Origin of the sequence: Nocardia camponoti, from assembly GCF_014646135.1 — a bacterium.
In the GTDB taxonomy this organism is placed as follows: Bacteria; Actinomycetota; Actinomycetes; order Mycobacteriales; family Mycobacteriaceae; genus Nocardia; species Nocardia camponoti.
The window spans coordinates 1,687,362-1,743,594 of record NZ_BMMW01000001.1; the positions used below are offsets into that span (position 1 = coordinate 1,687,362).

The 56,233-nt window shown below is 64.8% G+C and carries 56 protein-coding genes, 1 tRNA gene, 1 other RNA gene and 1 pseudogene (1 of these 59 running past the window's edge); 33 read left to right on the forward strand and 26 right to left on the reverse strand.

From position 1 onward, the window contains the following. Window positions 1-56: 56 nt before the first annotated feature. The gene (locus IEX78_RS07790; RefSeq protein WP_229683764.1) at window positions 57-497 is read right to left on the reverse strand and encodes a DUF488 domain-containing protein; all 441 of its coding nucleotides are present in this window, start codon (window positions 495-497) and stop codon (window positions 57-59) included. A gap of 54 nt (window positions 498-551) precedes the next feature. Here IEX78_RS07790 and IEX78_RS07795 point away from each other — a divergent pair, with 54 nt between their 5' ends. After that, entirely contained in the window at window positions 552-974 is a 423-nt protein-coding gene (locus IEX78_RS07795) for a YccF domain-containing protein (RefSeq protein ID WP_188828064.1), read from the forward strand. 49 nt (window positions 975-1,023) lie between these two features. Then, window positions 1,024-1,854 carry an LLM class F420-dependent oxidoreductase gene (locus IEX78_RS07800; protein ID WP_188828065.1) on the forward strand — a complete coding sequence of 277 codons (831 nt, stop codon included), beginning with the start codon at window positions 1,024-1,026 and terminating at the stop codon, window positions 1,852-1,854. 597 nt (window positions 1,855-2,451) lie between these two features. Here the strand turns inward: IEX78_RS07800 and IEX78_RS07805 are convergent. Together IEX78_RS07805 and IEX78_RS07810 are read right to left on the reverse strand one after the other, a co-directional pair. Continuing rightward, window positions 2,452-3,093 (reverse strand): DUF488 domain-containing protein, encoded by a 642-nt coding sequence (locus IEX78_RS07805; RefSeq protein WP_188828066.1) that lies wholly within the window; start codon window positions 3,091-3,093, stop codon window positions 2,452-2,454. Further along, the gene (locus tag IEX78_RS07810; RefSeq protein WP_188828067.1) at window positions 3,090-3,773 is read right to left on the reverse strand and encodes a dual OB domain-containing protein; all 684 of its coding nucleotides are present in this window, start codon (window positions 3,771-3,773) and stop codon (window positions 3,090-3,092) included. Before IEX78_RS07810 ends, IEX78_RS07805 begins: the two co-directional genes overlap by 4 nt. Window positions 3,774-3,899: 126 nt before the next feature. On the opposite strand from IEX78_RS07810, the pseudogene IEX78_RS07815 reads away from it, so the two are divergent. After that, window positions 3,900-4,151: pseudogene (locus IEX78_RS07815) on the forward strand (tyrosine-type recombinase/integrase); the annotation flags it as partial. A 37-nt stretch (window positions 4,152-4,188) separates the two neighbouring features. On the opposite strand, the gene ssrA reads toward IEX78_RS07815, so the two are convergent. Beyond that, window positions 4,189-4,561, reverse strand: a transfer-messenger RNA (tmRNA) gene (gene ssrA / locus IEX78_RS07820). 220 nt (window positions 4,562-4,781) lie between these two features. Between ssrA and IEX78_RS07825 the strand changes: the two genes are divergently transcribed. After that, a complete protein-coding gene (locus tag IEX78_RS07825; RefSeq protein WP_229683765.1) occupies window positions 4,782-6,080 on the forward strand; it encodes an ABC transporter substrate-binding protein in 1,299 nt (432 codons plus the stop codon). Here the strand turns inward: IEX78_RS07825 and IEX78_RS07830 are convergent. The 5 genes from IEX78_RS07830 to hisN all read right to left on the reverse strand — a co-directional run bounded on the left by IEX78_RS07830 (window position 6,077) and on the right by hisN (window position 10,616). After that, window positions 6,077-6,940: a DMT family transporter gene (locus IEX78_RS07830; RefSeq protein WP_188828069.1), complete on the reverse strand. Its 864-nt coding sequence runs from the start codon at window positions 6,938-6,940 to the stop codon at window positions 6,077-6,079. The two genes, IEX78_RS07825 and IEX78_RS07830, sit on opposite strands and share 4 nt — an antisense overlap. Then, the gene (smpB, locus tag IEX78_RS07835; protein WP_188828070.1) at window positions 6,937-7,410 is read right to left on the reverse strand and encodes an SsrA-binding protein SmpB; all 474 of its coding nucleotides are present in this window, start codon (window positions 7,408-7,410) and stop codon (window positions 6,937-6,939) included. The genes IEX78_RS07830 and smpB overlap by 4 nt, the downstream gene beginning before the upstream one ends. Before the next feature lie 48 nt (window positions 7,411-7,458). Then, complete coding sequence (locus IEX78_RS07840; protein WP_188828071.1) at window positions 7,459-7,698, reverse strand: WLR motif membrane protein; 240 nt, start codon at window positions 7,696-7,698, stop codon at window positions 7,459-7,461. Window positions 7,699-7,736: 38 nt separating this feature from the next. Further along, window positions 7,737-9,572: a DNA helicase RecQ gene (gene recQ, locus IEX78_RS07845; RefSeq protein ID WP_188828316.1), complete on the reverse strand. Its 1,836-nt coding sequence runs from the start codon at window positions 9,570-9,572 to the stop codon at window positions 7,737-7,739. Window positions 9,573-9,827: 255 nt separating this feature from the next. After that, window positions 9,828-10,616, reverse strand: a complete 789-nt coding sequence (gene hisN / locus IEX78_RS07850) for a histidinol-phosphatase (protein WP_188828072.1) — start codon at window positions 10,614-10,616, stop codon at window positions 9,828-9,830. A gap of 96 nt (window positions 10,617-10,712) precedes the next feature. Here hisN and prfB point away from each other — a divergent pair, with 96 nt between their 5' ends. The 7 genes from prfB to IEX78_RS07880 all read left to right on the forward strand — a co-directional run bounded on the left by prfB (window position 10,713) and on the right by IEX78_RS07880 (window position 17,321). After that, entirely contained in the window at window positions 10,713-11,831 is a 1,119-nt protein-coding gene (prfB, locus tag IEX78_RS07855) for a peptide chain release factor 2 (protein ID WP_188828073.1), read from the forward strand. Between the two features lie 93 nt (window positions 11,832-11,924). Continuing rightward, window positions 11,925-12,764 carry a mechanosensitive ion channel family protein gene (locus tag IEX78_RS07860; protein ID WP_188828074.1) on the forward strand — a complete coding sequence of 280 codons (840 nt, stop codon included), beginning with the start codon at window positions 11,925-11,927 and terminating at the stop codon, window positions 12,762-12,764. Window positions 12,765-12,780: 16 nt separating this feature from the next. Continuing rightward, complete coding sequence (locus tag IEX78_RS24515) at window positions 12,781-12,906, forward strand: hypothetical protein (RefSeq protein ID WP_268240882.1); 126 nt, start codon at window positions 12,781-12,783, stop codon at window positions 12,904-12,906. A gap of 45 nt (window positions 12,907-12,951) precedes the next feature. Next, window positions 12,952-13,641, forward strand: a complete 690-nt coding sequence (gene ftsE, locus IEX78_RS07865) for a cell division ATP-binding protein FtsE (RefSeq protein WP_188828075.1) — start codon at window positions 12,952-12,954, stop codon at window positions 13,639-13,641. Continuing rightward, complete coding sequence (ftsX, locus tag IEX78_RS07870) at window positions 13,641-14,543, forward strand: permease-like cell division protein FtsX (protein WP_188828076.1); 903 nt, start codon at window positions 13,641-13,643, stop codon at window positions 14,541-14,543. Before ftsE ends, ftsX begins: the two co-directional genes overlap by 1 nt. 138 nt (window positions 14,544-14,681) lie before the next feature. Then, window positions 14,682-16,079, forward strand: coding sequence for an acyl-CoA dehydrogenase family protein (locus IEX78_RS07875; RefSeq protein ID WP_373291526.1), 1,398 nt, complete (start codon window positions 14,682-14,684; stop codon window positions 16,077-16,079). A 30-nt stretch (window positions 16,080-16,109) separates the two neighbouring features. Next, window positions 16,110-17,321 (forward strand): acyl-CoA dehydrogenase family protein, encoded by a 1,212-nt coding sequence (locus IEX78_RS07880; RefSeq protein WP_188828078.1) that lies wholly within the window; start codon window positions 16,110-16,112, stop codon window positions 17,319-17,321. 48 nt (window positions 17,322-17,369) lie between these two features. On the opposite strand, the gene IEX78_RS07885 is transcribed toward IEX78_RS07880, so the two are convergent. Beyond that, window positions 17,370-17,939, reverse strand: a complete 570-nt coding sequence (locus IEX78_RS07885; protein ID WP_188828079.1) for a TetR/AcrR family transcriptional regulator — start codon at window positions 17,937-17,939, stop codon at window positions 17,370-17,372. 99 nt (window positions 17,940-18,038) lie between these two features. Between IEX78_RS07885 and IEX78_RS07890 the strand changes: the two genes are divergently transcribed. Beyond that, window positions 18,039-19,448, forward strand: coding sequence for a DHA2 family efflux MFS transporter permease subunit (locus IEX78_RS07890; protein WP_188828080.1), 1,410 nt, complete (start codon window positions 18,039-18,041; stop codon window positions 19,446-19,448). A gap of 54 nt (window positions 19,449-19,502) precedes the next feature. Here the strand turns inward: IEX78_RS07890 and IEX78_RS07895 are convergent, their stop codons facing one another. Further along, complete coding sequence (locus tag IEX78_RS07895) at window positions 19,503-19,775, reverse strand: hypothetical protein (protein ID WP_188828081.1); 273 nt, start codon at window positions 19,773-19,775, stop codon at window positions 19,503-19,505. A gap of 35 nt (window positions 19,776-19,810) precedes the next feature. Between IEX78_RS07895 and IEX78_RS07900 the strand changes: the two genes are divergently transcribed. Continuing rightward, a complete protein-coding gene (locus tag IEX78_RS07900; RefSeq protein WP_188828082.1) occupies window positions 19,811-20,158 on the forward strand; it encodes a YciI family protein in 348 nt (115 codons plus the stop codon). 515 nt (window positions 20,159-20,673) lie between these two features. Further along, window positions 20,674-20,892 (forward strand): hypothetical protein, encoded by a 219-nt coding sequence (locus tag IEX78_RS07905; RefSeq protein ID WP_188828083.1) that lies wholly within the window; start codon window positions 20,674-20,676, stop codon window positions 20,890-20,892. On the opposite strand, the gene IEX78_RS07910 is transcribed toward IEX78_RS07905, so the two are convergent. From IEX78_RS07910 to IEX78_RS07925, 4 genes are all read right to left on the reverse strand, one after another. Next, window positions 20,869-21,831 (reverse strand): DUF5996 family protein, encoded by a 963-nt coding sequence (locus IEX78_RS07910; RefSeq protein ID WP_188828084.1) that lies wholly within the window; start codon window positions 21,829-21,831, stop codon window positions 20,869-20,871. The two genes, IEX78_RS07905 and IEX78_RS07910, sit on opposite strands and share 24 nt — an antisense overlap. A gap of 7 nt (window positions 21,832-21,838) precedes the next feature. Further along, window positions 21,839-22,462 (reverse strand): CE1759 family FMN reductase, encoded by a 624-nt coding sequence (locus IEX78_RS07915; protein ID WP_188828085.1) that lies wholly within the window; start codon window positions 22,460-22,462, stop codon window positions 21,839-21,841. Further along, on the reverse strand, window positions 22,459-23,586 hold the full coding sequence (locus IEX78_RS07920; RefSeq protein WP_188828317.1) for an LLM class flavin-dependent oxidoreductase: 1,128 nt from the start codon (window positions 23,584-23,586) through the stop codon (window positions 22,459-22,461). Before IEX78_RS07920 ends, IEX78_RS07915 begins: the two co-directional genes overlap by 4 nt. A gap of 129 nt (window positions 23,587-23,715) precedes the next feature. Beyond that, window positions 23,716-23,865 (reverse strand): tyrosine-protein phosphatase, encoded by a 150-nt coding sequence (locus tag IEX78_RS07925; RefSeq protein ID WP_229683766.1) that lies wholly within the window; start codon window positions 23,863-23,865, stop codon window positions 23,716-23,718. 18 nt (window positions 23,866-23,883) lie between these two features. Between IEX78_RS07925 and IEX78_RS07930 the strand changes: the two genes are divergently transcribed. The 8 genes from IEX78_RS07930 (at window position 23,884) to IEX78_RS07965 (ending at window position 31,609) form a co-directional block, all read left to right on the forward strand. Beyond that, entirely contained in the window at window positions 23,884-24,198 is a 315-nt protein-coding gene (locus IEX78_RS07930) for a type II toxin-antitoxin system Phd/YefM family antitoxin (protein WP_229683767.1), read from the forward strand. Then, on the forward strand, window positions 24,195-24,572 hold the full coding sequence (locus tag IEX78_RS07935) for a PIN domain-containing protein (RefSeq protein ID WP_188828087.1): 378 nt from the start codon (window positions 24,195-24,197) through the stop codon (window positions 24,570-24,572). The genes IEX78_RS07930 and IEX78_RS07935 overlap by 4 nt, the downstream gene beginning before the upstream one ends. 118 nt (window positions 24,573-24,690) lie before the next feature. Continuing rightward, window positions 24,691-25,329 (forward strand): hypothetical protein, encoded by a 639-nt coding sequence (locus tag IEX78_RS07940; protein ID WP_188828088.1) that lies wholly within the window; start codon window positions 24,691-24,693, stop codon window positions 25,327-25,329. A 94-nt stretch (window positions 25,330-25,423) separates the two neighbouring features. Then, window positions 25,424-25,915, forward strand: a complete 492-nt coding sequence (locus tag IEX78_RS07945; protein WP_188828089.1) for an ArsR/SmtB family transcription factor — start codon at window positions 25,424-25,426, stop codon at window positions 25,913-25,915. Window positions 25,916-26,075: 160 nt separating this feature from the next. Beyond that, entirely contained in the window at window positions 26,076-27,734 is a 1,659-nt protein-coding gene (locus tag IEX78_RS07950) for an acyl-CoA synthetase (protein ID WP_188828090.1), read from the forward strand. A 54-nt stretch (window positions 27,735-27,788) separates the two neighbouring features. Further along, complete coding sequence (locus IEX78_RS07955) at window positions 27,789-28,346, forward strand: hypothetical protein (RefSeq protein WP_188828091.1); 558 nt, start codon at window positions 27,789-27,791, stop codon at window positions 28,344-28,346. A gap of 110 nt (window positions 28,347-28,456) precedes the next feature. Then, the gene (locus IEX78_RS07960) at window positions 28,457-29,893 is read left to right on the forward strand and encodes a PepSY-associated TM helix domain-containing protein (protein ID WP_229683768.1); all 1,437 of its coding nucleotides are present in this window, start codon (window positions 28,457-28,459) and stop codon (window positions 29,891-29,893) included. 240 nt (window positions 29,894-30,133) lie between these two features. Then, the gene (locus IEX78_RS07965; RefSeq protein WP_188828093.1) at window positions 30,134-31,609 is read left to right on the forward strand and encodes a GGDEF domain-containing protein; all 1,476 of its coding nucleotides are present in this window, start codon (window positions 30,134-30,136) and stop codon (window positions 31,607-31,609) included. A gap of 8 nt (window positions 31,610-31,617) precedes the next feature. Here the strand turns inward: IEX78_RS07965 and IEX78_RS07970 are convergent, their stop codons facing one another. Together IEX78_RS07970 and IEX78_RS07975 are read right to left on the reverse strand one after the other, a co-directional pair. Continuing rightward, a complete protein-coding gene (locus IEX78_RS07970; RefSeq protein ID WP_188828094.1) occupies window positions 31,618-32,349 on the reverse strand; it encodes a DUF6319 family protein in 732 nt (243 codons plus the stop codon). Window positions 32,350-32,479: 130 nt separating this feature from the next. Further along, entirely contained in the window at window positions 32,480-33,652 is a 1,173-nt protein-coding gene (locus IEX78_RS07975; RefSeq protein WP_188828095.1) for an alpha-hydroxy-acid oxidizing protein, read from the reverse strand. A 79-nt stretch (window positions 33,653-33,731) separates the two neighbouring features. Here IEX78_RS07975 and IEX78_RS07980 point away from each other — a divergent pair, with 79 nt between their 5' ends. From IEX78_RS07980 to IEX78_RS07995, 4 genes are all read left to right on the forward strand, one after another. Continuing rightward, the gene (locus tag IEX78_RS07980) at window positions 33,732-33,965 is read left to right on the forward strand and encodes a hypothetical protein (protein WP_188828096.1); all 234 of its coding nucleotides are present in this window, start codon (window positions 33,732-33,734) and stop codon (window positions 33,963-33,965) included. Window positions 33,966-34,049: 84 nt separating this feature from the next. Then, window positions 34,050-35,168, forward strand: coding sequence for a 1-phosphofructokinase family hexose kinase (locus IEX78_RS07985; RefSeq protein ID WP_188828097.1), 1,119 nt, complete (start codon window positions 34,050-34,052; stop codon window positions 35,166-35,168). Window positions 35,169-35,212: 44 nt separating this feature from the next. After that, window positions 35,213-37,468: a PTS fructose transporter subunit IIABC gene (locus IEX78_RS07990; protein WP_188828098.1), complete on the forward strand. Its 2,256-nt coding sequence runs from the start codon at window positions 35,213-35,215 to the stop codon at window positions 37,466-37,468. A gap of 26 nt (window positions 37,469-37,494) precedes the next feature. Then, window positions 37,495-37,752 carry an HPr family phosphocarrier protein gene (locus tag IEX78_RS07995; RefSeq protein ID WP_188828099.1) on the forward strand — a complete coding sequence of 86 codons (258 nt, stop codon included), beginning with the start codon at window positions 37,495-37,497 and terminating at the stop codon, window positions 37,750-37,752. A 4-nt stretch (window positions 37,753-37,756) separates the two neighbouring features. On the opposite strand, the gene IEX78_RS08000 is transcribed toward IEX78_RS07995, so the two are convergent. After that, window positions 37,757-38,179, reverse strand: coding sequence for a DUF4267 domain-containing protein (locus tag IEX78_RS08000; protein WP_188828100.1), 423 nt, complete (start codon window positions 38,177-38,179; stop codon window positions 37,757-37,759). A gap of 23 nt (window positions 38,180-38,202) precedes the next feature. After that, window positions 38,203-38,844 (reverse strand): hemerythrin domain-containing protein, encoded by a 642-nt coding sequence (locus tag IEX78_RS08005; protein ID WP_188828101.1) that lies wholly within the window; start codon window positions 38,842-38,844, stop codon window positions 38,203-38,205. Between the two features lie 101 nt (window positions 38,845-38,945). Here IEX78_RS08005 and IEX78_RS08010 point away from each other — a divergent pair, with 101 nt between their 5' ends. Then, window positions 38,946-42,194, forward strand: a complete 3,249-nt coding sequence (locus IEX78_RS08010; protein ID WP_188828102.1) for an ATP-binding protein — start codon at window positions 38,946-38,948, stop codon at window positions 42,192-42,194. A 48-nt stretch (window positions 42,195-42,242) separates the two neighbouring features. Here IEX78_RS08010 and IEX78_RS08015 read toward each other — a convergent pair. Beyond that, window positions 42,243-42,316 (reverse strand) — tRNA-Met (locus IEX78_RS08015). 357 nt (window positions 42,317-42,673) lie between these two features. Between IEX78_RS08015 and IEX78_RS08020 the strand changes: the two genes are divergently transcribed. Continuing rightward, on the forward strand, window positions 42,674-43,222 hold the full coding sequence (locus tag IEX78_RS08020) for a transglycosylase family protein (protein ID WP_229683769.1): 549 nt from the start codon (window positions 42,674-42,676) through the stop codon (window positions 43,220-43,222). 70 nt (window positions 43,223-43,292) lie between these two features. Here the strand turns inward: IEX78_RS08020 and IEX78_RS08025 are convergent, their stop codons facing one another. After that, entirely contained in the window at window positions 43,293-46,283 is a 2,991-nt protein-coding gene (locus IEX78_RS08025) for a UPF0182 family protein (protein WP_188828103.1), read from the reverse strand. A 115-nt stretch (window positions 46,284-46,398) separates the two neighbouring features. Between IEX78_RS08025 and IEX78_RS08030 the strand changes: the two genes are divergently transcribed. Further along, the gene (locus IEX78_RS08030; RefSeq protein WP_188828104.1) at window positions 46,399-46,977 is read left to right on the forward strand and encodes a PPA1309 family protein; all 579 of its coding nucleotides are present in this window, start codon (window positions 46,399-46,401) and stop codon (window positions 46,975-46,977) included. Between the two features lies 1 nt (window position 46,978). Here the strand turns inward: IEX78_RS08030 and IEX78_RS08035 are convergent, their stop codons facing one another. Further along, window positions 46,979-48,004, reverse strand: coding sequence for a YlbL family protein (locus IEX78_RS08035; protein ID WP_188828105.1), 1,026 nt, complete (start codon window positions 48,002-48,004; stop codon window positions 46,979-46,981). A gap of 118 nt (window positions 48,005-48,122) precedes the next feature. On the opposite strand from IEX78_RS08035, the gene IEX78_RS08040 reads away from it, so the two are divergent. The 3 genes from IEX78_RS08040 (at window position 48,123) to IEX78_RS08050 (ending at window position 51,943) form a co-directional block, all read left to right on the forward strand. Further along, window positions 48,123-49,547 carry a zinc-dependent metalloprotease gene (locus IEX78_RS08040; RefSeq protein ID WP_188828106.1) on the forward strand — a complete coding sequence of 475 codons (1,425 nt, stop codon included), beginning with the start codon at window positions 48,123-48,125 and terminating at the stop codon, window positions 49,545-49,547. Window positions 49,548-49,728: 181 nt separating this feature from the next. After that, a complete protein-coding gene (locus tag IEX78_RS08045; protein WP_188828107.1) occupies window positions 49,729-50,583 on the forward strand; it encodes a TOMM precursor leader peptide-binding protein in 855 nt (284 codons plus the stop codon). 10 nt (window positions 50,584-50,593) lie between these two features. Beyond that, entirely contained in the window at window positions 50,594-51,943 is a 1,350-nt protein-coding gene (locus IEX78_RS08050; RefSeq protein WP_373291544.1) for an ABC1 kinase family protein, read from the forward strand. A gap of 80 nt (window positions 51,944-52,023) precedes the next feature. On the opposite strand, the gene IEX78_RS08055 is transcribed toward IEX78_RS08050, so the two are convergent. Then, on the reverse strand, window positions 52,024-52,329 hold the full coding sequence (locus IEX78_RS08055) for a WhiB family transcriptional regulator (protein ID WP_308426516.1): 306 nt from the start codon (window positions 52,327-52,329) through the stop codon (window positions 52,024-52,026). Between the two features lie 487 nt (window positions 52,330-52,816). Continuing rightward, complete coding sequence (locus IEX78_RS08060; RefSeq protein WP_373291545.1) at window positions 52,817-54,976, reverse strand: ATP-dependent DNA helicase UvrD2; 2,160 nt, start codon at window positions 54,974-54,976, stop codon at window positions 52,817-52,819. Window positions 54,977-55,069: 93 nt separating this feature from the next. On the opposite strand from IEX78_RS08060, the gene IEX78_RS08065 reads away from it, so the two are divergent. Continuing rightward, entirely contained in the window at window positions 55,070-55,300 is a 231-nt protein-coding gene (locus tag IEX78_RS08065; RefSeq protein ID WP_188828320.1) for a mycoredoxin, read from the forward strand. On the opposite strand, the gene nudC is transcribed toward IEX78_RS08065, so the two are convergent. Together nudC and IEX78_RS08075 are read right to left on the reverse strand one after the other, a co-directional pair. Next, window positions 55,293-56,192, reverse strand: coding sequence for an NAD(+) diphosphatase (nudC, locus tag IEX78_RS08070; RefSeq protein WP_188828321.1), 900 nt, complete (start codon window positions 56,190-56,192; stop codon window positions 55,293-55,295). The two genes, IEX78_RS08065 and nudC, sit on opposite strands and share 8 nt — an antisense overlap. 24 nt (window positions 56,193-56,216) lie before the next feature. Then, window positions 56,217-56,233, reverse strand: the 3' end of a protein-coding gene (locus tag IEX78_RS08075; RefSeq protein WP_188828110.1) for a potassium channel family protein. 1,039 nt of this gene lie beyond the right edge of the window; only the last 17 of its 1,056 coding nucleotides appear in the window; its start codon lies beyond the right edge, outside the window; its stop codon occupies window positions 56,217-56,219.

Consider the following 56,233-nt stretch of genomic DNA (forward strand, 5'->3'; position numbering starts at 1 on the left):
CGGGGCGTGCGCTTGCCAGCATAGTCTGACTTGCTGATGGTTCCGATGAATGAGCGTCAACTTAGGTGGTTGATTGTCACGTCATCCCAGTTGTCGGCGAGGTATTCGGCGAGCAATCGACGGTGACAGTGATGCGGTTGGTCTTCGCTGCACAGCAGCACGGCGTTGTCGACCAGTTCCGGCGAGAGCGTGTCGGCGATGTTGCGGTCGTGCAGCAGGTCGAGGTAGCGGTTCTGGTACTCGTCCCAGCCGCAGTTTTCCTTGCGATAAGCGGTGCGTAGCGCCTGGTCAGGTGCCAGATCGGTGCGGTGCAGGTAATCCATCCCGCACAGTTCGCGCGTGAAGAATTCGAGGTCATCGCGTTTGGCGAAGCCTGCGAGCTGAGATTGGTTGTTGAGCCGCACGTCGATGAGCTTGTTCGCGCCCGATTCGCGCAGGAGCTCGAAGAATTTTCGCGCCGGCTTGCGCGTGAAGCCGATGGTGTTGATGTGCACCATGCGGGGACTCCTCACTTCGGCCGACGAAACGGATATTCCTGGCATGATGGAGCGATGAAGATCCTACAGCTGATCTTGAACATCCTGTGGGTCATATTGTGCGGCTTCTGGATGGCCGTTGGCTATGTGATCGCGGGCATCATTTGCTGCCTCCTCATCATCACGATCCCGTTCGGCATCGCATCCTTCCGCATCGCTGGCTACGTGCTGTGGCCGTTCGGGCGCACGGTCATCGACAAGCCAGGCGCGGGTGCTGGCTCGATGATCGGCAACATCATTTGGTTCATTTTCGCAGGTTGGTGGCTTGCGCTTGAACACATCCTCACCAGCATCGCGCTGGCGATCACAATCATCGGGCTGCCGTTCGCGTGGGCGAATCTGAAGCTGGTTCCGCTCGCGTTGTTCCCGCTCGGACACGAGGTCGTGAGCGACGACGAAGCGCGGGCGTTGCGCGGCGGGGTCACGATCCGGGACTGAGTTCGCCGATTGCGGAATAGGTGCCAGGTTTGGCGCGGTTGCCTGACGCATGACCTCAATTAGCGAGCTCGGACGATATGGGGTGTGGCAGCGGTTCGACCAAGCCAGCCCGGCAGCGGCGCTTGAGATCGAGCAAATCGGCTACACCACGTTGTGGATCGGCGCTTCGCCGCCGCCTGACCTGGACATCATCGAGGAGTTGTTGGAGGCGACCTCCACGTTGGTGTTGGCGACGAGCATCGTCAACATTTGGACTTCTCCCGCCGCCGAAGTCGCGGCGTCGTTTCACCGGATCAACGCGCGCTTCCCTGGCCGGTTTCTGCTTGGCGTTGGCGTTGGCCACCCGGAACTCAACTCGCCTTACGGTCGGCCGTACCAGGCGTTGGTCGCCTACCTCGACGAACTCGACGCGGCGGGCGTGACCAAGGACCAGCGCGCGTTGGCCGCGCTGCGTCCCCGCGTGTTGCGGTTGGCGGCCGAACGGTCACTCGGCGCACTCCCCTATTTCGTCCCGACCGACCACACCGAGGCGGCACGCGAGATCATCGGCCCCGACGCACTATTGGCGACCGAACAGATGGTGGTCATCGAGGACGACGTCGAGCGCGCCCGCGAAATCGCCCAACCGTCGGCGAACATGTATTTGGGTTTGACGAATTACGTGGCGAATTTGCGCGAACACGGCTTCACCGAGGCCGACGTGACCCCGCCGGGCAGCGACCGCCTACTGAACGCGATCATCCCGTTCGGCACCCCAAAACAGGTCGCCGAACGCGTGAACGCGCAACTGAAGGCGGGCGCGAACCACGTGGCAGTCCAGGCCCTGAACACCGACTACCTGACCGCTTTGCGCGAATTGGCGGCAGAACTGAACGACTGACGCTTCGTCACCCCTCGACCAGGACGATCACGTTGGTTCGCGGCACCTGGTCGAGGTAGGCGCGGAGATCGGCTGGGCCGAAGGTCGCGATGATGGCCGCGCCGATGTCGACCGCGGTGAGCGCGACCAGGCCGTCCGCAGGGCTTGGGTGCTTCTTCGCGGCGAGGGGTCGCGCGGCCGATCATTTCACCGATCCTTCGCCATGCGTGGTCGGTGTAACAGCACACGATGGCGCAATCATGAAGGGCGCGTGCGAGATTGGTGCGTGCGTGTCCCGCACGCCACGCTTGCGCGACCACGGGCGCGGGGACGACCCGGCATCCAGCGCGGCGGAACTCGTCGTGGCGCACGCGAGTAGCGAGCGTTAGATGTGGAGCAGCTAGCGCGACGAGCATGCCGCGTCGTAGACAACGTCACCGTGCGCCGCGGGAGACGGGCTGCCGCACCCGCTTAGCCTCTGGCGTTGCCAGGTCGTCAGTCGGCCACTCAGCACTATCGGCCCCGGCTTCAGCCGTCGCGATCGCGTGACTTTCCGGTCAAGCACCAAGGGATTGACCACGGCTAGGACGTCAACACCAATCAGTGCTAAAGCTGCGGCTACGAATCACCTCTGAGTTGTCTACGCCATGACTCTTCCGCCCGATCGCCGCGATAGTCTTCATTGACGTATGCGATTCGGCGTTCCTGACGTCTAAGCGCGTCCGCCAGCCGCTCGGACGGCGTGCGGAACAGATCCGGGTCCGCCAGCCCAAATCGGCTCATGAGGCGCTCCATCGCATCGGTATGACTCTCAAGCTGGCCGTCGGCGTGGATGTGGCCAATCGCGGCACCGCGCTCGGTTAGCGCGCGCGCTACCAGCACGGTCCGGTGGCAGTCCAGCGGCTCGGCCTCGGCACATAGTAAAGCGATCCGCTCGGTTCGCGCACCGTTCATTAATCGGCCTATACCACCGCGAAATTCCGGAGTCCGGGCGAGCCGCCGGTACCGCACTTGCCCATCGACATAGCAAGAGGTGTCGTCAGTGCGCGCTCCAAGCTCCTTCCCCAAAAAGACATACCCGATACCGGTGTCTCGCAGACCGCTTCGCACCGAGCCTCGGTTGAACTGCGGCGCGAACCGACTGGCCGGAACCGAGCGGACGTCGGCCAACGCTGTCACGTCGTGTCGACGAAGCAACTCAATCAGGTCGGCAAGGTCGTGTGTGGAGTGACCGATCGTGAGTATCGATCCGGATGTCATAACCTAGTTCCCGTTTCCTGGTGACCGCGTTGCACGATTCCTGCCACCAGCTTGTGGAATTTCTGGTCGACGTGCTGTCCAGCGAGGCTTACCGTCAGCAACGATTCACCGAGTCGGTAATCGCCCGCTCCTCTGATTTTGCACCTTTCCAGGAATTCTGGATCGGTCACTGGCAGGATGTGCCGGATCCCGTTGTACTGAAACTTCGCTCGCGCGCGATGCCGACCCTCATAAGGCGCGCTCACCGTGATGCCAACCTCGCCGAGATGGATGAGCTTCAGCGAGTCGCGCACTTCATTCCTCCGCGCGACCGGCACGCAGTTGTTGACACCGGGTTCCGAATGGCAGCCATTCAGCCAAAGTGTGTCGGGGCGCTCCGCAAGCGAACACGCTTCATCCCATCCTGCCCGCCCCATGTTCACCCAGAGCCGCCCACCCTGAAACAGCCAGTTCTCCTGCTGGAACCCGTACGGGCAAGGCTCGCTCAGCATCACAGACAGGCGATCGAGCAGCCGAGGCTCGCCTTTAGCGGGGCATTGCCGGTCCCGCAGATGCACTGCGCCGCCCTCACGGCTGCTGACAAGACGGAACCATTTGCGCGTCTCGGGATCGATGCCAGCGACACATCGGTCGCCATCTTTGTACGAATTCGCAAGGCACAAAAGCAATTTGGTCACCATGTGCGTCCTCCGCCTGACACAGTACGAGCGTAGCCCGGATGTACGACATGCGAGGTGCCGAGGCGTTACCAGAACGACGAAAGCCCGTTCGGGCACGAGGACGGCGAATTGGGCGCGCCGACATTCCCGCGCGTGACCGCTCACAAGCTGCGCCACACCGCCGCGTCACTGATGATCGCCAGCGGCGCGCATGTGAAGACGATTCAGCGCCAGCTAGGCCACAAGAGCGCAACCATGACTCTCGACAACTACGGCCATCTGTTCGACGACGACCTCGACGGCGTCGCCGAACGGATGAGCGCCGGATACCGCGCGGCTGCCGCGAGGTGTGCCCAAAATGTGCCCACGCGGCCCGATCTGCACATCGTCGGGGCATGAAAAAGGCCCCTCACCTGCGGTAACAGGTGAGGGGCCGGGGTGGAGCTGCCGGGAATCGAACCCGGGTCCTCCGCCGCTTCTCCAGGGCTTCTCCGTGTGCAGTTCGTTGTGTCTCTGCTTGGATCTCCGCGTCTCACGAACTAGCGCGGATGACGATCCCAGTCACTGTTTGATGTTCCGCTCGACCCCGCGACCGGGCCGAACAGTAAGTCTCTCTAGCTGATGCCAGGGTCCGAGTCGAGAGACGAACTCGGTCTGACAGAGACGACCTGGCTACTTAGGCAGCGAGGGCGTACTCGCGCTGATTGGAATCGGCGCTTAATTGGTTGCAATGACGCTTACGGTGGTCTCTTGCCTGCACCGACACGCTTCCCCTGAATCGACGTACGCAGTCGAAACCGTTCAGCCCCGTACGTGCCCGCACCGTGCGGGCTAGTCATAGTAACACCGCGACCACGGCAAAGCATTCCCTATTTTTCCAGACTGGTCGGACGGTTTTCAGCGATCTGCTAGCGATCCCCCGGTCAGCGGCCGGAAAAGCACCTAATGACCGGCAATCGGCAGGTAATGTGCCGCTCGGCCGCGTCTGGGAAAGCACTATTTCCACGCGACGAACCGAGGAGCAACCGCATGGCATTGATGACCCAACGCTGGTTACGTCGAATCGCGGTGGCACCGCTGGCGGCTGGGCTCGTCTTCGCGACCGGATGCGCCACCGGCGAAAGCGGCGCGGCACCCGGTGTCACGACGGCACCCTGTCCCAACTCGCCGCACAAAGACCGCGGCTGCCTCTATCTGGGTGTCCTCTCCGACCTCGCCGACGGACCATTCACCGCGCTCGGCACGTCGATGAACGACGGCCAGACCGCGTTCTGGCACGCCGTCAACGAGGCGGGCGGCATCGGCGGCTACGACGTCGACACCACCACTTACGCCCGCAACACCGCGTACGACCCGCGCAAACACCGCGTCGAATACACCAACATCGAGCCGCATGTGCTTGCGCTCGCGATGAGTTTCGGCACCGCGCAAACCGTCGCCATGCTCGATCAACTCGACAGCGACGACATGGTCGCGACCGCCGCGACGCAGTGGTCGGGCTGGAATTACCGCAGCGCCGACCGCAACCTGGTCCTCAGCGCTGGCTATTCCTACTGCACCGAGGCGATCACTGGCCTCGATTGGTTCGCCGAAGCGCATTACGCGCCACGCAAAATCGCCGTCGTCGGCTATCGCGGCAACTTCGGCGGCGACTACGCGAGCGGCGCGATGAAGTGGGCCGTCGCCAACGACGCGACCATCGCCGCGCGCGTGTGGACCGGACCGAACGGCGAGGTCGGCAACCAGGACGAGCCGGTCGCCGAAGTGCTCGCTTCCGCACCGGATTTGGTGATGCTCGCGACCGGCCCCGCCGAGACCGCCGAGATCGTCGGCAAGCTGGTCAGTGCCGGGTACACGGGCCGTTTCGTCGGCTCACTCGTCACCTGGAATTCCGCGCTGCTGCGCACGCCAGCCGCACCCGCGCTGACCGCGCTCTACAACTACCTGACCCCGGTCGACAGCTGGGACGGCGACAGCCTCGGCCTGCGCAACGCGCGCAAGGCCACCGATCACGAGCCGACTAACTTCGGCTACCTGCTCGGTTGGGCGCTGTCGTACCCGATGCGGTCGGTGCTGCAACGGGCCGCCGCCCACAACGACCTCACCCGCGCTGGCCTGCGCAACGCCATCGCCAAAACGACCGCCGACGGTGAAGGCATGGTCGCGGTACAACAACCGGGTGCCGTCGCACCGGATTTGAGTACGGAATGGGCGTCGGTTTTCGCACCTGACCAGGCCGGACCTGCCGGATCACGAACCGTCCGTGTGGGTTATCAGGGCAAAACAGCGACCAGGCTCAACCTGCACGAGCCGTGCACCCGGCTCTAGGCGACGGAAATCAACGCGACCGCACCGGCCGCCAGCCCAAGGCCCACCTTCTGCGTGGTGCTGACATGCTCGCCGAGCAGCACCATCGCGAGCAGCACGGTCGCGGCCGGATACATCGACCCGATCACACTCACCACCGACAGCATTCCGCCGTGAAACGCGTACAGCAGTGCGGCGTTGGCGATCACGTCGAGCACCGCGACGCCTAGCGCGAGCCGCAGCGGCTCGCCGTGCAGCCCCTGAAAATGCCCGGTGGCCAGCGCGGACGCCCACACCACCGCCGTCGCTGCGACGCGCTGAGCGAGCAGCGGCCACAGTCCCGCATCCGCGCTCGTCTCGTGCAGAAACAGAAACGCGAAGCCGAACGCGACACCCGACCCGACGGTCAACAACGCGACGCGACGCGTGAACCGCAGTTCGCGACCGCCCGTGACCTCCTCGGTCGCCTTATCGGGCGCTTCCCGACTCACCATGAACACCGCGACAAGCGCGAGTGCGATCCCACCAATCGCGAGCAGCCCTGGGCGTTCGCCGATGATGAACCCCGCGACCACCGGCACGCCTGCGACCAAGACCGCCGTCACCGGCGAAACAACCGCCATCGGCCCCTCAGCTAGCGCGGCGTAAAACCACCACACCGCCAACCCGGCCGCAACGCCCGCCGCCGCACCCCACAGCAGCGACGCGACGTCGGGCGAACCGCCAACGAACGGCACGATGAGCGCGACAAGCACCACCGAAAACGGGTACGAAACGACAACAACCCGCAGCGCCGTAACCCGACGGGCCGCGATGCCGCCGAAGAAGTCGCTGACTCCATAGCCCGTCGCCGCGACCAGCGCGAGCAGGATGGGAATCAACGCATGCCTTTGACCCGCCGACCAATCTCACGGGTAACTTCGCGCTCAGCCTGCCGACGCGCCAAGTCCTGGCGTTTGTCGTAATCCTGCTTGCCCTTGGCCAGCGCTAATTCGACCTTGACCTTGCCGTCGTTGAAGTACATCGACAGCGGAACCAGCGTCTGGTTGCCTTCGCGCGACTTGCCGACGAGGTGTTCGATCTCGCGCTTGTGCAGCAGCAGTTTGCGGTTGCGACGCGGCGCGTGGTTGGTCCATGTGCCGTGGCTGAACTCGGGAATGTGGAGGCCGCGCAGCCAAATCTCGCCGTTGTCGACGGTGGCGAAGGCGTCAACGAGCGACGCTTTGCCCTCGCGCAGGCTCTTCACCTCGGTGCCGACCAGCGCGATCCCCGCCTCATAGGTGTCGAGGATCGTGTAGTTGTGCCGCGCGCGGCGGTTGGTCGCGATGACCTTCCTGCCTTTTTCCTTCATAACGATCAACTCTAAGCGACGCCGCCACCGCTTTATTCCGTGGTCGGATCAGCCGCCAGGCCGGAACGCCAGATAACACGTGAGCGCGGCAGCGAAGATCAGCATCAACGCGATCGTCGACACCCGCGGCCTGCCAAGATGCGGAATCGAATGACCGCTGCCGAGCAGTGCGGTGGCGACGGAGGGGTCGGCATGTCGATGCGGCATAGGTGGTGGAGGCGCGTCACCACCCGTGCTGGGGCTCGCCCCGCCGGAACCATCGTCGCTCGGGCTGTCGCCGTTGGCCATGTGGCCGAGGGTATCGCGGGAACGGCCCGTTCGTCGGGCTATCCTTCGCTCAGTGCGGCAAGCACCCCCTCTCCGTACTTCGCGAGCTTGTTCTCGCCGACGCCGCTGACCGTGCCGAGCGTCGACAGATCGGTGGGTTTACGCGCGGCGATTTCGCGCAATGTCGCGTCGTGGAAGACGACGTACGCGGGCACGCCCTGTTCTTTCGCGGTGGCCGCTCGCCAGGCGCGCAAGCGTTCGAACAGGGGTTGGTCGGCGACTGGAAGGGCAACGGCCGCTTTGCTTTTCGACGACCGCGCGGACTGTTGACGCGGCGCGCGTTCGGCTTCGCGCCGCAACGCGACCTTGCGTCCTTCGAAGAGCACCTCGTTGCCCGCGTCGGTGATCGCGAGCACGCCATATTCGCCCTGCACCGCGAGGAACCCGCCAGCGAGCAACTGCCTTACGACACCACGCCATTCGGTGTCGCGCAGATCGGTGCCGATGCCGAACACGCTGAGTTCGTTGTGGCGATGCTGGGTGATTTTGGGGTTGAGTTTGCCGAGCAGGATGTCGACGAGGTGGCCCGCGCCAAACGCTTGTCCGCGTTCACGTTTCAACCGCAACACCGTCGACAACAGCTTTTGCGCGGCGACCGTGCCGTCCCAGGTTTCCGGCGGCGTGAGGCATACGTCGCAGTTGCCGCAGGCAGGTTGGGTTTGCCCGAAGTAGTTGAGCAGCTGACTGCGTCGGCACCCGACGGTTTCGCACAGCGCAAGCATCGCGTCGAGGTGCAGTTGCAGCTGACGGCGATGCGCGGCGTCGCCCTCGCTTGAGTCGATCATCTTGCGCTGCTGCACCACGTCGGCGAGGCCGTAGACCATCCACGCCGTTGACGGTTGCCCGTCGCGACCAGCGCGGCCGGTCTCCTGGTAGTAGCCCTCAACCGATTTCGGCAGGTCAAGGTGGGCGACGAACCGCACGTCGGGCTTGTCGATGCCCATGCCGAACGCGATGGTCGCGACGACGATGAGCCCTTCTTCCCGCAGGAACCGCGACTGGTTTTCCGCGCGCACCCGGTGGTCGAGACCCGCGTGATACGGGACAGCGCGGATGCCGTTTTCGTTGAGCATCGCGGCGGTTTTCTCGACCGAATTGCGCGACAAGCAGTAGACGATGCCCGCGTCGCCCGCGTGTTCGGCGCGAATGAACTCAAGCAGCTGCTGCTCGGGCCGGTTCTTGCCCTCGATGCGGTACTGGATATTCGGCCGGTCGAAGCTAGCAACGAACTGCTTCGCCGACGAAAGGTCAAGGCGCTCAACGATTTCGGTGCGCGTCTTGGCCGTCGCGGTGGCGGTGAGCGCGATGCGCGGCACGTTCGGCCACCGCTCGTGCAGCAGCGAAAGCGCGAGGTAGTCGGGCCGGAAGTCGTGACCCCACTGTGAAACGCAGTGTGCTTCGTCGATGGCGAACAGCGCGATCTCGCCCCGGTCGAGCAGCGTGCGGGTCGACTCAAGCCGTAGGCGTTCCGGCGCCAGATACAGCAGGTCGAGTTCACCGCTGACGAACTGCGCTTCGACCGTGCGCCGCTGGTCAAGCGACTGCGTTGAGTTGAGGAAGCCCGCGCGCACGCCGAGGGCGCTGAGCGCGTCGACCTGGTCTTGCATGAGCGCGATGAGCGGGGAAATGACGACACCAACACCCGACCGAACGAGTGCGGGCACCTGATAACACAGCGACTTGCCGCCGCCGGTTGGCATCAGGACAAGCGCGTCGCCACCGCCGACGACCTGGGCGACAATCTCGGCCTGATCGCCGCGAAAGCTGTCGTAACCGAACACGCGATGCAGCACTTCATCAGCGGTTTCGCCGCGTGCGGGCGCACCGACGCGCACTGCGGCCCGCGAGACCGACGGCAGGTCGTCGAAGTGGAAATCGGCCGACTCATCGTAGGAGCGGGTGTACGCCTCGTCGGGCGGGAAATCGTCGGGCGGATAGTCGTCGTAATCGGGCGGTTCGGGGGCTGTGGCGCCGGAATTGCTCACGACGGTCATCTTAGGAGGCACCGCCGACGCTCCGAGGCGTCAAGCGGGGCGAATCATGCCGCTGACCGAGATTGAGCGTGAAGTTATCCACATGTGGACAACTTCTTACTTTCCAGTCACATAGGGCAGGACCGCATCATGCAGGAGTCCGTTGGTCGCGACCGCGTCGCCCTGATGCGGGCCAGCTTCGCCAGCCAATCCGGTGAAGGTACCGCCCGCTTCGCGCACGAGGATGTCGAGCGCGGCCAAGTCCCACAGCGACACTTCCGGCTCGGCAGCGATATCGACAACACCCTCGGCGACCAGGCAATAGTTGAAGAAATCGCCGTAGCCACGCACGCGCCACACGTCGTCGGTGAGGTCGATGAACCGCTCGCGCATGCCACGGTCGCGCCACCCCGACAGGCTGGAAAACGCCAGGCTTGCCGAACCGAGGTCGCTCACCTTCGACACCTGAATCGGCTTCGGCGCACCCGGATGCACCTGGGCCCACGCGCCCGACCCTGCCGCGGCCCACCAGCGGCGACCGAGCGCGGGCGCGCTGACCACTCCAACGACCGGCACGCCGTCGACAAGCAGCGAAATCAACGTCGCCCAGACCGGAACGCCGCGCACGAAGTTCTTCGTCCCGTCGATCGGATCGATGACCCACTGTCTGCCCGAGAACTCCGCGTCGCCGCCGAATTCCTCGCCGAGCACAGCGTCGCCGGGCCGTTCGTCGGCGAGGACTCGTCGCAATTCGCGTTCGACGGCGAGGTCGGCGTCGGACACGGGCGTGAGGTCGGGCTTGGCTTCCACATGTAGATCGAGAGCACCAAACCGTTCGCGCGAAATCGCGTCGGCCGCGTCCGCCAACCGCAGCGCGAGGTCAAGATCTTCTGAATGTGTAGCCACGGCGGCGAGTCTATTCGGCGGCCCAGTTCCGCCAACCGCGACCGCATGGGCGGACGTGTTTCATCGTGTCGGTGGCGACCGGTAACGTAGGACAACGTGCATCCTGACGTTATTGCCGACCTCGCTGTACTCGACACCACGCTCAAGACGGTCGAGTCGGTGCTCGATGTTGAGGAGCTACGCCGTCGCATCGACGAGCTTGAGCATCAGGCTGCCGATCCTGAGCTATGGAACAACCAGGATCACGCTCAGCAGGTCACCAGCGAGCTTTCGCACGCGCAGAGCGAACTGCGGCGTGTGCAGGATCTGCGTCAGCGGCTCGAAGACCTGCCGGTGCTCTACGAACTCGCCGAGGCCGAAGAAGACGCGGCCGCCGCTGAAGCCACCGCCGACGCCGACGCCGAGCGCGCCGCGTTGCGCGAAGACATCGAGGCGATGGAAGTCCGCACACTGCTTTCCGGCGAGTACGACAAGCGCGACGCGCTGGTCAACATTCGGTCCGGTGCCGGTGGCGTCGACGCCGCCGACTGGGCGATGATGCTGATGCGCATGTATATCCGCTGGGCGGAGCGGCACAAGTACACCGTCGAGGTCTACGACACCTCTTACGCCGAAGAAGCGGGCCTCAAGAGCGCAACCTTCGCGGTGAAGGCGCCCTATGCCTACGGCACGCTCTCGATCGAGATGGGCACGCACCGCCTGGTTCGCATCAGCCCGTTCGACAACCAGGGCCGTCGCCAGACGTCGTTCGCCGAGGTCGAGGTGCTGCCGGTCGTTGAGACCACCGACCACATCGAGATTCCCGAAGGCGAGGTCCGCGTCGACGTGTACCGCTCGTCGGGCCCGGGTGGTCAGTCGGTCAACACCACCGACTCGGCCGTTCGCCTCACCCACATCCCCACCGGCATCGTTGTGACCTGCCAGAACGAGAAGTCGCAGCTGCAAAACAAGATCTCGGCCATGCGCGTTTTGCAGGCCAAGCTGCTTGAGCGCAAGCGTCAGGAAGAGCGCGCCCAGATGGACGCCCTCAAGACCAATGAGGGTGCGTCGTGGGGCAACCAGATGCGCTCGTACGTGCTGCACCCGTACCAGATGGTCAAGGATTTGCGCACCAACCATGAGGTCAACAACCCATCGGCGGTGCTCGACGGCGACATCGACGGCTTCATCGAATCGGGCATCCGCTGGCGCATGCGCGAACAGGCCGAAGCGTAGGTTTTCGCATGGTGCGCCCGACCGTGACCAGCCTGTAACCTTTCTCAGGTGTGTTCGATCGGACCGGAAACTTGCCAGGCCGCGGTGCTCGCGATGAGCACCAGCAGCGACGTCACCAACTGGCTGCGCTCAAGCGGCCTAGAGATCGTCCTGCTCGTGGTCGGCGCGATGCTTTTCGGTCGGTTGGCCGCGTTCGTCCGCGACCGCGTCACGACGAAAATCGACGCCGGATTCCGGTCTAGCGACGCGCTCGTTCGCACCGAAGCGGCTAAGCATCGGCACGCGCTTGCCCAGGTCGTCACGTGGGTGGTCCTGACGATCGTCTACGTGCTCGTCGGCATCGAAGTGCTGCGCAGGCTCGGCTTCGCCGTCACCGGCTTGGTCGCGCCCGCAGCGGTATTGGGTGCGGCGCTCGGTTTTGGCGCGCAACGCATTGTCCAAGACATCCTCGCCGGGTTCTTCCTCATCACCGAACGCCAGTACGGCTTCGGCGACGTGGTCAGCATCAGCGTCACCGGTTCTGCCGAACCGGCACAGGGCACCGTCGAAGACGTCACGTTGCGCATCACGACGCTGCGCAATTCCGATGGCGAAGTGATCATCGTGCCGAATGGGCAAATCGTGAAAGTCACCAATCTGTCGAAGGATTGGGCGCGCGCGGCCATCGACGTGCCCGTTTCCTCGTCGGCCGATATCAACAAGATCAATGAGATTTTGCACGAAGTGTGTACGAAGGCCTATCAAGATCGACGCCTTGAGCCGTTGTTGCTCGACGAACCGTCGGTCATGGGAGTGGAAGATCTCTCACTCGATGAGATGAATATCCGCATGGTCGCGCGCACACTGCCGGGCAAACAATTCGAAGTAAGCAGGGAATTGCGCGTGCGCGTCGCGGCGGCCCTGCGCAGGGAAGGTATCAGTGAGACCCAGTAAATCAACCGCGATTCTGATGGCTACGTGGCTCGCGACATTCGCGCTCTACCTGGTTGTCAAGCCATCCCAACCAACAACGGCAAGCCCGGTTTCGCTGCTCAACGCGGTCCCGACCTGGGTGGACGAGAGCACGTCACGCTGATAAGTGCCGTCGCTCGGGCGGGGGGCATGGCTACACTGGCTCCCCGTGATCACCCTCCGCAACGTGACCAAGTCGTATCCGACATCGAAGCGACCGGCGCTGGACAATGTGACCGTCGACGTGGCCAAGGGCGAATTCGTCTTCATCATCGGTCCGTCGGGTTCGGGAAAGTCCACTTTCCTGCGTCTGCTTATCAAAGAGGACGCGCCAACGACGGGCGAGGTGAATGTTGCCGACTTTCGCGTCGACCGCTTGCCGAGTCGGCGGGTGCCGAAATTGCGCCAGCGTGTCGGCTGCGTTTTCCAGGATTTCCGCCTGTTGCAGCAGAAGACCGTTGAACAGAATGTCGCGTTCGCGCTGGAAGTGATTGGCAAACGTCGCCAGTTCATTGAGCGGACCGTGCCCGAGGTGCTGGAAATGGTTGGCCTTGGCGGCAAGGGCCAGCGACTGCCGTCGGAGCTGTCGGGCGGTGAACAGCAGCGGGTCGCGATCGCGCGCGCGTTCGTCAACCGGCCGCTTGTGCTGCTGGCCGACGAACCGACGGGCAACCTCGACCCCGACACCAGCGCCGACATCATGTACCTGCTTGAGCGCATTAACCGGACGGGAACAACCGTGCTGATGGCCACCCACGACAACCACATTGTCGACGCGATGCGCAGACGCGTAATCGAGCTCGACCAGGGCCGATTGGTCCGCGACGAGGCGACCGGCGTGTACGGGGTGGGTCGATAATGCGACTGAGTTTCCTCTTCAACGAGGTTGCCGATGGTTTGCGCCGCAACCTCACGATGACCATCGCGATGATCCTCACCACGGCTGTTTCGCTGATGATGCTCGGCGGCGGTTTGCTTTCGGTACGGATGGCTGACAAAACCGAGAACTTCTTCATCGGCCGTCTTGAAGTGCGGTTCTACCTGGACGACACGGTTTCCGACAGCGATCCCGACTGCGCGGCTGACCCATGCAAGGCGCTGCTCGCCGACCTGAAAACCACGTCCGGCGTTGAGTCGGTGCAGTTCATTAATCGTGCTGACGCGCTGGAAGAGGCGAAGGAACTGTTCGCCGATCAGCCCGAGATGGTCCAGTACATTTCCGACTCGCCGCTGCCCGCGTCGTTGCGCGTGAAGATGACCAATGCTGATCAGTACCAACACATTTACGACAGTTTCTCGGCGCGTCCAGGCGTGCGAATTGTCGCCAATGACAAGGAATTCGTCGACAGACTCACGAGTCTGTTTGACGGTTTGCGCAATGCCGCGTTCGGTTTGGCGCTCGTGATGGCGCTTGCCGCGATGTTGCTCGTGCTGAATATGGTGCAGATCGCGGCATTCACGCGTCGTACGGAAGTCGGCATCATGCGCCTGGTCGGCGCGACGCGCTGGTACACGCAATTGCCGTTCTTGCTTGAGGCGGTCGCCGCGGCGTTCGTCGGTTCGGTGCTTGCGATTTTGGGCCTCGTGATCGCGCGTCCGTTGGTGATCGACCGCGCGCTTGGCCCACTGTTCGACAGCAACGTGTTCCCGCGCATCACTGGCGACGACATCGCCGTTGTGGCGTTGACGATCGCCCCGATCGGCATCGTCTTCGCGGGCCTGACCGCCTACCTCACGCTGCGCTATTACGTGCGTGAATGATCTTGTTTCCGAGGCAATCCCGTCGCTCCGCGCGGCGGGATTTCTTTTTGGCACGCCCATCTTACTCAGGAGTAAGATAGTCTTACTGAAGAGTCAGATCGACGGGGTCGAAGGGACCCCGCCAGCCGAGGAAATCAGGTGATGATGAGCACTCGAGACAGCGCGACGAAGCGACGTCCGAACGACACGTCCGCAGTCGGCCTCAGCCAGCCCAAACGGGACTGGATGGGTACCGCGATGCGCGCTTTGACGACCCTCACCGGGTCGGAGCTCGCCGAGAAGTACAACCTGCGTAAGCCCATCGAGCGCGTCACCTACGAGGGCACCAAGACCGGGTTCCGCACCCTGGGCGCGGCCACCCGCACCTTCGCCAAGGTCACCGGCGGCGACAAGCCCAAGCGCCTTGTCGACAACGAGGCGAAGACCAAGGACTACTTCGACCTCACGCCCACCGACGAGCAGCAGATGATCGTCGAAACGGTGCGCGACTTCGCCGCGGAAATCCTGCGCCCCGCCGCCTACGATGCCGACAACGCCGCCGCCGCCCCGCGCGACCTGCTCGATCGCGCCGCCGAACTCGGCATCACCCTCATCAACGTGCCCGAGGAACTCGAAGGCGCTGCCGCCGAGCGTGGCGCGGTCACCAATTCGCTTGTCGCCGAAGCCCTTTCCTACGGCGACATGGGTCTCGCGCTGCCGATCCTCGCGCCGAGCGGTGTGGCTGTCGCGCTGTCGCAGTGGGGCACCGACGCCCAGCAGCAGACCTACCTGCCCGCGTTCACCGGGGAGAACGTTCCGCAGGCGAGCGTCGTCATCAACGAGCCGCGCGCGCTTTTCGACCCGTTCGCGCTGCAAACCAAGGCGACCCGTTCGCCGAGCGGTTTCCAGCTCAACGGCGTCAAGAGCCTTGTCCCCGCCGCCGCCGACGCCGAGCTGTTCATCGTCGCCGCCGAGCTTGAGGGCCGTCCCGCTTTCTTCATCGTCGAATCCGACAGCACCGGCCTGAGCGTCGAAGCCGACCCCAGCATGGGTCTGCGCGCCGCTGGCCTTGGCCGCCTGATCCTCGACAACGTCTCAGTCACCGCTGACGCGCTGCTTGGCGACGAAGACGCCGCCACCCGCGCCGCCGAATACGGCGACGCCGTGCAGCTCGCCCGCCTCGGCTGGTCGTCGCTCGCGATCGGCACCGGCCAGGCCGTGCTCGACTACGTGATTCCGTACGTGAACGAGCGCGAAGCGTTCGGCGAGCCGATTTCGCACCGGCAGGCGGTCGCGTTCATGGTCGCCAACATGGGCATCGAACTCGATGGTCTTCGCCTCGTCACGCTGCGTGGCGCTTCGCGCGCTGAGCAGGGCCTTTCCTTCGCCCGCGAAGCGGCGCTCGCCCGCAAGCTCGCCACCGACAAGGGCATGCAGATCGGCCTCGACGGCGTTCAGCTGCTCGGCGGCCACGGCTTCACCAAGGAACACCCGGTCGAGCGCTGGTACCGCGACCTTCGTGCCATCGGTGTTGCCGAAGGCATCGTGCTGGTCTAGTCGGCGCTTACTTCCTAGGAGAAACCTCTCATGATCAATCTTGAACTCCCCAAGAAGCTGAAGGCAAGCGCCAACCAGGCCCACCAGGTGGCCGCGCAGATCTTCCGCCCCATTTCCCGCAAGTACGACCTCGCCGAGCACGAGTACCCGGTTGAGCTCGACACGATGTCGGCCATGATCGAGGGCCTCGCCGACTCGGGCACCCAGCAGATCGGTGGCGCGTCCGGCGGTCGCGGCGACAGCCAGGTCGACCTGATCGCCAACGCCAACGGCGGCAACATGTCGTCGCTGATGAACACGCTCGAAACCGCGTGGGGCGACGTCGGTTTGCTGCTCACCATCCCGTATCAGGGCCTGGGCAACGCCGCGATCGCCGCGGTTGCGACCGACGAGCAGCTCGCGCGCTTCGGCAAGGTGTGGGCGTCAATGGCGATCACCGAGCCGTCGTTCGGTTCCGACTCGGCCGCTGTCACCACCACCGCCGTCCTCGATGGCGACGAGTGGGTGCTCAACGGCGAGAAGATCTTCGTCACTGCGGGCGAGCGTTCGACCCACATCGTGGTGTGGGCGTCGGTCGACAAGACCAAGGGCCGCGCGGCGATCAAGTCGTTCGTCGTGCCGCGTGACGCACCGGGTCTTTCGGTCGCGCGTCTTGAGCACAAGCTTGGCGTCAAGGCGTCCGACACCGCTGTGCTGCTGTTGCAGGACTGCCGCATCCCCGCCGACAACATTCTCGGTTCACCAGAAGTGAACGTGGAGAAGGGTTTTGCGGGGGTCATGCAGACCTTCGACAACACCCGTCCGCTTGTCGCCGCGATGGCCGTTGGTGTCGCACGTGCCGCGCTTGAGGAATTGCGCACCATCCTCACCGAGGCTGGCGTCGAGATTTCCTACGACACGCCCGCGATGAACCAGTCGGCCGCTGCCGCTGAATTCCTGCGGATGGAAGCCGATTACGAAGCGGCGTACCTGCTTTCGCTGCGCGCGGCGTGGATGGCCGACAACCGCAAGCCGAACTCGCTTGAGGCGTCGATGTCGAAGGCAAAGGCTGGGCGCACCGGCACCGACATCACGTTGAAGGCCGTCGAGCTGGCGAGCACCATCGGCTACTCGCAGCGCACGTTGCTGGAGAAGTGGGCGCGCGACAGCAAGATTCTCGACATCTTCGAGGGCACGCAGCAGATTCAGCAGCTGATCGTGGCTCGTCGCCTGCTTGGGAAGTCGAGCGCGGAACTGAAGTAAGTTCGCTTGGTCGTGAAGCCGGTGTGGGTTGTCCCGCACCGGCTTTCGTCATTTTCCGGCAAGGAGTCGGTCGACTAGGCCGTCGAGGTACTCCGGCGTGAGCGGGACGATGCCGAAGAGCACGCGGATGTACATCGGGGCGAGGATGTGGTCGAGCACTTCCAATGCTTCGGGGACCTGCTCGCCACGGGCGGCGGCGCGATCGAGCATCGCCTGCATTTGTCGCGTGCGGTCGTCGCCGAGGGCACCGAAGGGTCCTCGGCCCTCGTCGCTCGACAGCGCAACTGCGAGCCGGACCAACGCCAAGCCGTCCGGACCGGTGATCTCGCGCGCCACGTTCGCGGCGTAAGTGCGCAGGTCACCGTCGATGCTGCCGGTGTCAGGCATGGGTGACTGGGCGTTGAGTCGGGCCAGTGTCACGTCGGCGAGCAGGGCTTCCATGTTGCCCCAGCGCCGGTAGATGCTGCTGTCGGCGACGCCCGCGTGCGTTGCGACGTCGCCAATCGTGAAGTTGCCGTACCCGCGTTCGTTGATCAGCGCAGTGACGGCCTCGTGCACCTGCGCGGCAACCCGCGCGCTGCGTCCGCCGGGTCGCGTTGCTCGCTGCTGCTCCTTCATGTCGTCCACCTTAACGCAGTTACCCCTTGCGTTAAGACGACTGTTGCGCTTACAGTCTCCTAACGCAGTCCCTGACTGCGTTAACGACTGGAGGTGTCCATGCCTGGAACTAAACGAGCCGTACTGCTGACGGCGACTTGCCTCGGCCAATTCATGGTTTTGCTCGACAACACGATCGTCGGGGCCGCGCTCCCCGACATGCAGCAACGGCTGCACACCGACCTCACCGGCCTGCAATGGATCGTCGACGCGTACGTGTTGCTCGTCGCGATGCTGTTGCTTTCCGGCGGGATTTTCGCCGACCGATTCGGGCGCAAGCGGGTGTTTTTGATCGGCGTCGCTGTTTTCACGGCCGCGTCGGTGGTGTGCAGTCTCGCGCCTTCGCTCGGTTGGTTGATCGCGGGTCGCGTGCTGCAAGGAATCGGGGCTGCTGCGTTAAGCCCGGCGTCGCTCGCACTACTGGCCGCCGCGTATCCCGTTCCCGCCGAACGCATTAAGGCGATTGGGCTGTGGGCCGGGCTCAGCGGGATCGGACTCGCCGCAGGCCCGGTGGCGGGCGGCGTGTTGACCGACGCGTTTGGGTGGCCCGCGATCTTCCTCGTGAACCTGCCAATTGGACTCGTGCTCTTGGCAATTGGGTTGCGGGGGCTCGACGAGACGCGCAATCCCCATGCACCCGCCATCGATATTCCGGGCACCGCGCTGTCGATCGTCGGTGTTGGCGCGCTGACGTACGGGCTGATCGAAGGCGGCGCGCGCGGGTGGACGTCGCCGGTGATCCTGAGCAGCTTCACCATTGGTGTCGTGCTGCTTGCCGCGTTCGTCGCGGTTGAGGCGCGGCGCGACGCCCCGATGCTGCCGCTACGACTGTTCCAACAGCGACTGTTCACCGTGTCGAATACGGCGATGATCGTTGTCGGGTTCGCGTTGATGGGGTCGTCGTTCTTCTTCTCGCAGTTCTTCGTTGCCGTGCAAGGCAGTTCGATCATGCGTGCCGGGTTGCAGACGCTGCCGCTTTCGCTAGCGATGGTCGTCGTGAGCCCTTACGCGGGAAAGCTGGCCGCGCGGTACGGCTTTCGCATCGTGGTCACGGTTGGGTTGACGCTCGCCGGACTTGGGTTGCTCGCGCTTGGCATGGTCCACGCCGACACGGGGTACGAAAACGTGTGGTGGCGGCTGGGTTTGGCTGGTGTCGGGTTCGCGTTGACGATGTCGCCGCTCACCGGTGCCGCGATTCAGGGGGTGAGTCCGCAGGAAGGTGGTCTCGCGTCGGGGATCAGCAGCACTACTCGTCAGATCGGCGCGGTGCTTGGCGTCGCCGCGTTGGGGGCGATCGTGCGGGTTCGCGAATCCGACGGTGCCTCGTTTGAAAGCGGACTCAACAGCGCGTTCCTCGTTGCTGGCGTCATCACCTTGATCACCGCCGTGTTCACGGGGCTGTGGTTGTCGAATTCGGCTCCGCGTGCTGTCACCGTGACGAACGCTTCGCTCGCCCCCGCATCGAATTAATCTCTCCCCCAAAGGAATTCACTTTTGTCACCAGATCCAACCACCATTCACCCGCTACCCGCCCATGAGCGCGTCGTGTTTCTGCGGCCGCTTGTCACGTCGCCGAATATCGACGGCGCGAATCATCGCCGCGGGCTCGGTTGTCACCGCCGATGTGCCGCCGTACACGATCGTCGGCGGCAACCCGGCGCGCCCGATCCGCCAGCGATTTTCCGATGCCGAAGTCGAGCTGCTGCTGCGCGCTGCTTGGTGGGATTGGCCCGTTGACCAGGTCACCGAGCACGCCCGCACCATCATGGCTGGCACCCCAGCCGACATCGCCCTCATCGCCGACCAACTATCAGTTTCCGGAAAGGGCCCCAATGAAATTCGCCCTCGTGATCTTCGAAACCCCCGAATCCTGTCGCCAAATCCAGGCCGACCGAGCCGCTTACCGCGCGCAATACGAGTCATGGATCGGCGGCCTAGCCGCAGCGGGAAAGTTGGTTGGCGGCGACGCATTAGAAACCGACCACACGGCTCCGGCAACCGTCCGCACGTACCCCGATGGCTCAACCACCGTGACCGACACCCCGGCCCACCCGTCCGACGAAACATTGGGCGGTTGGTTCATCGTTGATGTGGCCGACCGAGCGGAAGCAATAGCTTTGGCCCAAACCCTCCCTACCCCCGAAACGGTAGAAGTACGCCCGGTACTCGAATCCGCTTGATTCGCAACCAGGTTGGATCGGAATCGGACCCCTAATTCGCCGACTGGCGCCCGGCGCATTCGGGGGCTTCGGGGTTTTGCTCGCAGTAGTGCTGCAGCTGAACCTCGCCCGACGTGGGTCCTTCGCCGCACCGGGTGCCGCAGCGACCGGCACCCGGGACCTGTGAGCCGTCCGGGTACGTGCACTGCGCCGTGCCCGGCACGCATTCGTAAGGACGGCCGTAGGGGTCGGGGTTCTGATTGGTGGGCTCTCCCGGGAATGGGACACCGCACCGAGGATCGTTCGGCACCGTGTGGTCGCCGTAAACGCCCGTCTTCGCATCGCAACGCAAAAATTCCGAGCTCGGCTGCGAGCAATTCGGATCGTTCGGGATCAAAGTCTGATTCGAATACTGCCCCGTGCCGCCCGCACAGGAGAGCAACGTCGGCTGACCGCCAGGTTGACTTGGCGCGACGGTAGTCGGCGGCACGGTCGACGCACCCGCAGGCTCGGACGTCGTCGGTTCGGGCGTCGACGTGACGCTCGACGACGCGATAGCCGACGCCGACGCAGTCGACGATGACGGCGATGGCGGCGGCGTTCGTTCCCCGCTGTCGTTTCCGCATCCTGCCAACAGCAGGATCCCGAAAAACGCGAGCAGAGGGAGCAATCGACCGCGTGCCGCCATCACCATCGCCACCTTCCTGGCGCTAGCTAATTCATTTCGCGTGCTAGATGCGGGTGCGGTCTGCTGAGGTGATCTGTTTCGACAAGCGGCGGGGGTTCAGGTCTAGGAGTTTGGTGTCCCAATCGGCCAGTTTCGCGGCCGAAAGGTACGTCGCCTCCAAGAAGTCCAACACCGTGCGGTCCGGGTCGGGGGACGTGGCTACCTTCTCGTACGGGAGGACGAATTCGCCCAAATCCTTGTCCCAGTGGCCCGCGCCCGCCGCCTGGTCGGAGTAACCCTTGGGTTCCGGGTACGCGTAGGCGTAGAACACGCCCTCGCCGCTGCCGCCCGGCCAAAAGCCGCCGCTCATGCATTCGCGGTCGTATGCCTCGATGTTGACCCAGTCGGGGCAGTGCGGTGCGCCCTTCGGGTGCAGCGGGGCCGGGCGACCCGAGAAGCGGGTTGTCGCCAAATCCAGTCCGCCCCACCACAATTGCGGGTCGCTGCTCTTGCCACCAAAGCCCGCGCGCCAGTACTCAAGCACCCGGTTAGCATTGATGAGCTGCTTCCAGAAGATGTTCACCGCGTCGGCGTCGTATGCCTTATGCGTGGTGTCTTGGGCGAACGGGATCGGGTTCTCGACCTCGTTCGGCGCGGCCTGAATATCGACGTAGACCTCGATCTGACCGAGCGCATCCTGGACCGCACCATAGAAATCAGCGATGGAGCGCGGCTTCAACTCAACCTTCTGCAGCCCGCCATCGGAAGTTCGGAACACCAATTCGCTTGCGATGAAGTCGAATTCCGCGTCGAACGCACGCCCAGCCGAGTGCATGGTGTTGGTGCGTAGCCCGCGCGCGCTCACCTCAAAAGCCACGTTCCACCACTGGTTAACCAACGTGGTGCTGCCCAGTTGAATCTTGCCGACGATCTGGGTCATCATGTGCAGAGTTTCGCGCGTATCGGTCCATGAATCAACGAGCAACGACGGCCAAACCGCGTCGTCAGGAGTTAGGCGATCAGACATGATGGGCTCACTTTCTCGGCTTATCGCGGGCGGGTCCATTCAGCAATCGGGTCATCGCGTCGAGATCGTCGGTGAACGCGTCGCGTTTTCGGCGCTTCCCACAGGAGGTGAGCATCCGGGTGAAATCGGCTGCCGCCTTGTCGATGCGCGCCTTCAATCCCCCGGCCTCGTACGCGCCGAAGTCGTCGGTCGCGGCGTACACCCCGGTGGGCGCGATGATCGCGTGGAGGTAGGAAAACATCGGGCGCAGTGCGTGTTCCAGCACGAGCGAGTGCCGATCGCTGCCGCCAGTAGCCGCGATGAGGACCGGCATATCGGCAAGCGATTCCTCGGGCAGCACGTCGAAGAACATCTTGAAAAGCCCACTGAAGGAAGCGTTGAACGCGGGCGTGACGGCGATCAGCCCATCGGCGTTGGCGACGGTGTCGAACACTTCCTGCAATTCCGTCGACGGAAAGCCGGTCAGCATCGCATCCATAATCGCGCGACCATATTTGCGCAGGTCGACGAATTCGAATTTCACCTCATCGTCGAGATCGGCGTCGACAGCGGCGGCGAGCCGGTCAGCGAGCAGGCGCGTTGACGACGGTTCACGCAACCCGCCGCTGACAACGGCAATCGTCTTGGTCATGCGTCGCCCTCCGCGCCTTCGGCAGCCGCAGCGGCGAACTCCGCGTCGACCATTTCCTTCTTCGCGACAAGCGACTTATGCGTCGGCGCGTCAGGCACGTCGGCGGGACGCCCAATCGCGAATTCCTTGCGCAGCACCGGAACTACCTCGGTGCCAAGCAATTCGATTTGCTCAAGCACGGTTTCCACCGGCAGCCCAGCATGGTCGACGAGGAATAGTTGCCGCTGGTAATTGCCGACGTAGCCGCGGAATCCGAGCGTGCGGTCGATGACTTCCTGCGGCGAACCAACAGTGAGCGGTGTTTGCGCCATGAATTCTTCAAGCGACGGCCCGTGCCCATAGACCGGCGCGTTGTCGAAGTAGGGGCGAAATTCCTTAATCGCGTCTTGGCTATTGGGCCGGATGAAAACCTGGCCGCCGATGCCAACAATGGCCTGTTCGGGCGTGCCATGCCCGTAGTGCGCGAACCGCTTTCGGTAGAGGCCAACCATGCGCTCGGTGTGTTCCGACGGCCAGAAGATGTGGTTGGCGAAAAACCCGTCACCGTAATAGGCGGCCAATTCCGCGATTTCGGGCGTGCGAATCGACGCGTGCCACACATACGGCGGCACCCCGTCCATCGGCGCGGGCGCGAGCGTGAATCCTTGCAGCGGCGTGCGGTATTTGCCCTGCCAGTCGACAACTTCCTCATCCCACAGCGCGCGCAGCAGTTCGTAATTTTCGACCGTGAGCTGCACGGCGGCGCGAATGTCTTTGCCGAACCACGGATAAACCGGACCGGTGTTGCCGCGCCCAAGCATGATGTCGACGCGGCCCTCGCACAAATGTTGCAGGACGCTGAAATCCTCGGCGATTTTCACCGGATCATTGGTCGTGATCAGCGTGGTCGACGTGGAAAGCAACAGATTCTTGGTGCGCGCGGCGATGAAGCCGAGCAGCGTGGTTGGCGACGACGGCACGAACGGCGGATTGTGGTGCTCGCCAGTGGCGAAGACGTCGAGACCAACCTCGTCGCACTTCTCGGCGATGCGGACGGTAGCCGCGATGCGCTCGTGTTCGGTTGGTGTTTTGCCACTAACGGGGTCGGGCGTCAGATCGCCGACGGTGAAAATCCCGAACTGCATTCCGCTCATGCACCGAACTCCGCTCGTCGCCGATCGAATGGGCTGTCGCACGTCACACGAATGCCCATCGTAGTCGGGCGCGACCACCTCGGCTAGGAGCCAAGCCGAACGCGCCCGACTACGCGCGGGTCAGCCGACGAGCTTGGTGCGCAACGCGGTGATCGTCGCATCGGACAGGCCAAGACCAGTGCGCAGGTAGGCGTCGAGCGAGCCGTAATCCTTGGCGAGCTGGGTGATGCCGGCTTCGAGGTACGCGAATCTCAGCGCCGGGATGTACACCCGGGTGTACAGTTGGCTATGGCTGATTATGAATCCGTGCCGCTCACCGAATTGCGGGGCCAGCTCGGTAGTGTTTTTGACAGGGTTTCCGCGAGCGGACGCCCGGTGATCGTCACTCGGGAGGGCAAGGAGTTGGTCGCGGTGGTCCCAGCGGAAGTGTTGCGGCATGGGGCGTTGCCGCCCGCCTATTTCAACGACGACCTGCGCGAGCAGATCCTCGGTCGCCTCGATGCTGGCATCCGCAAGCATTCCGAAGCCGAAGTCGCCGACGCCGAGGCGGCATTGCGCGAGGTCATGGCAGCGATTGATGGTTCCGGCGTGAGCAGCCGGTGAGCGTAGCCGATCACACCGCACTTACCTCGTTGGCGCGATCGCCCCTGTTCGGGCAGGTTTTCATGCGCCAATTCACTCAGCAACGCCGAATTATGGTGGTGCCGACGGTCAGTCTGATGGCCGCGATGCGCGCGGTCGACAATATCGACGAATTAGGTCGCCTTCTTGATAACCGCGTCGCGGTGCGCTGGGCCGAACTCGATGCGGCAACCGCTATTCGCACTGGCACAACGGTTCCCGTCGCTGACGATCACACGGAATGGCCACTTATCGCGCCGGTGATCTTCACCGCCCAAAATCTCGATATGCCGGTGCTCACCGCCGCCCCCGAGTTGTATCGCGGATACAAGGTGCCCATCGCGCATCTGCCGTGAGCCCAACCCAGTGATCTTTCTGACACCCTGGTCGATTACCGTGCGACAAGCGGAACGAATTCCACCGTTGAATTCCACGAAACAGAGTGCTGTACCAGGACCTCAAGGAGAGCTGGTTATGCGTCAACTGAGTTTCCCCCGTCGTCTCACCACCGCGATCGCGGCAACGTCAGCGGCTGTCGCCGTTATTTTCGCTGGCCCGGCGGTCGCCGACCCGACTGAACAGCCCGCGACGGTCGACGTCGCCCAGGCCGTGCAAGGTCTGCGCAGTCCTGCGGCGGGCAATCCAGAAGCCGAAGCCGCGCTCAACCAGATCGCGGCCAATGGCGCCATCCCGGTCGCGCTGCCCGCGCAACCGTTCCAGATCCCGGCCACCTCCGACATCGGCCAAAATGGCCAGGGCCCAGGTGTTTACGGTTCGGGCATCGCGCTCGACATCGACGGGTTCCGTTTCGGCTTCTTCGGCGGCCCCGGCACGATCGCGCCGAACCAGGCTGGCGCGAAGCTTGAGGTGATCTGGCTCAACCTCAACACCGGTCAGAGCGGAACCAATGTCCTCAACGAGCATCTCGACATTCCTGTCGACACCACTATCCGCACCGCCCCGCTCAACACCGGCAACGGCCTGATCGTCGCCGCCGTGTACGGCAGCCTGTGGCACCGTTGGTCGGTCCCGGTGGACGACGCGCACCCGGACGGGTTCGCCTACCAGAAGGGCACCATCCAGCAGCCGTCGTTCGGCGCGGTCTCGCGCTAACCCTTCGTTCGACGACACACCCCGGTGGCCCTCGGTCGCCGGGGTGTGTCGCGTTCACGCCGATCACCATTCGCGCGTGACGTAGGTTGGTTCGGTGGATCTTGAGGCCCGACTCGAAGCTTTGGAGGCGCGGGTCACCGCGCTAGAGGAAACCGATGTAGTCGATCGACGCTGGGCCGCCGAGCGACTGTGGAACGAATTTTCGGCGGAAGGCGTGCGCAATGGTGGCGTGCAACTCGTTGGCGCGTTGAAGTTACCGACGGGCGAACAGTTCGATTGGCAAGCTGAATTCGAACTCGACGCGATCGTTGGCGACGACTGGACCGAATGGACCGAGACCGCCAATTGTCTTGCCGCACTGAGTAATCCGAGCAGACTGCGCTTGTTGCGCGAAATCCTCAATGGCCGTCGCACTGCCGCCGACCTCGCCGCGATCAGCGAACTCGGCACATCGCCGGAGATCTATCAACACCTGCGCGACCTCGCCGCCGTCGGCTGGCTCCACACCGCGGGACTTGGCCGGTTCGAGGTGCCGGAAGGTCGCGTTGTGCCGTTACTTGTGGCTTTGGCGTGCGCCCAACGCTGAGCCCGGTCAGGTCGTGAACGGGCACAGGACGATCCTTGGCATGCGATCGGGGTCACATTCATTCGCGCATGCTTGCTAGAGTTAGCAGTAGCACTGGATCTCGATGAAGCGGTCCGGTTTCGCGGTCGTCGTGGGATCGGTCTGCCCGAAAGGCTCTTCGATGTCACTGTCTCTGCCCGCGCTAACCGGCCCGGCTCAACGCGCGGGAGACTTCGCGCGCGGGGTCAAGGTCATGGTCGACCGCAAGTTGTTCAACCCGTTGCGCCTCGACCACGCCGCACGCTCGTACCTCCATATCGCCAAGTTCGGTCCCTTCGCTGGCGTCGTGATGCACGCGGCGCAAAGTCGACCTGATTCGCCGGCGATTGTTGACGAACGCGGCGAACTCACCTTCCGCGAACTCGACGAACAGTCCAACGCGTTCGCGCGCGGCCTGCGCGCATCGGGGGTCAACGAGGGCGACGTGATCGCGATCCTTGCCCGCGACCATCGCGGCATGGTGTTGAGCATGCTTGCCGCTGGCAAGCTCGGCGTGCGCGCTGTGCTGATGAACACCGGGTTCGCGAAACCGCAATTCGCCGACGTCGCCGCGCGCGAAAAGGTGAAGGTCGTCCTGCACGACAGCGAATTCACCGACCTGATGAGCGCGATTCCGGCGGAGATTCCGCGCGTGCTCACCTGGGTCGACGAAGCCGACAACGTCGACGCGTCGATCCCGACCGTCGAGTCGCTGTCGTCGGGTCGCGGCGTGACCGCGCTGGCCAGCCCCAAGAAGCCGGGCGGGATGATCATCCTGACCAGCGGAACCACCGGCACCCCGAAGGGCGCGCCGCGCGACAAGGTGAGCCCGTTCGTTTCGGCACAATTCGTCGACCGTGTCCCGCTGCCCAACAACGGCACGATGGTTATGGCCGCTCCGATTTTCCACGGCACCGGACTTTCGCAGTTCACGCTTGGCATCGCGCTCGGTAACCGCGTTGTTTTCCAGCAGCGCCGCTTCGACCCGGAGCGCACGCTCGCCAATATTGTTCGCTACCAAGCGGATTCGCTGATCGTTGTGCCGACGATGCTGCAACGCATCCTCGACCTCGACGAAGCGATCCTCGCCAAGTACGACCCGACGACGATCAAGGTTATTTTCGCCGCCGGTTCGGCGATCCCGCCGGACGTGGTCACGCGCGCGCTCGACTACTTCGGCGATTCGCTCTACAACCTGTACGGGTCGACCGAGTGCGCCGTAATGACCGTCGCGACCCCCGCTGACCTGCGCAAAGCACCGACGACAGCGGGCAAGCCACCCATCGGCATCCGGATCGCGCTGCTCGACGCCGACCGCAAACCGGTCACCACACCGCACACCACCGGCACGATCTTCGTCGACAACGGGTTCGCGTTCAGCGGGTACACCGACGGGCGCAATAAAGAAATGGTCGGCAACCTGATGTCGTCAGGCGATGTTGGTCACCTCGATGAAGACGGGCTGCTTTTCGTTGACGGCCGCGACGACGACATGATCGTTTCCGGCGGCGAGAACGTGTTCCCGCTTGAGGTGGAGAACCTGATCGCCGGTCGCGCTGACGTGTTCGAAGCCGCCGTCGTTGGCGTCGACGACCGCGAATACGGCAAGCGCCTGCGCGCGGTGGTCGTTCCTGGCCCGGAGTCGGCTCGCGACGCCCGGGAAATCAAGGAGTTCGTGCGCGAGAACCTTGCCCGGTACAAGGTGCCGCGTGAGGTGATCTTTGTTGATGAACTGCCGCGCAATGCGACCGGCAAGTTGCTGCGTAAGCCGTTGATCGAGATGGACGTGCCGACCGCCTAGACGGCCGCAATGCCCAGCGCGAACGTGTCGTAGGCGCTGGTTAATATCTGCGCTGTGACCATCGAGTTCGGCGCCGCCGCGCACCCGCACGCCCTTGGGGCGCGGGTGCGCGGTGCGTGTGCGGCCTCGATGTCGGGGGCGCTCGCGCTTGGCGCGCACGGGCTGGTCGCCGGTGGGGTGCTGCCGAGCGGGACCACTGTTGTGTTGCTCGCCGCTGTCGCCGCGCTCGTTGGGGCGGTGGTTTCGGGATTCGACCTGCTCAGTGGGCGAACGGGGCTCGCTGCCGTGCTGCTCGGCGGACAGCTGCTTGGGCACACAACAATGAACTGGACTTCGTCGGCACACCATCATGCGAGCGCGTCGCCGGGCTTGGCGATGAGCCTTGCGCACGCGGCGGCCGCGGCTGTCGCTGCCGTATTGATCAGTGGCGTTACCGTCGCTTACCGCGCGGTCGTCACGGCATTGGTTCGCGTTCTGCCTTCCCGCTACCGCCCACCGCGCATCCCCGACCCGCTGCCCCTTCGCCTGACTTACCGCACGCGCGCGATCCTGCGTGTGCTGGTCGCGGCTCCACTCCCGTCGCGCGGCCCACCGGCACTGGTTTCTTACTGATTCCCTCACCTGGGATGCACTGAGGTGCTTCGAGCCGGGTACGCGCCTGCGCGTACGCCGGTCACTCTCGCGCTCCCATGTCTCCTCCACCTTCAGGAATGAAACCTGCCTTGAGCATCATCGACATTGTCGCGCCCGCATCCGGAACTGACGCGACCCCGCCCCGACGCGGCAGCACTCGTCGCCGCAACCTCTACCCACTTGCCCAACGCCTGCATTTCTTCGCAGGCATCTTCGTCGCTCCTTTCCTCCTGATCGCCGCTCTCACCGGCGCGCTGTACGCGATTGCGCCGACCATCGAAAACGTCCTTTCCGCCGACCTCCTTCGTGTCGAAACAACAGGACCAACGCGACCGCTCGCCGAGCAGGTGAGCGCCGCCGTCGCCACCAAACCTGACCTCAACCTGGTCGCCGTCGCGCCAGCGGTCGACAACGAAACCACGCGCGTCCTCTTCGTCGACCCCACGCTCGGCGAATCCGAACGGCTCGCGGTGTTCGTCGACCCGCACACCGCGCTTCCGGTCGGCGAATCCGTCGTCTACGGCAGCAGCGGCGCCCTGCCGATGCGCGCGTGGTTGAGCGAATTGCATCGCAGTCTGCACCTGGGCGAACCCGGTCGCCTTTACAGCGAGGCGGCAGCGTCGTGGTTGTGGGTGATCGTTGGCTTCGGCCTCATCCTGTGGATTTCGCGCGTGCGTAAACGCGCGAAGCGCAACAGCGTCGCCTGGTTGGCCGCGCCCGACCTGAGCAACACCAAGCGACGAAACCTCACCTGGCATGCGGTCATTGGTTTCTGGGTCCTGCCGATCGCGGTTCTGCTTTCGGCAACCGGCATGACCTGGTCGACCTACGCGGGCGAGAACGTCACGAAATTGCGCGAGGAAATGAGCTGGACGACGCCAAGCGTGCCGTCGACGCTGCCCGGAGAAAAGCCAAGTGCCGCGCCCACATCCGACCACCACGCCAGCACCGCCCCAGCAAGCTCCGACGCGGCGGCGCACATCAGCGAACTTGACCGCGTCTACGCGACCGCACGCGCGAACGGCATCGACCGCGCCGCCGAAATCACGATTCCCGCGACCGCGACCAAAGCCTTCGTCGTGAAGGAACAGCGCAGGTCGGGTACGTACGCGATCGACGCTGTCGCCGTTGACGGCACGACCGGCGCGGTTGTCGCCACGCTCCCCTACGCCGAATGGCCGCTCATGGCCAAGCTCACCAACTGGGGCATCGCCTTCCACATGGGCCTGCTCTTCGGGCTGCCGAATCAACTGCTGTTGACGGCCGCGATGCTCGGCCTGCTCGCGGTGCTCGTCCTCGGCTACGTGATGTGGTGGCAACGGCGACCTGAACGCGAATCGGCAACAGCGCGTTTCGGTTCCGCACCTCGACGTGGCGCGCTGCGCAAAACCTCGCTCGTGGTGGTGATCCCGCTGGTCACTGCCACGCTCGTCGTCGGCTGGTTCGCCCCGTTGATCGGAATTCCGCTGGTCGCGTTCCTGCTCATCGACACCGCGATCGGCCTTAGCGCCCGCGCCGTCGACTAGCCGAAACCGACAGATCGACCGAGCAGCTACCAACTGCTCGGTCGGTCCCCGATTTCTTCCGACAGTCACCGCCAAAACGTGTCATCATCGAAGTGGTTGTCAAGTTTTGAGCGTCGGCGCCCGCCGGCCGGGAATTCTGCTCGGACAACGACACTCGGTGCTCCTCGAAGCCGATGCGCGAAGAATTCACGGCCTCACGTTCGATCGACGCTTGTCGCGTGCTGATCGAGGGGGCTGATAATGATGGTCAGAAATCGACCGCGCTGGTTCGCCAGTGCCCTAGGGGTCGTCGCAGCTGGCATCGCGCTCGCACCGCTGTTCCACAGCCGTGCCGTCACCCTCGGATTACTCATCGCGATCGTCGCAATTAGCTTGTCGCTCATCGGGATTGGCCTGCACAGCTATCGGCCAGCACATCGGTTGCCGTGGTATCAACTTGCCGCAGGTTTCGTCGCGTTCGCCATCGGGATGACGGTCAGTAAGCCGCTCGACGCACTCTTCGCCTTAGCCGGTTACGCGCTCATCGGATTAGCCGCGCTCAGCTGGGTGCGGCCGCGTCGCGTTGGTCGCGATCTGCTGCTCGACTCAACGATGATCGGATCGAGCGCGCTGCTTGCGGCATGGATCTTCCTCATCTCGCCCATTTTTCGACACGGGAACGGGCTAGACGCCCTGCTCGCCGCCTGTTTCCCCGTCGTCGACGCGCTGCTGCTCACGCTGCTCGCGCACACGATGGCAACGGCAGCGCGATCCGAGAAGGCGCTGCGCGTTTTGCAGGTGGCCTTGCTTGCCGCACTGATCGGCGGGCTCTTCGAAAGTGGTGCCGCGGCCGGATTTGGCTGGGCCGCAGTCGAAATCGCGCCCATCGCGCGTCAGTTCGCGATTCTGCTCGCGGGCATTGCGGCGCTGCACCCGACGATGGTCGACCTTGGCAACTCCGCCGACGTGCAACCGCATCGCGCGCGCAGGAGGGCCGGGGCCATCGCGGTGGCGCTGGTCGCCGCCTCGCTGGTGAGCGTGGTTGGCACCAACCCTGGCCCTGCCGACCGCATCGTCGTGTGCGGTCTGCTGACGCTGCTGCTTGTTGGCGTGCTCGTGCGCAGCGAACATGCCATCGCTCGCAGCGCACGCAGTGAACGTCGCGCGCAATATCAAGCCGACCACGACCAACTCACCGGCCTACTCAACCGTGCCGCGCTCCTGCGTGCTCCCCAAGTTCATCGCGGCGAATGGACGGGAAAACCGTTGAGCCTGTTGTTCATTGACCTCGACGACTTCAAACGAGTCAACGACAGTTACGGCCACGCCGTCGGCGACGAACTGATCGCGGCCGTCGCCTGCCGCATCACCGACGCCACCCGCGACAGCGACGTGACCGCGCGCTACGGCGGCGACGAGTTTGTTGTGCTCTGCGCGCGTGGTCGCGCCGACGCGCACGCCCTCGCCCAACAGCTCCTCGGCGCGTTCATCCGCCCCTTCGACCTGAGTTGCGGCGAACTGCCCATCACCGCGAGCATCGGCATCGCGACAACCGGGGCCCGGCTGGCTTCCGCGCACACCGGCGAAGCAACCGTGTACGCGCTGCTACGCGACGCGGACGCGGCGATGTATCACGCGAAGGAGTTCGGGCTTGGGCTTGCGGTGCACGACGAGCACCACCGACCACGCCGCCGACGCGTGATTGCCGCCGTCGACCCGAGCAGCACCGCCGTGTAGCTCGGCGATTACCCCAGCTCGGCCAGCAGCTGGCGCGCTGCCTCTAACTCCGCTTGCAGCGCTTCGACTTTCGCCTGTTGGGCGACGCGCACCGCTTCGAGCACGCCGTCGACCACCTCGGCGACCTCGGGGTGCAGCAGTTGCGCCGCTTGCGCGACCGCGCCACTGCTCACCGCGACACCACGCACGCTGCGCTTCTTGCCGTTCACGACATCGACGGTCCATTCACCTTCGGCAGTACCCGACAGCGTGACGGTGACCTCGGGCGTCTTGGTCTTACGCGCGGCGGGAGCCTTGACCGGACGCGGCGCGGCTGGCTTGGCCGCCTCGGGCGCGGGCTGCGGGGTTCCATTGGACACGGGCTTGGCCACAGGCTCGGTCACCGGCGGTTCCTTTCGAATGACGGACTCGGGAAGCGGTTCGCCCGCAACGGTTTTCACAGCGGGCTTTGGTGCGGGCGCGGGGACCGGTTTGGCTGGCTTGATGAGGGTGATCTCGCTCGGGCCCAACCACAGCTCATCCTTCGACCCGGTTGGCCGCACCTGCAAAAAATCGCCATCGGCCGGATCCCCAAGCGCGAGCAGCTTGCCCGACTTGCCCTCGGCAACCCCCACCGCGGCGGCGGTGAACCACACCATCGGCGACCTACCCTCGGCTAATTCGCGCGCGAGATGGGCGAGGTCGTCGTCGGAAAGGACGGGCTTGGCTGATCGGCGGGGCTTAGTGCTCGGCGAGGACATCGTGGACTCCGGGGTTCGTGCGTTGCGTGGCGTGCGGTAGTGGCAACGATGATGCACTACCCCACCGACAAGTTCGGCCCGAGCCGAATGCCTCGGGCCGAATCTAGTTACCGCGCAGACTAGTTCACGCTCAGCGCGACGCGTTTCCAAAGGTGGACGGCACCGTGTTCGCGCGCACGGCGTCGGCGTTCGGGTAGCCGTTCACCGCGAGCAGCAGGTCGGCTTCGGCGAGGTAACCGCGCAGCAGGTGCACGAGGCCGCGAACGCCGCCGAGGGCGAGCGCGTACACGTACGGTCGGCCAAGGCCAACCATCGTCGCGCCGAGCCCAATCGCCTTGACCACGTCGGCACCCGAGCGCACGCCCGAGTCGAAAAGGACAGGCACCGCGTCGTTGACGGCTTCGACCACCTTGGGCAGCGTCTCCAGCGCGCTCAAGCCGCCGTTGGCCTGGCGTCCGCCGTGGTTCGACACGTAAATCCCGTTTGCGCCGAAGTCGATCGCCTTGCGCGCGTCGTCGGGGTGGGAGATGCCCTTGAGGATGATCGGCAGGTCGGTCAGCGAGCGCAGCCAGGTGAGGTCGTCCCAGGTCAGCGAGTGGCCGAACGTCGCGATCCAGTGCAGGACAATCAGTTTCGGGTCATCGGAACCGACCATCGCCTTGAACACCGGGTCGCTGGTGTAGTTGCGCAACACGTGCCCGCGCAACTGCGGGAAGTTGCCGCTCGCCAGGTCGCGCGGCCGCCACCCCGGCACCCACGTATCGAGGGTCACCGTGATGCCCGCGTACCCGGCGGCCTCGGCGCGCCGCACGAGGCTTTCGGCAAGTTCGCGATTCTTCGGCGTGTAGAGCTGGAAGAACGACGGGGTGTCGCCCGCGTGCGGACGCACGTCTTCGAGCGGGTCTTCCATCAGTGTCGAATACATCGCGGGCACGCCGGTTTGCGCGGACGCTTTCGCGACGGCGATGTCGCCGTGGCCATTTTCGCCGACGAGCCCGATCACACCGACCGGTGCCATGAACAGCGGGCTCGCGAAGGTTTTGCCGAACGCTTCGACGGTGAGGTCGCGTTCAGTCGCGCCGACGAACATGCGGGGAACGAGACCCCAGTCCGCGAACGCTTCGGCATTGCGACGTTGCGTGAGCTCGTCGCCAGCACCGCCCGCGATGTAGTCGAGCAGGGTTTCAGGCAGCGAAGCGGTGGCTTTGCGCTCCAACGTCGCGTAATCCATGGGGAATTCGGGCAGATTTCCACCGAGCGCGGCTAGGTAGATCTCGTTCTGATAGTCGGCGAACTGACTCATTGCTGCACTTTCCCACGGCAGGTGCCGGTCACGGGGCCGAGGGTAGATGTAAGGTGCGTCATACTCGAAAGTAGGAAGATTGAGAGCGCCTGTCGTGACCGTCGTCGAACAATTCGAACACTCGGCCGCACCCGCCGATCCAGATGCCTCGCTAGCCGAGCGGATTAGCTGCGCCAAAATCCGGTATCTCACCCAGCTCGCCTTAGGTCTGTCGGAGGAATCGATGGACTTGCTCACCTCGGTCACCGACCGACTACGTGCTGCTGAAGGTGCGCTCGGCGACCCGCTCACGGCGGATTTGGGTTTCGACTGACGACTTCCCGCTGAAATGTGACGCCACTCACTACACTTTGGAAGTAATCCTTAGCGGGGTGTCGGCTCAAGAGGTGGTGCTCGCATGATCGTCACGTTCACCGCGAACCCCAGCGTCGACCGCACGGTCACGCTCGATGAGCCACTTGAGCGCGGCGCGGTAATGCGCGCTACCAGCGTTGTTTCCTACCCCGGCGGCAAGGGCGTCAACGTCGCGCGGGTGATCGCCGCCGCGGGCCAAGCTGTTGTCGCGGTCCTGCCTGGTGGGGTCGACGATCCCGTTGTTAGCGCGTTGCGCGTGGGCGAATTGCCGCTGCGAACCGTTCCGGTACCGGGCGAGCCGCGCGTGAACCTCACGATCGCCGAGGCCGACGGCACGACGACCAAGATCAACGAACCGGGGCGCCCGCTGCATGGACGCGAACGCGCGGAACTCACGGCGGTGCTTGTCGAGTTGGCACCGGACGCGAGTTGGGTTGTGCTGTCGGGCTCGCTGCCGCCTGGTGCGCCACCGGATTGGTATGCGGAACTGGTTGCGACGTTGTCGGCGTTGAGGGGCGGGGTCGCGGCGGCAAGCGGTTTCGGTGCAACCGATGAAGGCGCGGTGGCGGGCGGGTTCGGTGCGGCCGACGGGGACCCGGCCGGAGGTTTGAGGTTGGGCGATGAGTTAGGGCTGTCTGCGGCAGCCCCGGCCGCGAGCGGGCAGACGATGCGAGGCGCGGGCGTGCGAATTGCCGTTGACACCTCTGACGTACCCCTCCTTGCGATGGCCGCAGGGCCGGTGTTGCCTGATCTTGTCAAGCCCAATACCGCCGAGCTCGCTCAGCTCAGTGGGCTTGACCTTGCCGACGACTCTGATCCTGCCCTCGTCGCCGCTGCCGCGGCACGGCTCGTCGAGCGCGGGTTTGGCGCGGTGCTCGCCACGCTTGGTGCGGCCGGGGCGGTGCTGGTCAACGCCGAGGGGGCGTGGTTCGCGAGTGCGCCGCGGATTGTCGCGCGCAGCACGGTTGGTGCCGGGGATTCCGCGCTGGCTGGGTATCTGCTCGCCGACGTCGCGGGTGCGAGTCCTGCCGATCGACTCCGCGCTGCCGTCGCGTACGGGAGCGCGGCCACGGCGCTGCCGGGCACCGAGTTGCCCGGGCCCGACCAGGTTCGCCTTGATGATGTGCGCGCTGTTCCGCTTGGAGTATCGCCCGGGACGTAGTCGCTGCTCGCCTGTCGTTGTTCCCACTCGCGAAGGAAGCAATCATGACCGAACCGATCATTACTCCCGCGCTGGTCGCGCTCGATGTCGACTTCGGCGGCGACAAACAGTCGGTCATCACCGCACTCGCCGACCTGCTCGCCGCGAACGGTCGCGCGACCAACGCCGCGACTGTCGCCGAAGCCGCGCTCACCCGCGAAGGACAATCCGCGACGGGCCTGCCCGGCGGCCTCGCGATCCCGCACTGTCGATCGGCAGCGGTAGTGACACCGTCGCTGTGCTTCGCGCGCCTGACTCCCCCGGTCGACTTCGGCGCACCCGACGGCCCCGCCGACTTGGTTTTCCTCATCGCCGCCCCGGAAGGCGCTGGCGCGGAACACATGAAACTCCTGTCCTCACTGGCCCGCGCGTTGGTGCGCCCGGCTTTCGTCGCCGATTTGCGCGCGGCGGGGACGAAGGAGGAAGTCGTCGCACTGGTTGATGGGGTGGTCAACCCGCCTAGCGCGGGCGCGGCGGGTACGGGAGCAGCGGGCGCGTCCGGCGCTGCGGCGGGTTCAGCAGGCGCAACTGGTGCAGCGGGTGCAGCCGGTTCAGCGGGCTCGGCAAGCTCGCCAGGCGCGGGCGGTGTCGCGGGCGCGGCCAGTGCTGCGGGCGCGGCCAGCCCGGGCGGCGCAGGTGGCTCAGCCGGCCAGGATGGTCAGGCGGGCGCGGCTGGCTCAGCGGGCACGACCGGTGCTGTCGGCGCGGCCGGTGCGGCCGGTGCGGGCGGCGCCGATTCCCCCAACGACGAATCGGCGAGCGCGGACGCATCCGGCGGCGACAAGGAACCGCTGATTGTCGCGGTTACCGCCTGTCCCACCGGGATTGCGCACACCTACATGGCCGCCGATTCCCTCGTCGCCGCCGGTGAGCGCGACGGGGTGCGGGTTGTTGTCGAGACCCAAGGGTCAAGTGGGGGCACCAAACTCAGTCCCGAAACCATCGCCGCTGCCGAAGCGGTGATCTTCGCGACCGACGTCGGTGTCAAGGACAAGGCGCGATTCGCCGGGAAGCCCGTTGTGGAGTCCGGCGTTAAACGCGCGATTAACGAACCCGGCGTGATGGTCGCGGAAGCTATTGCGGCAGCGCACAATCCGAACGCACCACGAGTGGGCGGTGCGACCCCGACAGCTGCGGACACGTCGACCAAGGGCATCGGCTGGGGCACGCGACTGCGGCAAATCCTGCTTACTGGCGTCAGCTACATGATTCCATTCGTAGCCGCCGGCGGCCTGCTGATCGCGTTGAGCTTCCTGCTCGGCGGCTACGAAATCAGCGAGAACGCGAAAACGATCGTGCTCGACAATTCGATCACCGACCTCCCCGCAGGCGGCCTTGGCACCTACCTCGGCGCGGTCCTCTTCGAAATAGGTTCGCTCGCCTTCAGTTTCCTCGTCCCCGCACTCGCTGGGTATATCGCGTTCGCGATAGCCGACAGGCCCGGTCTCGCACCAGGTTTCACTGCGGGCGCGATCGCGGTCTTCGTCGGCGCTGGCTTCCTCGGCGGCTTGGTCGGTGGCCTTGTCGCCGGTTTCGCGGCGCTCTGGGTTGGTCGCATTCCGGTGCCAACGTGGGCGCGCGGCCTGATGCCAGTGGTGATTATCCCGCTGCTCGCCTCGCTGATCGTCGGCGCGCTGATGTTCATCCTGCTCGGCAAACCGCTCGCCGCCGCCACCTCAGGCCTCACGAACTGGCTCAACAGCCTCACCGGCACCTCAGCGATCGCGCTCGGCGTGATCCTCGGCGTGATGATGTGCTTCGACCTCGGCGGCCCAGTGAACAAGGCGGCGTACGCGTTCGCGGTCGCTGGCCTCAATATCAACGACAACGCCTCGCTGCGGGTGATGGCCGCCGTCATGGCCGCTGGCATGGTGCCGCCACTGGCGATGGCACTGTCAACGACGCTGCGCCCCAAGCTCTACACCCCATCTGAACGCGAAAATGGCGTCGCCGCATGGCTTTTGGGCGCGTCCTTCATTTCCGAAGGCGCGATCCCCTTCGCCGCCGCCGACCCGTTTCGCGTGCTGCCGTCGATGATGGTCGGCGGCGCGGTGACGGGCGGGCTCATCATGGCAACCGACGTCACCCTCAGCGCACCACACGGCGGCATCTTCGTCTTCTTCGCGATCGGCAACCTAATCTGGTTTGTCGTTTCGCTGCTGATTGGCACCGTCATTGCGGCGCTGTGTGTGACAGTGGCGAAGGAAGTGACTCGCAAGCACCCCGACGCACCCGTCATCGCGGGCGCGACAACCGCGTAGTTCCCTGGAAATAAGGAGAGAGATTCATGGCAAGCACCACCGTGACCGTCGGCTCGTCGGTTGGCCTGCACGCGCGCCCCGCTGCGCTGATCGCCGAAGCGGTCGCTGCCGCAGGCGTTCCGGTGACGATCGCGGTGGCCGGCGGCGACCCGGTCGACGCCGCGTCGTCGCTGATGATCATGACCTTGGGCGCTGGCCAGGGCACCGAGGTAGAGATCACGAGCGACGACGAGGCGACGTTGGCCAAGATCGCGGAACTGGTCGCGAGCGACCTCGACGCGTAACCAACTAGTGAGCGGGCGCGAGACTCGGCGTCACCACGACGCTCGTCTCGCGCCGCTCGGTCAGCAAGAGTCCGGCGGTCGCGACGAGAAACGCCAACGCGGTGCCGTGCACGGTCAGCGCGGTAGTGAGGTCACCACCGTGCGTGACAACCGCGAGCCCGTCAAACGCCGGAATGAGGGCGTTGATGAGGATCGCCCACCCGAGCACTCGCCGTTGCCCAAGGCCAAGCAGCAGGAACGTAACGCCCGCAACGGCGATATCGCGGCCCGCCTTCACCATGAAGTAGCCATCGGCGTTGCCCGTCGGCCACGGGGTGATCCCGAATCCATCCGGGGCCGCGGGGTTGAACAGAAAGTTGAGTCCGAAGAACAACGGTGCGAGCCCGCAGCAGACGGCGAGCGCGGTGGTGACGAATTTCCTGGTCATGAGAGTTTCCTTCTAGTGGGTAGTTAAGCGGCGCGAACGCGACGCATGTGGCGGACGTAGCGTGGGCGGCCGACAACACGCCAAACTCCGCGTACGGGGGCGGGCAATACGCTGAGCAGCAGTGCCCGTTCTTGGGGGCTCGCATCTTCGAGCACCATCCCGAACAGGGTGAGCAGCGTGAGCTTGGGCGTATTCGCGACAAGGTGCTCGCCGAGCGAAGCCCACTCCTGCTCGGTCACGTAGCGGGAGGCAAGGGGCAGGAGCGTTGCTTCCTCGTCGTCGAGATGTTCGATCAGGGCCGCTCGATGGGCGACCAACGCGGCGACGAGCGCGTCGCGCTCGGCGATGCCGGCTGTCGACTCCCACGCGGGGACAGCTTTGTCGAGCGCGGTGAACGTCGCTTCGATCCGCTGGTGTTGCACCTCCATCCGCAGGACAATGTCGGCTTCCATGTCGACGCGGGAAAGCAGTGGGGGCCAAAGCAATTCGTCTTCGCCCTCGTGGTGGTTCTTCAGTCCGAGGCGATAATCGCGGAAGTGAGCGGCCAGCACCCTCGCTCGCGTTGTGTCGCCGGGCGTTACCGCGGCGACCAGGTCGATGAGCAACCGCGACTCGCGTCGAAACGCACGATGGACGATCTCCATATCCTGCGTATTGACCGTCATGTCAGTCCTTTCCGTGTTGGGTCTCACCAGCGTGCGGCTTGGGATTTGGAGCCCACTTGGAGCCGAGTTGGACGTGGGTTCAGGCGTACGATGGCGACGTCATGGTCTTGATCAAGGTTTTGGGGTCGTTCGCGGCGCAGGCCGGGAGCGAAGAAATTCCCCTCGGTGGACCGCGACAGCGCGGCGTGCTCGCGCTACTTGTCGCCGCGCGTGGTCATGTGGTTTCGGTCGACCGACTCATCGACGACCTGTGGCGCGGCGAACCGCCTGCTCGCGCGCTCACGTCGTTGCAGGCGTACGTGTCGAATTTGCGGCGGCTACTCGAACCGGACCGGCTGCCGCGCACGCCAGCGCGCGTGTTGGTCAGCGCCGCACCGGGTTACGCGATTCGACTACCCACTCACGCGGTCGACGCGTGGCACTTCGAACAGCTACTCGACGACGCGCGTGCGACCGATGACCCCGCAGCGGCCTATTCCATGCTCACCGAAGCGCTCACCCTGTGGCGCGGCCCGGCGTTCGCCGAGGTGGCCGACGAGCCGTGGGTGGCAGCCGAGGTCGCGCGCCTCACCGAATTGCAGTGGGTAGCAAGGGAACTGCGCATCGCCACCGGGCTGCGCCTTGGCGACCCAACGACAGTGCTGCCCGAAGCCGACCGCCTCACGCGCGACGCCCCACTGCGCGAAGAGGGGTGGCGACTGTCCGCGCTCGCACGCTGGGCGAGCGGTCGCCAAGGCGACGCACTGGCGGCCCTGCGGCAGGCGCGAACGATGTTGTCCGACGAGCTGGGCTTGGACCCAGGGCCCGACCTGGTCGCGCTCGAAGAGGCGATCCTGAGCCAACGCACCGAGGTCTTGCGCGCGGCTGTCCCCCTCCGCCCGACCGTGTCAACGACAACCGATGGGGCGCACCGAAGTTCGCGAACCGGTCAGCCCGAACCCACGCGAACCGTATTTGTTGGCAGGGATCGCGAACTGGCCGCGTTGATCGCGACCGCGAATGAAACCGAACTAGGCGGCTTGCGCGTCGCGCTCGTGAGTGGCGAAGCGGGACTTGGCAAGTCGACGTTGCTCGACCATCTCGCCGCGCGACTCACCCGCGACGGCTGGCTCGTCGCGACCGGTCGCTGCCCGGATGTCGGTACCGCGCCGTCGGCGTGGGCGTGGGTCGAGACATTGCGTGAGGTCGCCGCGGTCGAGCCCCCGCCCGAAGACCTCGCAGCCACGCTGGCTCCGTTCCTCACCGACTCAAGCGAAGCGGCGACATCGGGCGACACCGAAGCGTCCGTCGGCCGATTCCGACTGCGGCGGGCGGTGTTGGCGTGGTGCGCGGCCGTCGCGGCAACGCGCCCGCTCGCGATCCTGCTCGACGACGTCCACGCCGCCGACGCGGCAACACGGGAACTGCTCGCCGCGTGTGTCGAGCTGCGCGCCCCTGTTTTGCTCGTTGTCGCCTATCGCGGTGACGAGGCTCAACACCTCACCGAAACACTAGGTATCCTGGCGCGCGTCGGGCCCAAACGGATTGAGCTGCAAGGACTTCCCGAAGACGCGGTCGCGGAAGTGGTGCGCGCCGAATGCGCTGCCGACGATTCCACGATCGCCGGAATCGCCCAACGCACCGGTGGCAATCCGTTCTACGTCCGCGAGAGCGCGCGCTTGCTGCACGGTGAAGGCGCGCTGATCGCCCTGTCGGAAGTGCCCGACGGAGTTCGTGACGTGCTGCGACGCCGGTTCGCGCGCCTTCCCGAAGCGGGTGTTTCGGTACTGCGACTCGCCGCCGTCGCTGGTCGGGAAAGCGCGATCGAGACCATCGTGCGCGCGGCAGACACCGACGAAGACGGCGTGCTCAATGCCCTCGACGCTGGCGTGATCGCCGGTCTGCTCGACGAACCCGCGCCCGGGCGAGTGCGGTTCGTCCACGCGCTTGTGCGCGACACCCTAATCACCGACGTCAGCAAACTGCGCGTCACCCGCATGCACGCTCGAATCGGCGCGGCTCTTGAATCGACCGGCGACGTCGCGGCACTGGCCCACCATTACGCCCGCGCTGGCTCACCCAAAGCCGTCGAGTACTGCGTCAAAGCCGCCGAACTGGCCGAAGCCCGGTATGCCCACGATGTCACGGTCACGCTGCTGACCGATGCGGTCGCGATCGCAACCGACCCGGTCGAGCGCGTTGAGGTGTTCGGCAAACTGTTGCGCGCGCAAATCCGCGCTGGTGACTTCGTGGCGGCGCGTCGCACTCGCGCGCGGTCGATCGAGTTCGCTGAATCGCTTGGGCGCGACGACCTGATCATCGCCTCGTTCACGGCGTGGACCGTGCCGACGCCGTGGCAGGCGAGGCCGTACGGGACCGTCGATCAGCCGATCGTCGGCCTACTCACGCGACTGCTCGACCGCACCGACCTCGCACCGCAAGTTCGGTGTCATTTGCTCATCGCCTACGCGCATGAGCTGGTTGGCGAAGCTGACCCGTCGGTCGCGAAGGCCGCCCAGGAGGCGCTTGAGCTGGCACCCAACGCCCATATGCGCGCGGCCGCGCTGCTGATCCTCGCGCGCGACCCCGGCCTCGCGGAGTACTCGCGCGAACTGATCGCGGTAAGCGTTGAACACGACCTGCCCGTCTACCGGGTGACTGGCCTGCTCAGTCATGCCGCGCACGCGGCGAACGACAACGACCCAGTCGCGATGCGCGAGCTGTCGCGGGAGGCACTCGACCTGGCCCGCGGCTACCACATGCCGGAAGCAACGGGTGCTGCCGAAATCGCGCTCGCCACACTGCTCGTTGTTGAGGGGCGATACGCCGACGCGGACCGCGCCTATCGCGATGCGACTGACCGGATGGGTCGAGCGGGTTCCGCCCACGCGGCAGGTTTCTTTCAGCTCGCGGAAGCGGCTATCTGGTTGAACGAGGGCACACTCGGCACCCATCTCGACGAGGTGCGCGCGCTCCACGCCAGTTTCGGGGAAATGGGTGCTGATCTGCTGGTTCTCGCGTTGGTCGCGGCTGGACGGGACGCCGAGGCGCATGAGCTTGGCATCGGCCGGACGCCGATTCGTCCCGATTTCTTCTACAGCTTCTTGATGAGCGTGCGCGCGATGGCCGCGATCGCGGTGTTGGACCACGCCGCCGCGGCCGACATCTATGCGCGACTGCTCCCCTACCGCGATGGTCCGCCCGCGGGCATCGAAAGTCTGTCGTTGGCGGTGCGCCCGGTCTCGCTGACGCTTGGCGAACTCGCGCTAATGCTGGGCCGAACCGACGAGGCTACCGAGCATTTCGCCGTGGCAACGCGGATCGCGAAGGTGTGGAACGCGCCGCAATGGACTGCGGCGCGACCAGCCTAAAAAAGACGTAAGGCCCGGAACCAGGTGGTTCCGGGCCTTACGTCTTTGTAGCGGGGACAGGATTTGAACCTGCGACCTCTGGGTTATGAGCCCAGCGAGCTACCGAGCTGCTCCACCCCGCGTCGGTGTGAACACAACATTACACACACGCCGTGACAGAACCAAATCGCCAGGTCAACCGCAGTTTCCAGCAACGATGGTTCGATCTTGTGGCATCCCAACCAGTACCGCGTCAACCCCCGATTGTGATGACGGTCACCAAAATTGGCCCGAATTGTGCAATTCGAGGAATTCACGTGACCGCTATCACTATCTCCGCGTGATCTCACCCACATCACGACCCAATAACAGACCAATCGTTATTGCGGGAATACCCCCACATACCCAGCATAAACATTGAAAAAGCGAATGTTTCCAACACAGAATGGCCGCGTTATCAAGACGTGATCGTCGTGAATTTGTTGGTTAGCGTCATCGGCATGACTGAAACCCGGAAATTCCGCACCCGTGCCCTCGGCGTCGCTGCCGTCACCGGCGCCCTGGTTGCCGTTCCGTTCAGCCTCGCCACCGGCACCGCGCAGGCTGCGTCGCACAACTGGGACGGCGTTGCCCAGTGTGAGAGCGGCGGCAACTGGGGCATCAACACCGGCAACGGCTACTACGGTGGCCTGCAGTTCTCGCAGAGCACCTGGGCCGCCAACGGTGGGCAGGGTTCGGCGCACAACGCGTCGAAGGAAGAGCAGATCCGCGTCGCGGAAAACGTCCTCAACAGCCAGGGCGTCGGCGCGTGGCCGCACTGCGGTCAGTACCTCCAGGCGGGTACCTCCGAGCCTGAGCCCGCCGTCGAGCAGGCCATCGAGATCCCGGTCGAGAACATCCCGCCGGTTGAGCTGCCCGCGCCCGCGAAGTCGGCATTCGATCAGGCCAAGGAAACTGGTGCCAACCTGGCCAACCAGTACGGCCTCGGCGGTCAGTACCAGGCCGTGATCGACGCGAACGCCCCGCTGCTCAACAGCATCGGCGGCTAAGTTCGCCCTCTGCACGAGATAGGAAAAAGGCCCCGCTCAGCTGAGCGGGGCCTTTCACGCGTGGCACTGACTAGCGGCCGCCAGCGTCCTGGTACGCCTTAACCGCCGCGTCGAGTTCCTCAAGCGCCTTACCGAAATCGGTGAAGTTGCCCGACTTCATCGCCGCACGCGTTGCTTCAATCTTGCGACTGAGTTCAGCGGCAGCCTGCTGTTGCGCGGGCGACGTGCCCGGATTCGGTGTGACCCCGCCCGCAGGCGGTGGCGTTGTGCCCGGTTGCGCACCACCACCAGCGCCAGCACCCGTGTCTGGCGTTGCGCCCGGCTTCGGCTTGGTCGCCGGGTCACCGCCCGACGGTGTCGCGAGCACACCCGTGCCCGGCAACACTTGATTGAGTGCTTCGCCGAGCGTCGCCGCATAACCAATCCGGGCGCTGCCGGTGGCGTCCGGCACGCTGACGAGCACGCGAAGGAGCTGCGGGAACGTCGACGAACCGGTGTTCCGTTCGTTGTAGAACGGCTCGACATAGATGATGCCGCCGTCAGCGACGGGCAGCGTGAGCAAGTTGCCGTAGCGAATCTTGTTCGAGTTCGACAGCAGCGTTTTCTCTTGCGACACCTTGTCGGCGGTCGTCATCGTGTTCTGTGTCTGCTGCGGACCCTGAATCTGCTGGTTCGCTGGCAATTCGAGCACGGTGAACTTGCCGTAATTTTCTGGGTCCGAACGCACCGAGATGTAGGCCGACAGGTACTGCCGGTTGTAACCGACCATCGCCGAGGTCAGGTTGAACACCGGCTTCGCCGTCTTCGGATCGCCAAGCAGCGCGTAGTACGGCGGCTGGTTGAACGTGCCGCCCTCGATCGTCGGGTCCGACGGCACCGACCAGAACGCGTTGTTGGTGAAGAACTCACGCGGGTTATCCACGTGGTACTTCGTCAACATCTCGCGCTGCACCTTGAACAGGTCTTCCGGGTAGCGGAAGTGCGCGCGCAGGTCGGGCGAGATCTCGCTTTCCGGCTTCACCGTACCGGGGAAAACGCCGCGCCACGCCTTGAGGACCGGGTCGGTCGGGTCGGTTTCATACAGCGTGACCGTGCCGTCGTAGGCGTCGACGGTGGCCTTGACCGAGTTGCGGATGTAGCTCACCTCGGTGCGCGGAATCGCGCGGCCGGTCTTCTTGTCGATGCTGTCTTCGACCGCACCGTCGAGCGACGTTGCCTGCGCGTACGGGTACTTATCGAGCGTCGTGTAGGCGTCGACGATCCACTGAATGCGCCCGTCGACGACGGCCGGGTAGGCGTTGCCGTCGGTAGTGAGCCACGGCGCGACCTTCTGCACCCGGTCGCGCGGACCACGGTTGTAGATGATCTTGGAGTCTTCGCTAATCGCCGACGAGAACAAGATGTTGCGCTCGGCGTACTTGGCCGCGAAGGCCATCCGGTTGAACCAGTTGCCGATCGGCACGCCACCGCGACCCTGATAGGTGTACTGAGCGGTGTCGGTGTCGTACTCGCGCGGCGCTTCGCCCGGCGCACTGCCGACGATCGCGTAATCAGGGTCGGACTTGGCGATCAGCTCGCCGTAGTAAATGCGCGGCTGATCAACCTTGATCTGCTCGTCTTCGGGCTTGGTGAACAGGTCGCTCACCATGAAAAGCGGGTAGCCCGAATCGCTGCCACCGTTGCCGCCGGTATCGGATTGCGGCTTGTTGACGCGGTTGGCGGGCGCGGCGACGAAACCGTTGCCGTGCGTGTAAACGGTGTGCTCGTTGACCCAGTCTTTCTGGTTACCCGACAACGCCTGCGGATGCAGTTCGCGCGCGGCGACGATGTAGTCCTGGGTGTCGCCCTTGAGCGTGTAGCGGTCGATGTCGAGCAACTCGGGGAACCCGTAGAAGTTCTTGAGCTGCTTGAGCTGGGTGAACGTGGGCGACAAGATGTTTGGATCGAGCAGACGCGCGTTGCCGATGGTGGCGGCGTCGGCGGGCACCTGCGTTGGACTGATCGGACTTGTGCCCTTATAAGGCTGATAGTCGATCTTGTCGTCGGTTATCCCATATGCCTGGCGCGTCGCGAGAATATTGCGCTCGATGTAGGGACTTTCCTTATCGGCGGCGTTCGGCTTCACCGAGAATTGCTCAACGACCATCGGCCACACCGCGCCAATAAGGATCGACGACAACACAAGCAGCGCCGCGGCCATCGCCGGTACGCGCAGGTCACGCAGCACAATGCCCGCGAAGAACGCGATCGCGCAGATCACCGCGATGGCGAGCAAGATCAACTTCGCTGGCAGCACCGCGTTGATGTCGGTGTAGGACGGCCCGCCGAACGTGGGTTCTTTGCGGGTGCTCGACAGCAGGTCGTAGCGGTCGAACCAATACGCGATGGCCTTGAGCAGCACGAAAATGCCGAGGATCACGGCCAACTGCACGCGAGCGGCACGCGTCAACGCACCGTCGCGTCCGGCAAGTCGCAGCCCACCAAAGACGTACTGCGTGACCAGATTCGCGATGAACGCGATAACGACGGCAACGAAGCACCAGTTCAACACCATTCGGAAGAACGGCAAATCGAACGCGTAGAAACCAACGTCGAGATGGAATTGCGGGTCTTGTTGCCCGAAATCGCCGCCATGCAAAAACAATTGCACAGTGGCCCAATTCGATTGCGCGACAAGACCAGAAAGCACGCCGAACACCACCGGAATGCCAATGCCGAACAGGCGAGGACGCGCCATCACCACCGCGCGATACCGCGCGATGGGGTCATTGGGTCCGCTCACCGGCACAAAAACCGGTCGCGATCGGTAGGCGACCATCAGCGCGCCCCACACGATCAGCCCAACGAATAAGGCGACGACGAGGAACAGCAGTACCCGCGTGCGCAACACGCCCAGATACACGCTGCGATAGCCAACCTCGCCGAACCACAACCAGTTGGTGTAGGCGTCGATAAGTCGAGGTCCCAGCAGCAACAGCGCCGCGAGCACGACGGCCGTCACCAGCAGCACACGGCTGCGTCGGGACAACGAAGGTAAACCGGTGGGGGGCCGCATGCCCACGGTGCCACTCTCCAGGGTCGATGTTGCGGAAGGTCCGATACCGGACCGTTGCGGCCCACTCTACGGAAATCGGACACTGTGCAAGCGCATGGGCACAAAATGATTGGATGAAGCGGTGACCGATGACCAGCATGCCGAAGTCGTCCTCGCCCGCTGTGTCCGCGAGGTCGTTGAGTTCGCCGACGCCGAGGGCTGGGGCAATCCGCCGCAGATGTTCGCCCTCGTGCCGACCACCGACCTAGTCGCGGCCGAGCCTGATCTGCTCGATCAGCTCGACGACGGTGCCGAGCTCACGCCCATCGCCCAGGAAGCGTTCCCCGACGACATCACCGGCGGTTCGATGGCGCTCGACGAGTTCCTCGCGACAACAACGTGGCCACCCGCGGTCGAGGGTTGCGTGCTCGTGCAGGAGATCGTCGTGTTGCCGCCCGACGCCGAAAGCGACCTCGACGAAGCGCTTGTCCCCCTGCTCGCCGACGATGACGCCGCCGACGCGGCCGGGCGTGCCGCCGCGCACGCGCACCCGGGTCGCCGCGACGCGCGACTGATCGCAGGTGTGTTGCGCAGCGGACAGTCGTTGTCGCTGTTGCAGATTCGGCCCGAAGACGACGACGGCTTCGGCGACCTTGACCTGCGCACCTACCCGAATCTCGCACCCGGGCTCATCGAGGCCCTGCACAACACGCTGGAGTAAGTCAGCTGCAACCCACGGCGTCGCGGCCCTGATCGATCATGCTCAGGGCACCGATGGCGGTGTCGAGGGTGTCGACCTTCACGAGTCGCAAGCCTTCGGGCACGCGCTGTCGCGCTTCGGCGCAGTTATCGGCGGGCACAAGGAAGGTTTCGGCGCCCGCTTCGCGCGCGGCCATCATCTTGTACTGGATGCCGCCGATGGGCCCGACCTTGCCGTCGTGGTCGATCGTTCCGGTCCCCGCGACGAAGCGGCCACCGTTGAGTTCGCCGGGCGAAAGCTTGTCGATCAGCGCGAGACTGAACATCAACCCGGCCGACGGGCCGCCGATATCGGCGAGGTGGAACGACACGTTCATCGGTGGCCGCCCGCCTTCGGCAGGCGTCAAACCGAGCATGCCCTTGTTCGGATCCTTGGGCCGCGGGGCGAGGGTGATCGACGCGGAACGTTCGGCGTCACCCCGCCGGTAGGCGACGTTGACGACCGTGCCCGGCGCTTTCGGGCTGACGATGTCGATCACCTGTTCAGGCGAAGTGATCGCGGTGCCGTCAATGCTCACCAACTCGTCGCCGACCTCAAGCACCTGCTTAGCCGGGCCATCGTCGGCGAGGGAGCGCACGAGCACGACGATCGGCATCTTCAAATAGCGCAGCGCGGCGACCTCGGCATTGCTCTCCGAATCCTCAAAGTCTTGTTTGTTCGACTCGTCGACTTCCTCACGCGACACGCCCGGCGGATAAACCTCGGCGCGCGGAACGAGCCCGTGCTCGCCGCTGGCCCAGAACCCGAACGCCTCGAAGATATTGAGTCCGTCGCGCACCGAAACGGTGGTCATGTTGAGGTGCCCGCTCGTGGGATCAACCGGCACGCCGGTGACATCGACCACCTGTTTGCCGTCGACATCGCCCAGCGTATTGACCGTTGGTCCGGGGCCGAGTGCGACGAAAGGGACTTTGATCGCACTGCCTGCCACGCCGAGCGCGAGAACGGGAACCAGGGCAACGACCAGGGTGAGGATCCGACGATTCACTCCGCCCACAGTAATGATCACCGTTGTCCTTCGACGCCGGTGCCACGCTTTTGACCCGCGCGCGGTTTCGCGATGCGCGAACACCGTGACCGTATGGTGCCCGCGTAACGTGAAGGGTATGAGCGATCTCCCCTTCGGCTTCTCGAACCGTGATGACGACGAATCGAGCAAGCGACGTGACGAGTCGAACGGTCCCGGCGGCGCCGATCCGTTCGGTTTCAACGCGGCGGGAATGGGCGGTTTCGATCCGTCACAGCTAGGCCAGATGCTCACCCAGCTAGGCCAGATGATCAGCGGCATGGGCCAACCCGGCGCAGGTGGCACGCAGTCGGGGCCGGTCAATTACGACGTTGCTAAGCGGCTCGCCCGTCAGCAGTTGGGTGCGTCCGTCGCGCCGGTGGCGCCCAGTACCGCGACCGCCGTCAGCGAGGCCGCGCGGCTGGCTGAACTGTGGCTCGACAGTGCCACCGTGCTGCCCGCGGGGGCGACGAAGACCCTCGCGTGGACCCCGAACGATTGGATCGAAGAGACCGTCCCCACGTGGAAGCGCCTGTGCGACCCGGTCGCTGAGCAGATTTCGGGCATGTGGACCTCGCAGCTGCCTGCCGAAGCGCAACAGTTCGCCGGGCCGATGGTCGGGATGTTGTCGCAGATGGGCGGACTCGCGTTTGGCTCGCAGCTCGGCCAGGCGCTTGGTCAGCTCGCGAAGGAAGTGCTCACGTCCACCGATATCGGGCTGCCGCTCGGTCCCGCGGGCACTGGCGCGTTGCTGCCCACCGCGATCTCGGCGTTCAGCGAGGGCCTCGAGCAGCCCGAGAGCGAGATCATGGTGTTCCTCGCCGCTCGCGAAGCCGCGCATCAGCGTCTGTTCGCGCATGTCCCGTGGTTGCGTCAGCAGGTGCTTGGCGCGGTCGAAGACTACGCGCGCGGCATCAAAATGGACTTCTCCGCGCTTGAGGAAGCCGCGCGCGACATCGACCCGATGACGCTGTCGGACCCGAGCAAGCTTGAGGAATTGATGTCGAAGGGCTCGTTCGAGCCACAGACAACGCCCGAGCAAAAACAGGCACTTGAGCGGCTCGAAACCTTGCTCGCGCTTATTGAGGGCTGGGTCGACGTTGTCGTCACCGACGCGGTTGGTGAGCGCCTGCCCGGCGCGAGCGCGCTTTCGGAAACGCTGCGTCGCCGTCGGGCAACCGGCGGTCCCGCCGAGCAGACCTTCGCGACGCTTGTCGGGTTGGAACTGCGGCCACGCAAGGTGCGCGAAGCTGCCGCGCTGTGGCGCAGGCTCACCACCGACGCGGGCGTCGACGCGCGCGACGGCGTCTGGGCCCACCCCGACCTGCTTCCCGATTCCACCGACCTCGACGCGCCCGCTGGCTTCATCGACAGCATCATCGGTGGCGGCACGGGCGGCGCGTTCGACGACCCGCTCGCGCAGTTGGCTGAGACCGAAGCCCGGGAGAGCGAGGCACGCGAGCGCGACGCTGCGAGTGGCGACAAGCCGGAGTCCGACCCTGATTCCGACACTGACAAGGGGTAGTCAAGCCCCACCTGAAAAAATCTGCCCGCGACGCTATCGTCGCGGGCAGATTTGTGTGCGAAACGCCGTTGCGAGCGGGCGCTGTGCAAGTTATCCACAGGCGAGATTCGGGGCGAAAACCTGTGGATAACTAGGGTTTTCGTGATCTTGATCGGCGGGCGTTATGCCGATACTGACAGGCATGACAACCACCCCACATCTGCGCGGTCCCATGTTGCACCCACGCATGATCACCCTGGTTCGCCCGTCCGGGGTCGTGCAGTTGGGGTGGGATCCAGAACGCGCGTTGATACTCGAAGCACCCGAACTCGACACGGGCACGGTGCTCGCGTTTCTGCGGCTACTCGACGGTCTGCAATCGCGGCCGCAAATCATTTGGCGCGCGGGCGAATTCGGCATTCCGCCGATTCGGTCGATCGCGCTACTCACCGCGATCGAGCAAGCCGGTCTGCTCGTCCAGCCCGAACCGACCGAGGGACGTATTCGCGACATCACCGTGCACGGCATCGGCCCGCTGTCGGACGCGCTCACGATTGGGTTGCGGCGCATGGGTTTTCGACCTCGACGGTCGCGCGAGGGAAAGTCCGAGGCACAACTAGGCGAGTGCGATCTTGTCGTACTCGCCGACGCGCTGATGGTCGACCCACGGCTGTCCGTCGAATTGGTGTTGCGCCGAGTGCCGCATCTGCCGGTGCGCGTGCGCGACGGGATTGGCGTCGTCGGGCCGCTCGTCCTGCCTGGCGCGACGAGTTGCCTGCGGTGTGCCGACCTCACCCGCTCCGCACTCGACGCCGACTGGCCGCATCTCGCCGCGCAACTTCTCGGTCGCACCGGTCACGCGTCACCGGCGGGCATCGCCGCCACAACGGCACTCGCACTCACCGAACTGGAGGCGATCATCGCATGTTCACGCCAACGCAAACCCGCGAGCATCGACGCGACGCTGGAACTGGAACTCGACACCCACGAGGTGCGGCGCAGGCCGTGGCAGCCGCACCCGGACTGTGGTTGCCGAGTCGTGGCACGGGGAGCGTGATTCAGCCATGATGGGTGTCGTGTCCGAGATCGCGCGTCGCAGTGCCAGTCGCAATGCCAAGCTTGCCAAGATCCCATTGGGAATCGCCGGACGCGCCGCCGTCGGTTTTGGAAAGAAGCTGGTTGGCGGTGATAAGACCCAAATCAACGCCTCGTTGAATCAAAAGGCCGCTGAGCAGCTGTTCGCCGTTCTCGGCGAGCTCAAGGGCGGCGCGATGAAGTTCGGCCAAGCCCTTAGTGTGATGGAGGCCGCGGTTCCCGAGGAATTCGGTGAGCACTACCGCGAGGCGCTCACCAAGTTGCAGGCTGCCGCGCCGCCGTTGCCAACCGAAGCGGTGCATCGGGTGCTCGACCAGCAGTTGGGCACCAAATGGCGAGACCGGTTCAGTTCCTTCGACGACACCCCCGCCGCGTCGGCGAGTATCGGCCAGGTGCATCGGGCGGTGTGGTCGGATGGTCGAGCGGTCGCGGTGAAGGTGCAGTACCCCGGTGCCGACGAGGCGCTGCGTGCGGATTTGAAGACGCTGTCGCGGATGACCGGGCTGCTGTCGTCGGTGATTCCCGGCGCCGATGTGAAGCCGCTGCTCGCGGAAATCACCGAGCGCACCGAAGAAGAACTCGACTATCGCAACGAGGCGGCCAACCAGCGGCGCTTCTCTGCGGCCTTCGACGGCAACCCGCACATCGTGATCCCCAAGGTGGTCGCTGCCGCGCCTAAGGTGATCGTAACTGAGTGGATCGAAGGCACGTCCGTGTCGGCAGTCATCAAAGCAGGCAATGAAAACCCAAGTGGCACAAAGGATTTACGCAACCGCGTCGCGAACCTGCTTGGCCTTTTCCATTTTTCCTCGCCCGAAGTGGTCGGCCTGCTCCACTGCGACCCGCACCCTGGCAATTTCCTCGTTCTCGACAGCGGCAAGCTAGCCGTGCTCGACTTCGGCGCGTGCGCACCCATGCCCAGCGGCTTTCCCGAAGTGCTTGGCCGCATGCTGGCGCTAGCGGTCGCCGACGAGCACGCGGCACTCACCGAACTGCTCTACGAGCACGGTTGGGTGATCCCTGGCCGCAAGGTGAGCCACGAGGAAATTGAGGCGTACCTACGCCCGTTCAGCGACCCCATTCGCACCGACACCTTCCACTTCACCCGTGCTTGGATGCAACGGGTAGCGGGCAAGGCAACGCAGTTTTCCAGCCCCGAGATGAAAACCGCACGCGCACTACAACTTCCGGCCGAGTATCTGATGATCTTCCGGGTGCTCGGCGGTTCGGTCGGCATCCTCGCCCAACTAGATGCCGAACTTGGCTTCATGAAACTCGTCCGCACCTGGGTCCCCGGCATTCGTACCGATCAAGCTTCCTAACTACCGCCACAAACAAACGAACCGCCCACCGGAGAAAACTCGGTGAACGGTTCGCTTGCGGGACAACAGCTTTGGCGCGATCATGCGGAGATCGCGACCTTACGCGGACGTCCACGCGGACGCTTGCGCGCGATCACGACGCCACCGTCGAAGATCTCGCCACCCCAAACACCCCACGGCTCGGAACGGTCGATGGCGGCGGTGAGGCAGCCCTTGCGGATCGGGCAAGCCGCGCACAGCTCCTTGGCCTGCTCAAGATCGGTGGGGCTCTCGGCGAACCACAGGTCGGGGTTGCCCGCCCGGCAAGGCAGGGCGTTCGACGCGGTGGGCGTAGTGCGGCATGTCACGTCAGTGGTGGCGCTAGGCCATTCCTGGGCGGTGAACACGTCGTTCTCCTTCAGCTCGTTTGCAGTAGTTGAGTTCGGTGTGCGAACCCGGTGCCTGCGGCTAAGGAGCCGAAATAAAAATGGCCACGGGTTTCGCTGGTGCGATCCGTGGCCAGGAGGTCAACTTTGTCGAGACCTGTACACAGTCGCTGGATGGACACGGAGGCGGATTTCGCCGGCAAACTCAAGAGCATTGCCGACGTTTGCTGCTGCCGGCGCCGCAACGGCGTTCGGCTGCCAACCCGCGTTGGGCTTGTCCAGATGGCGAATCGGAGTGAAATCGACGCCGGACAGACCGGTCCCCTGCGGAGCGAGGACCCCCCGGGAGGCCGACATCACAAACGAAGCCATCTGGCTTGTTTTCACCGTTTGGGTGTTCATTTCGACTGCCTCCCTCCTGAACTAGTGTGCGAATAGATCTTGGACGCACCGAGATCGCTCTCAGTGCGTGATGTCCACCATAGGCAATGATCGAAACTCGAACAACTTATTTTTGACCTGCGGTTTTGCCGGAAGTTACGCGCAATCGCGATGCGACGATCGCGAGCACGTCGGCACCGTAGCTTTCAATCTTCTTCGGGCCGATGCCCGCGATCAACGCGAGCGCGGTGTCGTCGGTCGGTAGCTGTTCGGCGATGGCGTTGAGCGTGGTGTCGGTGAAAATGACGAATTCGCGCACCCGCAACGTTTCAGCTTTCTCGCTACGCCACTGGGTGAGCGCTTCGAGCAGCGTGGCGTCGAGTTCGGCTGGGCAGCGTCGGCAGCGGCCGAGCATCGTCGCGTAGGTGCCGATCAGCGGCTTGAGGCACACCCGACACAGCGGGCGTTTGCGTTCGTCGACCTTCGGGCCCTTCGCACTCGACGCGATCCGCGACGCGGGCGAATCGTCGGGGACGAGCCCGACGAGGAAACGCGACCTTCGGCGGTTGGCGCGCCCCCCTTCGGACCTGGCTAGCGCCCACGAGATCGTGAGGTGCTCGCGCGCCCGCGTGACGCCAACGTAGAACAGTCGCCGTTCTTCTTCGATCCCGCTTTCGCCCGAACCGCTGTTGTCACCAAGCGCGTGCTGAATCGGCAACAGTCCCTCGTTGACGCCAACAAGGAAAACCGCGTCCCACTCAAGGCCCTTCGCCGCGTGCAGCGACGCGAGCGTGACGCCGTCGACGGTCGGCGGGTGCTTGGCTTCGGCGCGAGTCGCCAATTCACGCAGGAGGCCGGTGAGGTCCATTTCGGGGTCGTGCCGAACGACTTCCTCGGTGAGCTGCACCAACGCGAGCAGCGACGACCAGCGTTCCTTCGCCTGTGCGCCCGCTGGTTCTTCGGCGGTGAGCCCAACGGGGGCGAGCGCGGCCCGCACGAGCGTGATGAGTTCGGCCCCGCCGCGTGCGTCGTCGGGCAGGTCGTCGCGGTTGTCGACTTGCCGCAGCGCGGTCATCGCCTGCCGCACTTCCGGGCGCTGGAAAAACAGTTCACCGCCGCGTACCTGGAACGCGATGCCGCGCTCAGTGAGCGCCTGTTCGAACGGTTCAGACTGCGCGTTGACGCGGTACAGCACCGCGATTTCGGACGCGGGCACGCCTTTCGCGATGAGTTTTTTGATCCGTCCAGCGACGGCCATCGCTTCGGCGGTGGGGTCGGCGTGCTCGGCGAATTCCGGTTCCGGCCCGTCAGGACGCTGGCCGATGAGCGCGAGTCGGGTGCCCGCGATGCGACCGCGCGCGGCCCCGATCACCCGGTTGGCCAGCGAAACCACCTGCGGCGTTGAGCGGTAGTCGCGTTCGAGTCGCACGACCGTCGCGTCGGGGAAGCGACGCGAGAAATCGAGCAGGTAGTTCGGCGTCGCACCCGTGAACGAGTAGATGGTCTGGTTGGCGTCGCCGACGACGGTGAGGTCGTCGCGTTCGCCAAGCCACGCGTCGAGCACGCGCTGTTGCAGCGGCGTGACGTCCTGATATTCATCAACGACAAAGCTGCGATACCGCCCGCGAAACTCATCGGCGACCGACGGAAAGTCTTCCAACGCGGCGGCGGTGTGCAGGAGCAGGTCGGAGAAGTCGAGCAGCAAACCGTCGGCACTCGTCTTCGCTGACTCGTAACCGGCGTACACCTGGGCGACGCGAATCGGGTCGGCTGGCGCGTCGCGTTTGTACTTGTTCGCGCCGGCCGGGTAATCCTCGGGCGCGATCAGCATGGCTTTCGCCCACTCGATTTCGCTGAGCAAATCGCGGATCAGGTCGGTTGACGAGCCAAGCCCGGCGCGATGCGCGGCCTGGCCGACGATCGGAAACTTGCTCTCAAGCAGCCGCCACGGCACATCGCCAACGACCTGCGGCCAGAAATACCGCAGCTGCCGCATCGCGGCGGAGTGGAACGTGCGCGCCTGCACCTGACCGGCCTCGCCACCGAGGCCCATCGCGCGCAGCCGTTCGCGCATCTCCCCCGCGGCGCGTGCGGTGAAGGTGACCGCGAGCACCTGATCGGCTTTGACGTGCCCATTGGCGACGAGATGCGCGATGCGGTGCGTGATGGTCCTCGTTTTGCCGGTGCCCGCGCCCGCGAGCACACAAACCGGGCCACGGGGAGCACGCACAGCGGCGGCCTGTTCAGGGTCGAGGGCGCTGAGATCGAGTGCGGGCACGCCGTCCATCATGACAGCGACCCCCGACAACTAGCCCGCCGGAACATCGCGACCGCCCCCAACGTTGCACATGCCGTGACTGACAAAACACCCGATCTGACGATGTACTCCACCACCTGGTGCGGCTACTGCCGCAGGCTCAAGACCCAGCTTGACGAAGCAGGCATCACCTACCAGGTGATTGATATTGAAGACGACCCGGCCGCCGCCGAGTTCGTCGGCAAGGTCAACGGTGGCAATCACGTGGTGCCGACGGTCAAGTTCCGCGACGGCTCGACGGCAACCAACCCGTCGCTCGCCGCGGTGAAGAAGGCGCTCGCCGAAGCTAACTAGCTTCAGCCCACGACTCAATAATGGTGCGCGCGATCGAGATTGAGCCGGGCACCAGCAGTCGAGTGCTGTCGTTGGCCGCCGTCGACCAGTCGCCGTCGGCCAACGCCGCCCGCACCTCAGCGCGGGTGAACCAGTGCGCTTCCTCGATCTCGCCGTCCGAGAAAACCAGTTCTTGGGCCGGGTCGCCGACCGCGCTGAACCCGACCATCAGCGAGCGCGGGAACGGCCACGGTTGGCTGCCGAGGTAGTTGATGTCGTGCACGTCGACGCCCACTTCTTCCAGCACCTCGCGTTCCACGCAGCGCTCAAGCGATTCGCCGACCTCGACGAAGCCGGCAAGCAGCGAGAACATTTTCGGCGGCCAGCTGTGCTGACGGGCCAGTAGCACGCGATCGGCACCGTCGCTGACCAGGCAAATGACTGCCGGGTCGATACGCGGGAAGTCTTCGACGCCGTCGGCGGTGAGCCGCGACCACCCGCCGCGCCCGGGCGTTGTCGCCGTTCCGTCCGCGCCGTGGAAACTGGAACGGTCGTGCCAGTTCAGCAGGGCGTATGCGGTGGAAACCAGGTCGGCGGTGAAGTCGTCGGTCGCGCCGAGCGCGCGGAGGTCGCGCAGCGTGCCGGTGAGCTCAGCTGAGCGAGCGGCCCAAAGGTGCGCACCATCGGCTTCGCCGACGAAAACCGCTGCGGCGCTTGTGGTTTCCGCGAAACTCACAGCCGGGTCGAGCACCACTTTGCCGTCTTCCACCCGCACCCGACCGCGCGAGTCGACGAGCAGAATCTTGGCTTTGCCCCACCCTTGCCGCAGTGTGTCGGGATCGAGGCGAGCATGTTCTGCCCGGTCAATCGTGGAACGCGACAGTACGGGAACGTCCTTTAGCCGGAACACGATTGCATGGTAACCGCCGGATGCGCGCTACTTCCCGCTGCGGC

What these genes read in the sequence shown, in the direction of transcription:
- IEX78_RS07790 (WP_229683764.1), bottom strand. Translation starts at nt 497, where the DNA reads ATGGTGCACATCAACACCATCGGCTTCACGCGCAAGCCGGCGCGAAAA.
- IEX78_RS07795 (WP_188828064.1), top strand. Translation starts at nt 552, where the DNA reads ATGAAGATCCTACAGCTGATCTTGAACATCCTGTGGGTCATATTGTGC.
- IEX78_RS07800 (WP_188828065.1), top strand. Translation starts at nt 1,024, where the DNA reads ATGACCTCAATTAGCGAGCTCGGACGATATGGGGTGTGGCAGCGGTTC.
- IEX78_RS07805 (WP_188828066.1), bottom strand. Translation starts at nt 3,093, where the DNA reads ATGACATCCGGATCGATACTCACGATCGGTCACTCCACACACGACCTT.
- IEX78_RS07810 (WP_188828067.1), bottom strand. Translation starts at nt 3,773, where the DNA reads ATGGTGACCAAATTGCTTTTGTGCCTTGCGAATTCGTACAAAGATGGC.
- IEX78_RS07825 (WP_229683765.1), top strand. Translation starts at nt 4,782, where the DNA reads ATGGCATTGATGACCCAACGCTGGTTACGTCGAATCGCGGTGGCACCG.
- smpB (WP_188828070.1), bottom strand. Translation starts at nt 7,410, where the DNA reads ATGAAGGAAAAAGGCAGGAAGGTCATCGCGACCAACCGCCGCGCGCGG.
- IEX78_RS07840 (WP_188828071.1), bottom strand. Translation starts at nt 7,698, where the DNA reads ATGGCCAACGGCGACAGCCCGAGCGACGATGGTTCCGGCGGGGCGAGC.
- IEX78_RS07860 (WP_188828074.1), top strand. Translation starts at nt 11,925, where the DNA reads ATGAGCACCAGCAGCGACGTCACCAACTGGCTGCGCTCAAGCGGCCTA.
- IEX78_RS24515 (WP_268240882.1), top strand. Translation starts at nt 12,781, where the DNA reads ATGGCTACGTGGCTCGCGACATTCGCGCTCTACCTGGTTGTCAAGCCA.
- ftsX (WP_188828076.1), top strand. Translation starts at nt 13,641, where the DNA reads ATGCGACTGAGTTTCCTCTTCAACGAGGTTGCCGATGGTTTGCGCCGC.
- IEX78_RS07880 (WP_188828078.1), top strand. Translation starts at nt 16,110, where the DNA reads ATGATCAATCTTGAACTCCCCAAGAAGCTGAAGGCAAGCGCCAACCAG.
- IEX78_RS07885 (WP_188828079.1), bottom strand. Translation starts at nt 17,939, where the DNA reads ATGAAGGAGCAGCAGCGAGCAACGCGACCCGGCGGACGCAGCGCGCGG.
- IEX78_RS07890 (WP_188828080.1), top strand. Translation starts at nt 18,039, where the DNA reads ATGCCTGGAACTAAACGAGCCGTACTGCTGACGGCGACTTGCCTCGGC.
- IEX78_RS07895 (WP_188828081.1), bottom strand. Translation starts at nt 19,775, where the DNA reads ATGAGGGCGATGTCGGCTGGGGTGCCAGCCATGATGGTGCGGGCGTGC.
- IEX78_RS07900 (WP_188828082.1), top strand. Translation starts at nt 19,811, where the DNA reads ATGAAATTCGCCCTCGTGATCTTCGAAACCCCCGAATCCTGTCGCCAA.
- IEX78_RS07910 (WP_188828084.1), bottom strand. Translation starts at nt 21,831, where the DNA reads ATGTCTGATCGCCTAACTCCTGACGACGCGGTTTGGCCGTCGTTGCTC.
- IEX78_RS07915 (WP_188828085.1), bottom strand. Translation starts at nt 22,462, where the DNA reads ATGACCAAGACGATTGCCGTTGTCAGCGGCGGGTTGCGTGAACCGTCG.
- IEX78_RS07920 (WP_188828317.1), bottom strand. Translation starts at nt 23,586, where the DNA reads ATGCAGTTCGGGATTTTCACCGTCGGCGATCTGACGCCCGACCCCGTT.
- IEX78_RS07930 (WP_229683767.1), top strand. Translation starts at nt 23,884, where the DNA reads ATGGCTGATTATGAATCCGTGCCGCTCACCGAATTGCGGGGCCAGCTC.
- IEX78_RS07940 (WP_188828088.1), top strand. Translation starts at nt 24,691, where the DNA reads ATGCGTCAACTGAGTTTCCCCCGTCGTCTCACCACCGCGATCGCGGCA.
- IEX78_RS07950 (WP_188828090.1), top strand. Translation starts at nt 26,076, where the DNA reads ATGTCACTGTCTCTGCCCGCGCTAACCGGCCCGGCTCAACGCGCGGGA.
- IEX78_RS07965 (WP_188828093.1), top strand. Translation starts at nt 30,134, where the DNA reads ATGATGGTCAGAAATCGACCGCGCTGGTTCGCCAGTGCCCTAGGGGTC.
- IEX78_RS07970 (WP_188828094.1), bottom strand. Translation starts at nt 32,349, where the DNA reads ATGTCCTCGCCGAGCACTAAGCCCCGCCGATCAGCCAAGCCCGTCCTT.
- IEX78_RS07975 (WP_188828095.1), bottom strand. Translation starts at nt 33,652, where the DNA reads ATGAGTCAGTTCGCCGACTATCAGAACGAGATCTACCTAGCCGCGCTC.
- IEX78_RS07985 (WP_188828097.1), top strand. Translation starts at nt 34,050, where the DNA reads ATGATCGTCACGTTCACCGCGAACCCCAGCGTCGACCGCACGGTCACG.
- IEX78_RS07990 (WP_188828098.1), top strand. Translation starts at nt 35,213, where the DNA reads ATGACCGAACCGATCATTACTCCCGCGCTGGTCGCGCTCGATGTCGAC.
- IEX78_RS07995 (WP_188828099.1), top strand. Translation starts at nt 37,495, where the DNA reads ATGGCAAGCACCACCGTGACCGTCGGCTCGTCGGTTGGCCTGCACGCG.
- IEX78_RS08000 (WP_188828100.1), bottom strand. Translation starts at nt 38,179, where the DNA reads ATGACCAGGAAATTCGTCACCACCGCGCTCGCCGTCTGCTGCGGGCTC.
- IEX78_RS08005 (WP_188828101.1), bottom strand. Translation starts at nt 38,844, where the DNA reads ATGACGGTCAATACGCAGGATATGGAGATCGTCCATCGTGCGTTTCGA.
- IEX78_RS08010 (WP_188828102.1), top strand. Translation starts at nt 38,946, where the DNA reads ATGGTCTTGATCAAGGTTTTGGGGTCGTTCGCGGCGCAGGCCGGGAGC.
- IEX78_RS08020 (WP_229683769.1), top strand. Translation starts at nt 42,674, where the DNA reads ATGACTGAAACCCGGAAATTCCGCACCCGTGCCCTCGGCGTCGCTGCC.
- IEX78_RS08040 (WP_188828106.1), top strand. Translation starts at nt 48,123, where the DNA reads ATGAGCGATCTCCCCTTCGGCTTCTCGAACCGTGATGACGACGAATCG.
- IEX78_RS08045 (WP_188828107.1), top strand. Translation starts at nt 49,729, where the DNA reads ATGACAACCACCCCACATCTGCGCGGTCCCATGTTGCACCCACGCATG.
- IEX78_RS08050 (WP_373291544.1), top strand. Translation starts at nt 50,594, where the DNA reads ATGGGTGTCGTGTCCGAGATCGCGCGTCGCAGTGCCAGTCGCAATGCC.
- IEX78_RS08060 (WP_373291545.1), bottom strand. Translation starts at nt 54,976, where the DNA reads ATGGACGGCGTGCCCGCACTCGATCTCAGCGCCCTCGACCCTGAACAG.
- IEX78_RS08065 (WP_188828320.1), top strand. Translation starts at nt 55,070, where the DNA reads ATGTACTCCACCACCTGGTGCGGCTACTGCCGCAGGCTCAAGACCCAG.